48 protein-coding genes, 1 rRNA gene and 1 pseudogene are annotated in these 57,671 nt (G+C 39.8%); 31 read left to right on the plus strand and 19 right to left on the minus strand.

Annotation, left to right across the window (positions count from 1 at the left end; genetic code table 11):
* Window positions 1-395: 395 nt before the first annotated feature.
* The gene (locus QI031_RS21500; RefSeq protein WP_281481666.1) at window positions 396-1,013 is read right to left on the minus strand and encodes a flavin reductase family protein; all 618 of its coding nucleotides are present in this window, start codon (window positions 1,011-1,013) and stop codon (window positions 396-398) included.
* Between the two features lie 516 nt (window positions 1,014-1,529).
* Between QI031_RS21500 and QI031_RS21505 the strand changes: the two genes are divergently transcribed.
* The 4 genes from QI031_RS21505 to QI031_RS21520 all read left to right on the plus strand — a co-directional run bounded on the left by QI031_RS21505 (window position 1,530) and on the right by QI031_RS21520 (window position 5,588).
* A complete protein-coding gene (locus QI031_RS21505) occupies window positions 1,530-2,708 on the plus strand; it encodes an XdhC family protein (RefSeq protein WP_281481667.1) in 1,179 nt (392 codons plus the stop codon).
* Window positions 2,709-2,720: 12 nt separating this feature from the next.
* Window positions 2,721-3,353: a nucleotidyltransferase family protein gene (locus QI031_RS21510; protein WP_281481668.1), complete on the plus strand. Its 633-nt coding sequence runs from the start codon at window positions 2,721-2,723 to the stop codon at window positions 3,351-3,353.
* 152 nt (window positions 3,354-3,505) lie between these two features.
* The gene (locus QI031_RS21515) at window positions 3,506-4,894 is read left to right on the plus strand and encodes a 3' terminal RNA ribose 2'-O-methyltransferase Hen1 (protein ID WP_281481669.1); all 1,389 of its coding nucleotides are present in this window, start codon (window positions 3,506-3,508) and stop codon (window positions 4,892-4,894) included.
* A 16-nt stretch (window positions 4,895-4,910) separates the two neighbouring features.
* Entirely contained in the window at window positions 4,911-5,588 is a 678-nt protein-coding gene (locus QI031_RS21520; protein ID WP_281481670.1) for a Uma2 family endonuclease, read from the plus strand.
* A gap of 234 nt (window positions 5,589-5,822) precedes the next feature.
* Here the strand turns inward: QI031_RS21520 and ileS are convergent, their stop codons facing one another.
* Entirely contained in the window at window positions 5,823-8,732 is a 2,910-nt protein-coding gene (gene ileS / locus QI031_RS21525; RefSeq protein WP_281481671.1) for an isoleucine--tRNA ligase, read from the minus strand.
* Between the two features lie 137 nt (window positions 8,733-8,869).
* Here ileS and QI031_RS31615 point away from each other — a divergent pair, with 137 nt between their 5' ends.
* From QI031_RS31615 to QI031_RS21540, 4 genes are all read left to right on the plus strand, one after another.
* The gene (locus QI031_RS31615) at window positions 8,870-9,085 is read left to right on the plus strand and encodes a hypothetical protein (RefSeq protein ID WP_343217815.1); all 216 of its coding nucleotides are present in this window, start codon (window positions 8,870-8,872) and stop codon (window positions 9,083-9,085) included.
* 5 nt (window positions 9,086-9,090) lie between these two features.
* Entirely contained in the window at window positions 9,091-9,249 is a 159-nt protein-coding gene (locus QI031_RS31620) for a helix-turn-helix domain-containing protein (protein WP_343217816.1), read from the plus strand.
* 274 nt (window positions 9,250-9,523) lie between these two features.
* On the plus strand, window positions 9,524-10,546 hold the full coding sequence (locus QI031_RS21535) for a 1-acyl-sn-glycerol-3-phosphate acyltransferase (protein ID WP_281481672.1): 1,023 nt from the start codon (window positions 9,524-9,526) through the stop codon (window positions 10,544-10,546).
* A 47-nt stretch (window positions 10,547-10,593) separates the two neighbouring features.
* Window positions 10,594-11,538 carry an RluA family pseudouridine synthase gene (locus tag QI031_RS21540; RefSeq protein WP_281481673.1) on the plus strand — a complete coding sequence of 315 codons (945 nt, stop codon included), beginning with the start codon at window positions 10,594-10,596 and terminating at the stop codon, window positions 11,536-11,538.
* 94 nt (window positions 11,539-11,632) lie between these two features.
* On the opposite strand, the gene QI031_RS21545 is transcribed toward QI031_RS21540, so the two are convergent.
* Together QI031_RS21545 and QI031_RS21550 are read right to left on the minus strand one after the other, a co-directional pair.
* On the minus strand, window positions 11,633-12,925 hold the full coding sequence (locus QI031_RS21545) for a glycoside hydrolase family 10-like protein (RefSeq protein WP_281481674.1): 1,293 nt from the start codon (window positions 12,923-12,925) through the stop codon (window positions 11,633-11,635).
* Window positions 12,926-13,387: 462 nt separating this feature from the next.
* Window positions 13,388-13,858 carry a tetratricopeptide repeat protein gene (locus QI031_RS21550; protein WP_281481675.1) on the minus strand — a complete coding sequence of 157 codons (471 nt, stop codon included), beginning with the start codon at window positions 13,856-13,858 and terminating at the stop codon, window positions 13,388-13,390.
* Between the two features lie 292 nt (window positions 13,859-14,150).
* Here QI031_RS21550 and QI031_RS21555 point away from each other — a divergent pair, with 292 nt between their 5' ends.
* The 3 genes from QI031_RS21555 to upp all read left to right on the plus strand — a co-directional run bounded on the left by QI031_RS21555 (window position 14,151) and on the right by upp (window position 17,707).
* On the plus strand, window positions 14,151-15,410 hold the full coding sequence (locus tag QI031_RS21555; protein WP_281481676.1) for a GTP cyclohydrolase II: 1,260 nt from the start codon (window positions 14,151-14,153) through the stop codon (window positions 15,408-15,410).
* A gap of 305 nt (window positions 15,411-15,715) precedes the next feature.
* A complete protein-coding gene (locus tag QI031_RS21560) occupies window positions 15,716-16,942 on the plus strand; it encodes a URC4/urg3 family protein (RefSeq protein WP_281481677.1) in 1,227 nt (408 codons plus the stop codon).
* 129 nt (window positions 16,943-17,071) lie between these two features.
* Complete coding sequence (gene upp, locus QI031_RS21565) at window positions 17,072-17,707, plus strand: uracil phosphoribosyltransferase (RefSeq protein WP_281481678.1); 636 nt, start codon at window positions 17,072-17,074, stop codon at window positions 17,705-17,707.
* Between the two features lie 30 nt (window positions 17,708-17,737).
* On the opposite strand, the gene QI031_RS21570 is transcribed toward upp, so the two are convergent.
* Window positions 17,738-18,121 (minus strand): response regulator, encoded by a 384-nt coding sequence (locus QI031_RS21570; protein ID WP_281481679.1) that lies wholly within the window; start codon window positions 18,119-18,121, stop codon window positions 17,738-17,740.
* An 806-nt stretch (window positions 18,122-18,927) separates the two neighbouring features.
* On the opposite strand from QI031_RS21570, the gene QI031_RS21575 reads away from it, so the two are divergent.
* The 5 genes from QI031_RS21575 (at window position 18,928) to QI031_RS21595 (ending at window position 24,839) form a co-directional block, all read left to right on the plus strand.
* Window positions 18,928-19,311: a hypothetical protein gene (locus tag QI031_RS21575; RefSeq protein ID WP_281481680.1), complete on the plus strand. Its 384-nt coding sequence runs from the start codon at window positions 18,928-18,930 to the stop codon at window positions 19,309-19,311.
* A 592-nt stretch (window positions 19,312-19,903) separates the two neighbouring features.
* Complete coding sequence (locus QI031_RS21580; RefSeq protein WP_281481681.1) at window positions 19,904-20,080, plus strand: hypothetical protein; 177 nt, start codon at window positions 19,904-19,906, stop codon at window positions 20,078-20,080.
* Between the two features lie 35 nt (window positions 20,081-20,115).
* Window positions 20,116-20,442, plus strand: a complete 327-nt coding sequence (locus tag QI031_RS21585; RefSeq protein WP_281486095.1) for a hypothetical protein — start codon at window positions 20,116-20,118, stop codon at window positions 20,440-20,442.
* A 16-nt stretch (window positions 20,443-20,458) separates the two neighbouring features.
* Window positions 20,459-22,540, plus strand: a complete 2,082-nt coding sequence (locus tag QI031_RS21590) for a dynamin family protein (RefSeq protein ID WP_281481682.1) — start codon at window positions 20,459-20,461, stop codon at window positions 22,538-22,540.
* Window positions 22,541-22,616: 76 nt separating this feature from the next.
* On the plus strand, window positions 22,617-24,839 hold the full coding sequence (locus tag QI031_RS21595) for a dynamin family protein (protein ID WP_281481683.1): 2,223 nt from the start codon (window positions 22,617-22,619) through the stop codon (window positions 24,837-24,839).
* A 70-nt stretch (window positions 24,840-24,909) separates the two neighbouring features.
* Here the strand turns inward: QI031_RS21595 and QI031_RS21600 are convergent, their stop codons facing one another.
* From QI031_RS21600 to QI031_RS21610, 3 genes are all read right to left on the minus strand, one after another.
* Window positions 24,910-25,176, minus strand: a complete 267-nt coding sequence (locus QI031_RS21600) for a hypothetical protein (RefSeq protein WP_281481684.1) — start codon at window positions 25,174-25,176, stop codon at window positions 24,910-24,912.
* Window positions 25,177-25,441: 265 nt separating this feature from the next.
* Complete coding sequence (locus tag QI031_RS21605) at window positions 25,442-25,693, minus strand: hypothetical protein (RefSeq protein ID WP_281481685.1); 252 nt, start codon at window positions 25,691-25,693, stop codon at window positions 25,442-25,444.
* 2 nt (window positions 25,694-25,695) lie between these two features.
* Window positions 25,696-25,926 carry a hypothetical protein gene (locus tag QI031_RS21610; protein ID WP_281481686.1) on the minus strand — a complete coding sequence of 77 codons (231 nt, stop codon included), beginning with the start codon at window positions 25,924-25,926 and terminating at the stop codon, window positions 25,696-25,698.
* A 585-nt stretch (window positions 25,927-26,511) separates the two neighbouring features.
* Between QI031_RS21610 and QI031_RS21615 the strand changes: the two genes are divergently transcribed.
* The gene (locus tag QI031_RS21615; protein WP_281481687.1) at window positions 26,512-27,540 is read left to right on the plus strand and encodes a VOC family protein; all 1,029 of its coding nucleotides are present in this window, start codon (window positions 26,512-26,514) and stop codon (window positions 27,538-27,540) included.
* A 25-nt stretch (window positions 27,541-27,565) separates the two neighbouring features.
* Here the strand turns inward: QI031_RS21615 and QI031_RS21620 are convergent, their stop codons facing one another.
* Window positions 27,566-28,366 carry an aspartyl/asparaginyl beta-hydroxylase domain-containing protein gene (locus QI031_RS21620; RefSeq protein WP_281481688.1) on the minus strand — a complete coding sequence of 267 codons (801 nt, stop codon included), beginning with the start codon at window positions 28,364-28,366 and terminating at the stop codon, window positions 27,566-27,568.
* A gap of 379 nt (window positions 28,367-28,745) precedes the next feature.
* Here QI031_RS21620 and QI031_RS21625 point away from each other — a divergent pair, with 379 nt between their 5' ends.
* Window positions 28,746-30,674 carry a type I restriction enzyme HsdR N-terminal domain-containing protein gene (locus tag QI031_RS21625; protein WP_281481689.1) on the plus strand — a complete coding sequence of 643 codons (1,929 nt, stop codon included), beginning with the start codon at window positions 28,746-28,748 and terminating at the stop codon, window positions 30,672-30,674.
* Between the two features lie 13 nt (window positions 30,675-30,687).
* Here the strand turns inward: QI031_RS21625 and QI031_RS21630 are convergent, their stop codons facing one another.
* The 5 genes from QI031_RS21630 to QI031_RS21650 all read right to left on the minus strand — a co-directional run bounded on the left by QI031_RS21630 (window position 30,688) and on the right by QI031_RS21650 (window position 38,282).
* Window positions 30,688-31,275: a Uma2 family endonuclease gene (locus QI031_RS21630; protein ID WP_281481690.1), complete on the minus strand. Its 588-nt coding sequence runs from the start codon at window positions 31,273-31,275 to the stop codon at window positions 30,688-30,690.
* 75 nt (window positions 31,276-31,350) lie between these two features.
* Window positions 31,351-33,597: an EAL domain-containing protein gene (locus QI031_RS21635; RefSeq protein ID WP_281481691.1), complete on the minus strand. Its 2,247-nt coding sequence runs from the start codon at window positions 33,595-33,597 to the stop codon at window positions 31,351-31,353.
* A 251-nt stretch (window positions 33,598-33,848) separates the two neighbouring features.
* Window positions 33,849-35,363, minus strand: a complete 1,515-nt coding sequence (gene trpE, locus QI031_RS21640) for an anthranilate synthase component I (protein WP_281481692.1) — start codon at window positions 35,361-35,363, stop codon at window positions 33,849-33,851.
* A 291-nt stretch (window positions 35,364-35,654) separates the two neighbouring features.
* Entirely contained in the window at window positions 35,655-36,074 is a 420-nt protein-coding gene (locus QI031_RS21645; protein WP_281481693.1) for a photosystem I reaction center subunit II PsaD, read from the minus strand.
* 198 nt (window positions 36,075-36,272) lie between these two features.
* On the minus strand, window positions 36,273-38,282 hold the full coding sequence (locus QI031_RS21650) for a DICT sensory domain-containing protein (protein WP_281481694.1): 2,010 nt from the start codon (window positions 38,280-38,282) through the stop codon (window positions 36,273-36,275).
* Between the two features lie 863 nt (window positions 38,283-39,145).
* Here QI031_RS21650 and QI031_RS21655 point away from each other — a divergent pair.
* The gene (locus QI031_RS21655; protein ID WP_281481695.1) at window positions 39,146-41,416 is read left to right on the plus strand and encodes an amylo-alpha-1,6-glucosidase; all 2,271 of its coding nucleotides are present in this window, start codon (window positions 39,146-39,148) and stop codon (window positions 41,414-41,416) included.
* 208 nt (window positions 41,417-41,624) lie between these two features.
* On the opposite strand, the gene QI031_RS21660 is transcribed toward QI031_RS21655, so the two are convergent.
* Window positions 41,625-41,954 carry a DUF2973 domain-containing protein gene (locus QI031_RS21660; protein ID WP_281481696.1) on the minus strand — a complete coding sequence of 110 codons (330 nt, stop codon included), beginning with the start codon at window positions 41,952-41,954 and terminating at the stop codon, window positions 41,625-41,627.
* Between the two features lie 204 nt (window positions 41,955-42,158).
* The gene (locus QI031_RS21665; RefSeq protein ID WP_281481697.1) at window positions 42,159-42,497 is read right to left on the minus strand and encodes a DUF2605 domain-containing protein; all 339 of its coding nucleotides are present in this window, start codon (window positions 42,495-42,497) and stop codon (window positions 42,159-42,161) included.
* Between the two features lie 418 nt (window positions 42,498-42,915).
* On the opposite strand from QI031_RS21665, the gene thrS reads away from it, so the two are divergent.
* From thrS to QI031_RS21700, 7 genes are all read left to right on the plus strand, one after another.
* The gene (gene thrS, locus QI031_RS21670; RefSeq protein WP_281481698.1) at window positions 42,916-44,760 is read left to right on the plus strand and encodes a threonine--tRNA ligase; all 1,845 of its coding nucleotides are present in this window, start codon (window positions 42,916-42,918) and stop codon (window positions 44,758-44,760) included.
* A 63-nt stretch (window positions 44,761-44,823) separates the two neighbouring features.
* Window positions 44,824-45,012, plus strand: coding sequence for a hypothetical protein (locus QI031_RS21675; RefSeq protein ID WP_281481699.1), 189 nt, complete (start codon window positions 44,824-44,826; stop codon window positions 45,010-45,012).
* Window positions 44,997-45,296, plus strand: a complete 300-nt coding sequence (locus tag QI031_RS21680) for a type II toxin-antitoxin system RelE/ParE family toxin (protein WP_281481700.1) — start codon at window positions 44,997-44,999, stop codon at window positions 45,294-45,296. The genes QI031_RS21675 and QI031_RS21680 overlap by 16 nt, the downstream gene beginning before the upstream one ends.
* Before the next feature lie 251 nt (window positions 45,297-45,547).
* Entirely contained in the window at window positions 45,548-47,236 is a 1,689-nt protein-coding gene (locus QI031_RS21685; protein WP_281481701.1) for an NAD(P)H-quinone oxidoreductase subunit 4, read from the plus strand.
* Window positions 47,237-47,378: 142 nt separating this feature from the next.
* Window positions 47,379-47,552 carry a hypothetical protein gene (locus tag QI031_RS21690; protein ID WP_281481702.1) on the plus strand — a complete coding sequence of 58 codons (174 nt, stop codon included), beginning with the start codon at window positions 47,379-47,381 and terminating at the stop codon, window positions 47,550-47,552.
* Between the two features lie 43 nt (window positions 47,553-47,595).
* A complete protein-coding gene (locus QI031_RS21695) occupies window positions 47,596-47,793 on the plus strand; it encodes a DNA-binding protein (protein WP_281481703.1) in 198 nt (65 codons plus the stop codon).
* The gene (locus tag QI031_RS21700) at window positions 47,790-48,176 is read left to right on the plus strand and encodes a type II toxin-antitoxin system death-on-curing family toxin (protein ID WP_281481704.1); all 387 of its coding nucleotides are present in this window, start codon (window positions 47,790-47,792) and stop codon (window positions 48,174-48,176) included. Before QI031_RS21695 ends, QI031_RS21700 begins: the two co-directional genes overlap by 4 nt.
* 240 nt (window positions 48,177-48,416) lie before the next feature.
* Here QI031_RS21700 and QI031_RS21705 read toward each other — a convergent pair whose 3' ends face one another.
* Complete coding sequence (locus tag QI031_RS21705) at window positions 48,417-48,752, minus strand: XisI protein (RefSeq protein WP_281481705.1); 336 nt, start codon at window positions 48,750-48,752, stop codon at window positions 48,417-48,419.
* Window positions 48,740-49,156 (minus strand): annotated as a pseudogene (locus tag QI031_RS21710) (XisH family protein). The gene QI031_RS21705 and the pseudogene QI031_RS21710 overlap by 13 nt, the downstream one beginning before the upstream one ends.
* Window positions 49,157-49,321: 165 nt before the next feature.
* Between QI031_RS21710 and thrB the strand changes: the two are divergent.
* From thrB to QI031_RS21730, 4 genes are all read left to right on the plus strand, one after another.
* Window positions 49,322-50,245 (plus strand): homoserine kinase, encoded by a 924-nt coding sequence (gene thrB / locus QI031_RS21715; RefSeq protein ID WP_281481706.1) that lies wholly within the window; start codon window positions 49,322-49,324, stop codon window positions 50,243-50,245.
* A 9-nt stretch (window positions 50,246-50,254) separates the two neighbouring features.
* Entirely contained in the window at window positions 50,255-50,764 is a 510-nt protein-coding gene (locus tag QI031_RS21720) for a hypothetical protein (RefSeq protein WP_281481707.1), read from the plus strand.
* Window positions 50,765-51,217: 453 nt separating this feature from the next.
* Window positions 51,218-52,831 carry an NAD(P)H-quinone oxidoreductase subunit 4 gene (locus QI031_RS21725; protein WP_281481708.1) on the plus strand — a complete coding sequence of 538 codons (1,614 nt, stop codon included), beginning with the start codon at window positions 51,218-51,220 and terminating at the stop codon, window positions 52,829-52,831.
* 450 nt (window positions 52,832-53,281) lie between these two features.
* Window positions 53,282-54,529, plus strand: a complete 1,248-nt coding sequence (locus tag QI031_RS21730) for an HhoA/HhoB/HtrA family serine endopeptidase (protein ID WP_281481709.1) — start codon at window positions 53,282-53,284, stop codon at window positions 54,527-54,529.
* Between the two features lie 354 nt (window positions 54,530-54,883).
* Here the strand turns inward: QI031_RS21730 and nadC are convergent, their stop codons facing one another.
* On the minus strand, window positions 54,884-55,750 hold the full coding sequence (gene nadC / locus QI031_RS21735) for a carboxylating nicotinate-nucleotide diphosphorylase (protein ID WP_281481710.1): 867 nt from the start codon (window positions 55,748-55,750) through the stop codon (window positions 54,884-54,886).
* A gap of 329 nt (window positions 55,751-56,079) precedes the next feature.
* On the opposite strand from nadC, the gene QI031_RS21740 reads away from it, so the two are divergent.
* A 16S ribosomal RNA gene (locus tag QI031_RS21740) occupies window positions 56,080-57,568 on the plus strand.
* Window positions 57,569-57,671: the final 103 nt, after the last annotated feature.

The raw sequence follows: 57,671 nt of genomic DNA on the forward strand, positions 1-57,671 counted from the left end.
AAGAATTTTTCCGTATAATATCCTTATTTAAAGTATCAAAAATACCATAATGAAATGATAAAAAGTGTATAAAATAAGCTTTTTGACTTTTAACTTCAGTGTAGTGATACTAGTGGCTTCATCTAAAATCAGGATGCTGGAATAATTGATCAAGGCACGGGCAATTTGTAAGCGTTGTCACTGACCGTCGTTAAGATTAACAGCACACTTTAAGCGTAGTATTTAATATTAGTAAAAATGCATAATAAGACAGTAATTACATTCTTTTTATTGAGGCTATCTGCTCAACTTGATAAACTACTAAAAACTAAACAATCTAATAAACGAATTACAAGCAATTTTAGAGGACTTTGAGTTAAGTAAATAAAGCGGTGAAATCACTTTCCTTTGGCAACTTACACTTTTGGAGTTGCCATCTCAAACAGCTGCCCAATCTTTGTATACTCAACTGGCCCACCTAAGCGCGTAATCGGCTGCATTCTTATAGTGTCAACTAACCCTAAATCTTGACGATATAGATCTTCACGCACATGAAATCGTAACACTCGACCCAATACCATCACATTATTAGTTCCTTCTACTGGAACTAATTGTGTAACTTTACACTCCATTGCCACAGGTGAGCTTTCAATCCGTAACGGTCGGACATCTGTAGCAGGAACAGCTTTTAAATTTGCTTTTTCAAACTCGTTAACTCCATAGGGAAATTCTGTTCCTGTTTGAGCCATTGCATGAGACAGTGTTTCTGTAACCACATGACACACAAATTCATCAACTTCATGAATATTGCGTAATGTATCTTTTTCTTTTGGCTCATGTCTATGAGATGCGACTGAAAACATAATAGTTGGTGGGAAGCCTGCTACTGCATTGAAAAACGAATACGGAGCGAGATTAGAAATTCCAGAAGCACTAATTGTAGACACCCATGCAATTGGGCGAGGAGCAACAATACTTGTCAATAAATGGTAAGGAGCAGGGTCTTTCATTTCTTGCGGTACAAAAGATAACATAAAATCCTGTAATGTTGTGAGTGATTGAGAGTTTTCAGTAAATATCAAAAAATAAATTATTCAAGAGCTTACTGCAAAGTTCCTTACCTAAGTTCAATACTTTTTGTTCATTTTTGCTATGATTCTTTAGTCATAACAAAATAGACTTCGTATAAAAGCTAAATTCAGTCTTTAGACAGATACTTTAAACGGGGCAATATACTTCCTATAAAAATAAAAAATTTCAAGTATTCTACAAAAATATAAGTTATGAAATATTAGTCTTTCATGCTAACTTGTACGATATAAGTATTTCACATTGGCAACTATCCTACGGGACATGATTTAAATGGTATTTTCGTTTATCTTGGATAGTAGAATACCGCGATCGCAGTTAATATAACTTTTATGTTCTAATTATTTAGAATAGGGCAAATTGAATTGTGTTTGATACGAAAAGCAATACACAATAACACAGTCATCATATTATTTTTATTGAGACTATCTGCTCAAGTTGACAAACTACTAAACAATCTAATGAACGAATTACAAGCAATTTTAGAAGGCTTTGAGCTAAGTAAAGAAAATGGTGAAATCACTTTCCTGGCTACTGTAGTCAAAACTCAAGGTTCAACTTATCGCCGACCGGGTGCGAAAATGTTGATGACAAATACAGGTCGAATAATCGGCACAATTAGCGCTGGTTGCTTGGAAAATGACGTATTTGAGCATACTAAACAACGAATGTCGGACGATGAACCAATTGTTGTTACATACGATCACACCGCCTCTGAAGACATTCTTTGGGGTTTTGGTTTAGGGTGCAATGGTGTAGTGCAAGTTTTGATCGAGCGCCTTGAAAAAGAAAGTACACCAGATGCGATCGCTTTTATACAAGAGTGCTTTCATCAAAAACATTTGGGTATTATAGCAACAGTTTTTGCTTTTGAAGGTGGAGTGGATGTCAAACTAGGGTCGCGTTTATTGCTGTATCCAAACGGTAAAACTATCACTGATATCAAAGATCCAAATTTAATTCAATCTTTGGTTGCAGATACTAAAGTAGCCTTTGTTAATCAAAAGTCAAGGGTAAAAAACTATCAGTTACCTTCAGGCAGTGTAGAAGTTTTTATCGAAGTCATTCAACCACCCACGCCTTTAGTAATATTTGGTGCAGGTTATGACGCTGTACCCGTAGCACAGTTTGCTCAAGCATTAGGTTGGGATGTTACTGTAGTTGATTGTCGAGCTAATGAGGCAACTAAAGAGCGATTTTCTAAAGCTTGTCATGTAATTTTGAGTCGGCGAGAAATTGTCCAAAAACAAGTATCTGTAGATGCTTATACAGTCGCTGTAGTCATGACACATAATTATCTTGACGACCTGGAAATTTTGAAAATGTTATTGCCATCTCCTGCACGCTACATAGGAGTTTTAGGCCCAAAGGTGCGTACTGAAAGATTGCTGGAAGATTTACGATGTCTACGACGGGCTACGCCTACGCAAGGAATAGCTTATCCTACTGAACAATTAACAAGATTACACGGCCCTATAGGGATTGACATTGGAGCAAATACACCTGAAGAAATAGCGATCGCTATTATTGCTGAAATTCAAGCAGTGCTAACAAACCGTAGTGGGAATTTTTTAAAAAATCGCAATCAACCAATTCATCAATGCCATGAAACCAACTTAAACCTACTACTTACCACATAATTTTTATTTGTTATGGTATTTGACACCGAGCAAAGAAACAATAAAAAATCAACCATAGCAATTATGATTCTTGCTGCTGGTGCATCTACTCGGATGGGTACACCTAAACAACTATTGCTTTACCAAGGACGTAGCTTTTTACAATACATTACAGAAATGGCGATCGCTTCAGTTTGCCAACCTGTGGTAGTAGTATTAGGAGCAAATGCAGAACAGATTTATCCTCAAATTCAGCAACTTCCTGTTGAAGTAATTCAAAACCAAGATTGGGTTTGTGGAATGAGTACTTCAATTAGAAGTGGGATTGAATTGTTAAATAATCTTCCACCAAAAATAGAAGCTGTAGTTATTACACTTTGCGACCAGCCATTTGTTTCTGATAAAATTATTAATCAACTTGTTGATACATATTATTTAGTAAAAAAACCGATTATCGCTTGTGAATATGGGGGTACATTAGGTGTACCCGCTATATTTAGTCAGACATTTTTTGCAGAACTTGCTGCTTTAAAAGGAACTTCAGGGGCAAAAAAAATTATTAACAATCATCTCAACGAAGTATTTTCTATGCCATTTTCTCTAGGAAATATTGATATTGATACACCAAAAGATTACCAACAATTACTATCAACTATTTTCCATTGAAGAAGGTAGATTGCAGAAGGAATAAGTCAAAAGGGGATTCCAAATTAATAATGTGCATTACAGTTTTAGCGTAATGCACCTTAATTTGTTGTTGGTGTGTTAGCTTATGATTTACTGATTTACTTCCCAAACCTCAACCCTTGCACAAGTGAATGCTGCTGACAATAACAACAACCCACTTTCCAGCAACAGAGTTAGGCTACCTTTTGCATAAACACCCAGACCGTTGTCAGTCTTTTCCTTTAAGTTTTGGCAAGGCGCACGTTTTTTACCCAGAAGCTAGTACACAGCAGTGTACGGCGGCGTTGTTGTTGGATGTTGACTCGGTGAAGTTGGTGCGGGGACGTAGTGTTAGGCTAGAACAATATGTGAGCGATCGCCCTTATGTTGCTTCTTCATTTTTAAGTGTAGCGATCGCTCAAGTATTTAGCACAGCTTTAGGAGGTCGTTGCAAAGATTTACCAGAACTGGCAAAAACTCCTATTCCTTTAGTAGCAAAACTATCAGTCTTGCCTTGTCGCGGTGGTGAAGAGTTTCTGCGACAATTGTTTGAGCCGTTGGGCTACAACGTTAGTGCCGAAGGTCACACTTTAGATGATCAATTTCCTGATTGGGGTCAGAGTCGATACTTTACTGTCGAACTTCAGCAAATCATAACTTTGAGTGATTTATTAAGTCATCTCTACGTTCTAATTCCAGTATTGGATGACGAGAAGCATTACTGGGTAGGCGATGAAGAAATTGAAAAATTACTACGTCATGGTGAAGGTTGGTTAACCAAGCATCCAGCGCGAGAACAAATTACTAAGCGTTACCTAAAACGACAGCAACGCTTAACTCGTCTGGCTTTAGCTCAACTAGTAGAGTCAGACAATCTCGACCCCGATAGTACTGAAGAAAATCATGATCAAGAAGAGGCAGCAGTAGAAAAACCCATTAGCCTGAACCAGCAGCGTTTAGATGCGGTGATTACTGCTCTCAAACAAAGTAATGCCAAGCGAGTAATTGATTTAGGATGTGGACAGGGCAATTTGCTCAAAATTATCCTCAAAGATAGCTTTTTTACCCAAATTACAGGTGTTGATGTTTCCTACAGAGCAATAGAAATTGCCCAAGAACGATTAGACCGCCTACACCTTCCCCGCAACCAATGGGAACGGATACAACTGATTCAGAGCGCACTTACTTATCAAGATAAACGTTTTAGCGGTTATGATGCTGCTACAGTAATTGAGGTGATTGAGCATCTAGATTTGCCCCGACTGGGAGCATTTGAGCGAGTTTTATTTGAATTTGCTCAACCCAAAACAGTAATAGTAACCACACCCAATATTGAATACAACATTAAATTTGAAAACCTCCCGGCTGGAAAATTGCGACATCAAGACCACCGTTTTGAATGGACGCGTGCAGAGTTTCAAAACTGGGCAAACCAAATAGCAGAACACTTTAGCTATACTGTGGAATTTCAACCTATCGGCACACAAGATCCAGCAGTTGGTTCACCGACCCAAATGGGAATATTTAGCCGCAATTTTTAACTAAAGGAAACTTTTTATGGTTGCAACAGTACCATTCGCAGAAACAAGAGCTTTGCTGAAAAACATTAGTTGGCAGACTTTCAAAATCATGTTGTCTGAGATGGGAAGTGAGCGTAACTCTCGACTTGCCTACGACAATAAAATATTAGAAATTATGACTCCACTAATGCCACATGAGAACTCCAATCGCTTGATTGAAGGCTATATTCTCGTGCTGTGTGAGGAATTTAGTTTGGAGGTCAAAAGTACAGGCTCAATGACTTTGACACGGGATGATTTAGAAAAAGGAGGGGAGCCAGATAGCAGCTATTACATTCAAAATGAATCTTTAGTTAGAAATAAACAAAATATCAATTTAGCTCAAGATCCACCACCAGATCTTGTACTTGAAGTGGAATATTCTAGACCTAAAATAGATAAATTATCTCTTTATGCTTCAATGAATATCCCTGAATTTTGGAGATATAACGGTATTGTCTTAAGAATTTATGTTCTTTCAGATAATCAATACTCAGAAGTTGAACTTAGTCCTACTTTTATGCCAGTACCAGTAAAAAATATGACTCAATTTCTTGAAGAAAGCAAAAAAATGGGGCAATTGGCAGCAAAAAGTGCTTTTCGTGCCTGGGTAAAACAACAAATTTTTAACTCAGAACACAACCAATACTGTTCGGTTAACAAACTGATCTGTTGAGGGAAGCAGGGGAAGCAGGGGAAGAAGAGAGGCAGGGGAAGAAGAAGACTAGACAATAACTTTCTTTCCTCCATGCTTCAATAGCTTATCCGAACCGTATTGAGAACACAACAACACCTAAAACTTTATCTTATACATTTAGATTTAAAATAATATCAACCCAGCACCTCATTTGGAAATGCTGGGTTTTATTCCAGTAAACTAGTTTGATTGTTCGGTGGTATCTCTTACTACTTAAAACTCACCTGCTAAAGCAGAAACGCACCGTTCACAAAGTAGGGGATGCTCTTTTGATTCTCCCACATGAGTAGAGTAATTCCAGCAGCGATCGCATTTTTCGCCGTCTGCATTCACTACCCCAATTTTCCAGTCTTCTGTCTGCGCTGTATATTTTAATCCTTGCAGTTTCTCCGCAGAATCTAATATTTCCACTTGGGAAGTTAGCAATAAATACCGCAGTTCATCAATACCGTTATCGTGAACAGAGTTAAAGGTTTTGATAGCATCGCCTAACTGTTTATGAGGTATGTGAATTAACGCCTTAGCTTCCAGGGAAGAACCAATCATTTTTTCTATCCTGGCTTGTTCTAACACCTTGTTGACATCGGTACGGAGTTGTCGCAAGGCTGACCAAAATTCTCCTAAATCGGGATTACTCCATTTTTGGTCTATCTGCACCCAACCAGCCTCAAACACTGATTTATAAGGTGTTTTGTAGGGGATAAATTGCCAAATATCCTCAGCAGTATGACATAGTACAGGTGCGATCGCTCGTGCTAAATTTGCTAAAGCAATCTGCAATACTGTTTGACAACTACGACGGCGTAAAGCATCAGGGGCGCTGATATACAGCCTATCTTTAGCAACATCTAAATAGAAGTTGGATAAATCCACCACACAGAAATTCTGCACAGTTTGGAAAAAGCGGAAGAATTGGAAACTTTCAAAAGCTGCTGTAACTTCTTCAAACACTTCAGTAATACGGTGCAGCATATAACGGTCAAGTTCTGGCAATTTCTCAAAAGGAACTGCATCTTTTTCGGGGTCAAAATCATGCAAGCTACCCAACAGAAACCGCGCCGTATTGCGAATCTTGCCTCTAACATCGTTCAGTTGCTTGATGATGTTTTTACCAATGCGGACATCGCCAGAGTAGTCTACCGATGATACCCACAATCTCAAGACATCTGCACCATAAGGCGGTTCTGCTTTTTGATTTTTCCCACCTTCAATGATTGTATTTGGGTCAACCACATTTCCTTCTGACTTACTCATCTTTCGTCCTTGTTCATCCAAAGCGAAGCCGTGAGTCAAGACAGTTTTGTAAGGTGCAATGTCATTTACCGCCATACTAGTCAGCAAACTTGACTGAAACCAGCCGCGATGTTGGTCAGAACCTTCCAAATACATATCAGCAGGATAGCGTAACTCTGGACGTTGTTTAGTTACCGCTGCCCAAGATGAACCAGAATCAAACCAGACATCCATTGTGTCTGTACCTCTGCGGTAAGACTTGTCATTATTGCGGTAAGATTCGGGTAACAACTCCTCTATTGATAACTCCCACCAAGCATCAGAACCTTTCTGGGCGATAATTGCTTGAACATGGTTGATAGTTTCAGCATTTAGTAGTGGTTCATTTGTGGCTTCATCGTAGAAAACCGGAATTGGCACACCCCAACTCCGCTGCCGAGAAATACACCAATCAGAACGTTCTGCCACCATTGGCGTGATGCGATTTTCACCTTGGGCTGGAATCCATTTTACAGTAGCGATCGCCTTTAGCGCTTCTTCTCTAAATCCCTCCACTGAAGCAAACCATTGTTCAGTCGCCCGAAAAATCGTCGGCTTTTTCGTCCGCCAATCATAAGGATACTTATGGGCGTAGACTTCTTCTTTCAACAAAGAACCCGCAGATGTTAACGCATCAATCACCGCCTGATTCCCATCACCCAACACATTCAACCCAGCAAACTCACCCGCCTCCTGAGTAAAATTGCCATTATCATCAACTGGCGCAAGAATAGGCAAACCATAACGCTGACCAACAATGTAATCTTCTTGACCATGACCAGGTGCAGTATGTACCAACCCAGTACCTGACTCAGTAGTAATATAATCACCACCCACAACAATCGGACTTTCCCTATCAAATAGTGGATGGCGATAACTAGTATGTTCTAAATCCTGCCCCTTAACTGTGGCTTTTACCGTCAACTCAACATCCAAAGTCGCAGATAACTTTTCCACCAACTCCGCAGCTACAATCAAATACTTAAATTCCCTTTGCGTCTTTGCGCCTACCCTGCGGGAAGCCGCTACCGCGTCTATGCGTGAGACCTCCACCACCGCATAGTTAAAGTCACCATTCACCGCCACCGCCAAATTCCCCGGAATCGTCCAAGGCGTAGTCGTCCAGACAGCCACACCCAAATCCGGCAAATATTCACCCAACACAGGTTGCACAGCCTTAGCCAGTCCTGTAACTGGAAACGCTGCATAGATACTCCGTGAAGTGTGACCTTCAGGATATTCCAACTCAGCTTCAGCCAAAGCAGTCTTAGAACTAGGACTCCAATGAACAGGCTTCAAACCGCGATAGATATAGCCTTTTAAGAACATTTCACCAAAAACACCAATCTGTGCCGCCTCATATTCCGGCTTCAAAGTCAAGTATGGGTTATCCCAATCACCCCAAATACCGTAACGTTTAAAATTTTGACGTTGGTCATCTACCGCCGCTAAAGCAAACTCTTTCGCTTTTTGCCGCAATTGTATAGGTGTCAAGTTTTGCCGTTCTGCTGACTTCATATTTTGCAAAACTTTCAACTCAATCGGCAAGCCGTGACAGTCCCAGCCCGGCACATAGCGAACCTTACGCCCTTGTAGCAGTTGATAGCGGTTAATAATATCTTTGAGAATTTTATTTAAGGCATGACCAATATGCAGTGAGCCATTAGCGTAGGGAGGCCCATCATGCAGTATAAATAATTCACCTGGGTTATTTTCGGACAAGCGATCGTAGATTTTATTTTCTTCCCAGAATTTTTGGATTTCAGGCTCACGCTTGATGGCGTTTGCCCGCATATCAAACTTAGTCTTTGGTAAATTTACAGTATCTTTATAGCTTCCAGTTTCTGTCACAGTTTCATGCCTAAGATTTAGTTGTGCAGGTTCTATCAATTATAGAAGATGGCATGAAGCTCAAAAAATAACCTTGACAACTAACGGGCGACAATTCTCCTAATTATTGGGTCGCCGCCAAGCAGGCGAGAAGATATATGACTACTTATTTCAGTACAACCACTTACAGTCAACTTTTAGTTGAGTTTCAACCTAAAGTTATCGTTACAGAAGAAGAATACGATCGCACTCTAGAAGCTATTGAAAAATTGATGGCTTACAAATATCGAACACCAGAGCAGACTGCTATACTGCAACTTTTAGTTACTTTAGTTGAAGAGTTTGAAAATAAGCATCTCCTACTGCAATTTTAAAACACTTGATAGAAGCAAGAGAAATTAAACAATCTGATTTAGTAAGAATTATTGGTTCTAAAGAAATTGTTTCAGAAGTTGTCAACGAGAAAAGAGCAATTAGTAAAGAGCAAGCAAAAGCCCTGGGAGAATTTTTTAATGTTTCTCCAGCATTATTTATTTAGCAGCGATCGTCAATTCTTATATTGCTGGTACTATCCTACTGAGAATTGCTCTTAATCGAAGTCCCAGTAAAGACAATCTATTGAAACATTTTGCTGTGTTAGAGATGAAGTGAAAGAACGAGAGCCTTAGATCCCCGACTTCTCAAAGAAGTCGGGGATCTTGTTGTTGTTCAATAAGTAATTAATTTTACTTCTACAGTGGGATGCAAATCATCGGTCTTTAAAGCTAAATTAAGATTTTAACTATAATTGTTGTGTAATCCACACCTATTTTGTGATTAATCAACATTCAGAAAATATCCTCAACCGCCAACTAGAGACATTAAATACCAGCTATGAATTTAGCTGGTTTGATCGGTTTTGCTTGTGGTATCCCCCAGGCTGGCTAATTTTATTTAATCGCCACTGGCAACATTATCACGATCATCCAGATGGCTGGAATTGGCTGGAATACGGATTATTTTTGATTCCTGGCGGTTTTTATTTGGCTTTACTCAGTCGATGGTTGCGTTTAGGTTGTCGTTCACCACGTCAAGAAGTAGGTGAATTTAATTCCAAATATCAACAAGCTTTTCGTCAAGAAGTTTTAGCTCCTATTGTTAAATACTATTTTCGGGGAGAATTACAAAATATTACCAACTTACCGCCAGCAGGGTCAATGATTGTAGCCATGAATCATGCAGGTATGTCCTTTCCTTGGGACTTTTTGACCTTGGGTTACTTATTGGGTGATGCACGAGGATGGGAAGTACAGTTCCTCGCAAATCCAGTATTATTTGAGCATCCTTGGATGATTTGGTGGTTACCATCTCAATGGTCGCAAGTTTTAGGCGGCGTACGAGCAGAGTTAAATGATTTTGAAGCAGCGATCGCCCAAGGTAAAATTCTTTTATACGCACCCGAAGGTGTACGCGGGCCGCTAAAAGGTTGGAAAAAACGCTATCAACTAGAAAAGTTTGATATCAGTTTTATTCAGTTGAGCGATCGCTATCATATTCCGATTTTGCCAGTTGTTTGCATTGGTAATGAATCTTTGCATCCTTGGACTATTAATCTCAAAAAATTACAACGATTATTCAAGTTACCATTTTTACCCATATCGCCCTTAATGCTAGTCTTGATTTTATTTCCCTCAATGGGAGTTTGGGCTATGAGAACTCGTCTGCGTTACTTTATTCAACCTTTAGAACCAGCAGGTCTAGAAACTAATTCAGCTAAAGGACGTGCAGCAGTTTATCAGCAAGCTCAACAATTACGAGAAAAACTGCAAATTCAAACTAATCAATTGTTGAAGTGATCAAAATCATTTTGACTTAAAGAACGGGGAATTAATCCAGAGCAACTGTGACCGAATTTAATTTACAAGTCGAACAAGTCGAAGAAAATAGCGAACGTCTTGATCGCTATCTTGCCGAAGAATTACCAGATTTATCTCGTTCTCGGATTCAACAATTAATTGAACAAGGTAATGTGCAACTTAATAGTCAAGTTTGCACAACTAAAAAGATTAACATCAAGATAGGCGATCGCATCACTCTAGAAATCCCAGAAGCGCAACCTTTAGAATTACAAGCAGAAGCAATCCCTCTAGATATTCTCTATGAAGACGACCAACTAATTATTCTTAATAAACCTGCTGGTTTAGTCGTCCATCCTGCACCCGGTCATCCAGATGGTACATTAGTAAATGCTTTATTAGCACATTGTCCCCATCTTCCCGGAATTGGGGGAGTCCAACGTCCAGGAATTGTCCATCGATTAGATAAAGATACAACAGGAGCGATCGCTATTGCCAAAACAGATATTGCTTATCAAAGTCTGCAAGCTCAACTCCAAGCGAAAACTGCACGGCGAGAATATTTAGGCGTGGTTTACGGTGCGCCAAAAACTGAAAGTGGCGTTATCGACTTACCAATTGGTCGCAATCCTCAAGACCGCAAAAAAATGGCAGTTATCTCCACAGAAAAAGGCGGCAGATTTGCCGTTACTCATTGGCAAATACAAGAACGCTTGGGTAACTATACATTAATTCATTTCCAACTAGAAACGGGACGCACCCATCAAATTCGTGTCCATAGTGCCAAAATCGGTCATCCTATTGTTGGCGATTCAGTTTATGGTTCCGGTCGTTCGGTAGGGGTAAATTTGCCGGGTCAAGCACTGCACGCTTGGCGATTAAAAGTTCAGCATCCTATATCTAAAAATGTCATCGAGGTAACAGCATCTCCTCCCCAAACATTCACTACTCTGCTAGAAGTTCTCCGCCGACGAAGTACTATTTATTCTTAATCTTTAATAGACTTCTTGTGTATAGCGGTTTTCTGATCAATTCAATACACCACTCTAGTCCCTAACCCCTAGTTCCTAGCCCCTTTTCGTTCCACTATTCCCTAGCAGAGCGATATGCAGGAGCAGGAAAGAGAGCTTGAAATCCAGCTTGTCTCTCGCTTAAAGGTTCTGGCGCATAATTCAAAAGACTTTCAAAATAAAAGAAAGCTACACCCAAACCGCGTCCTTGAGCAGCTCGCACCTGAGACTGAATTTGTCGGATAGGAATTGGGCGATTTCGCAATCCTGCCATAATTCCAACTCCCGTAGGAATCACTTGTTGAGCTGCTTGAATTTCTGAGCGAGAAATATTAGCGATAAAACTTTCTAAATCAGGACGATAAATTTGCACAATTAGCTCATCTACAATATTCAGCCGCATCCAGTTAAGCCAATCTTGTAGTTGAAACTTGTAAGCAAAATTATAGTAATTGGGGGAAACGGAGAAAATTGCTTTTGGTTTCCGAGCTTTTACGGTTTGATTGAGTTGTACCATAAATGCCGTAATTTTATCTGCCCGCCAGCGCACCCAATCAGGATCTTGGGAATTGGTGGGAGGGTTTTTTTTAGTTTCTTGAGTGTACAAATCAACCGTGTATTGATCGTAGCCAAATTCATGAGGTAAACTCGTATGGTCATCAAACTGAATACCATCGACATCATATTGACTGACAATTTCTAATACAAGACTAGTGATAAATTGCTGCACTTGGGGATGAAAAGGATTGAGCCACATTACCTCACCAGCTGCGCTGATTGAAGTATCGCTACCGTCCCGCTTTTGCGTAAACCAGTCTGGATGATTCAATGCTAGTTCTGATGTTGGAGGAGCCATGAAACCAAACTCAAACCAAGGAATCACCAGCAGTCCCTGGCGATGGGCTTGATTAATTAAGTCTGCAAGAATATCATGACCATCTGAGCCTCGAAAGACAAAGGGTTGAATCTGGGTACGTTGTGCTACAGTGCTGGGATACATGACGTAGCCAGAGTTCCACACTACAGGATAAATTGTATTAAAGTTCATCTGCCGCAGTTGACTGACAGCATTCTTAACTTTGGCACGATCCTTCATGATGTGGAGATCATTATTAGTCATCCAAACCCCGCGAATTTCTTGACGGGGTAGCTGTGCAGTAGCTGGAGTGAAGTTGCTCACCAGCAATACTGTCATGAACGATATCAAAAAGAGAAGCAAAAAAAGGTATTTAAGCAACGACTGACGACAAGCAGCTACATGTCTACTTAGCCAACCTTGGGAAAGAAAACTTAATTTCATCGGTTTCAATAATGCGTTAGCTACGCAAATGTGCTGCTGCACGCTTTGAGCAGAGAATCTACTAGCCATTAGTCTACAAGCATTTATGCTTACTAGAGAACTGGTTAATTGCTGGTTGTTTTTCAATATGGTGCATCGAAAATTTTGCATCAGTTGATCTGATGCAGATTTAGTACAGCAAGATAGCTGACGAAGTAAGTAGCTTATTAGTGCCTAATATGGCTTGTAATTTCAGTAATATATCTATTTAGCTTTGAGTAGAGCTATTTCTGGCGATCAGCAATTATTAAATTTTAGTACGTAGCACAAATACAAAATCTATCCTCAATGCCTTCTCCCAAAATTACCAAACAGAAAGCCAATTTCAAAGTCCCTCTCACAGAGAGGCGAGAGGGATTTAGGGAAACAGCAAAGATTTATACAAGGAATCTATTTATTATTCCTCGAATGCCTGATTTTGCGGCTGTGCAATAAAATATAAAGGTGATGAAAGATACATATAATAAAAAATGTAGTCTTTTGACTACTGTTTTAGCTGAGTCTGAGTGTACATTCTAAAATTAACTTCTGATTTACCAAGGAATAAGGCTGGATATCTAAAGCACGCTTAAAAGCTTTAATAGCATTTCCATACCGTCCTAGGGCGGCATAACACAAACCCATACCATGAAGTGCGCCAAAATGTACTGGGTTAATCTGGATCACCATCTGACAGTCTGCTAGTGACTTTTGATAATTACCCATGCTGTAGTAAAGAAAAGCACGTCGATTCCACGCTTCAGCAAAATCTGGTTGATCTTTAATCAGTTCTGTCAACATCGTTTCGGCTTCATTCATTTCTCCAGCATCAAGTAACTTTTGACTCTGGTCAATTCTTTCTAAACCGTAAATTCCCTTTTGCTGAAACCAAATGCGCCACAGTTTCTTTGTTGCTTGCTCACGAATTGCGACATCGGGGTTTTTCAAATCTTCAAGTAAAGAATTAATAGATAAAGAATCCATAAATTTGAAATTTGTAATTGTATCTTTGTATAAACCTATCAATTTTTGCAGAGAATCTACTAAGTCAATTTTAAAGACCTCTTTAAAATTCTCACACAACAATTGCGGATTAAGCAATCAATGTGTTATTTCTGGTATTAACCAATACTATTAATACGAACCTCGACATATCAAGTTAGAAGTGATTGGTCATCAGGATATCAAACTTTTGAAAACCAAAACTAGCTATTGGTAGTTGACAAATACGTAGTAACTAATAGTTCATAAAAACATCACAAAAAGATCGATAATTATGCCCAAGCCAAATAGTGTTTCTAGGCATATTGTTCTCACGTCCCATCCTAGTCGCTCTGGGACTAAGCCAATTCCTATTCAATGGGGAGCAGCTGAGCCGATGCAACGCGGTCCAGTAATTGCAACACTGGCTAAGCAGACACATCGTAATGTTATTGGTACTCATTCTGGTAGTTATGCAATTTACCGGGCTTTAGCGGTTGCTAGCGGGGCTTTACAATCCGATCATCGACCAGATTTAACAAATACATCGCCTGTAGAACACATTGGTCCTCATCCCAGTTGGGCTGATCCAGAAAAGATTGTTTCTCTCGATCCTTTTGGGGCGATCGCATCTGAGGTATTTGCATCTTACTATCAGCAGGGCTACGATATCCGCCCGACGATCGCTATCACCCAAGCTCATATCAATATGCCAGAACTCCTAGATGCTGTCAGCAAAGGACGCTTACAGGTAGATGGGCAGATTATGAAGCCTAACGGTGATTTAGTCGTTACCAAAGCAGCAATTGAGCCTGTTTGGTATTTACCCGGAGTTGCTAAACGTTTCGGTATCTCAGAAGCAGATTTGCGGCGGGCTTTATTTGAACAAACTGGGGGGATGTTCCCAGAACTGGTAACGCGATCAGATTTAGAGGTATTTCTACCACCCATCGGCGGGTTAACGGTTTACATTGTCGGTGATCTGGGTGCAATTACAGATCCGCATAAACCCGTAGCGGTACGTGTGCATGACGAGTGTAACGGGTCTGATGTGTTTGGTTCTGATATTTGTACCTGTCGCCCCTATTTAGTACATGGTGTTGAAGTATGCGTGGAAACAGCACAGTCAGGTGGTGTAGGTGTAATTGTCTATTCCCGCAAAGAAGGCCGGGCTTTGGGCGAAGTGACAAAATTTTTAGTTTATAATGCTCGCAAGCGTCAAGAAGGAGGCGATCGCGCTGATGCTTACTTTGCTCGCACAGAGTGCGTGGCGGGTGTGCAAGATATGCGCTTTCAAGAACTCATGCCGGATGTATTGCATTGGTTGGGTATTACCCGCATTGACCGTATGGTGTCGATGAGTAACATGAAATACAACGCTATTACGGAATCGGGAATTGAAATTGTCGAAAGAGTAGCAATTCCAGAAGATTTGGTTCCTCAAGATGCACGGGTAGAAATTGAAGCGAAAAAAGCTGCCGGTTATTACACCACAGGAGATGTTTTAGATGCAGATAGTTTAGCTGATATTAAGGGGCGATCGCTAGAAGGCTAAAGTATCCCTTTTTCACTTCTTATCCTCAGTGTACTCTGTGCCTCTGCGGTTAAAAAACTACTTTTAAACCACAGAGACGCAGAGAACACAGAGAAAATAAGGTTGGGGAGCTAAGCTGTTAAACATTTAATTTGCACATTGAGGCAGCAGGGGGGCAAGGGAGAGGGTTTGCAGTTTTGATTACCATTAATATGATGCAATTTAAATGACTATTAGCTTATTGTGTTGTAGCAAGTGGCATTTAAGCGCAGCGCAGCCCAATAAAACAACGCAAATATTGGTTTTAATTTTGGGGTGTATCTAGAGTGGAAACAAGAATCACAGAGGCGAAAGATTTAATTGCCTATCTTCGCTCTCCAACTGCTATTAGAGAACGATGTGGGCAAGTGTTTACATGGGTAAATTCAGGTCACTCGCGTCATTTTAGTTGTGATTTGACTCAGCTGGGAAGGATAGCAGATTATGTAATTGAGGTCATGGGTTGTGAATATCCAAATCTACAAATTCCCTTTCATAGTCGTTGGCGACATTTTGAAGTTGGAAATATACCACGATTAGCGCAATTAAATACTCAGTTAGCAGAACTCACACCTTTAGAAAAAGCTGCTGCTAAGTTTGATTTAGCAATTATTAGTGTTTTGTTAGATGCTGGTGCAGGTGATAGTTGGCGTTATTATGAGCAGGAAACTAATTTAAATTTGGGGCGTTCTGAAGGATTAGCTATTGCTAGTTTTCAAATGTTTTGTCAAGGGACTTTTTCTAGTCAGAGTTTACCTCAAGCTGATGCTCAAAAATTACAAGCCTTAACAGAGGCAGAAATCGCTCAGGGGTTACAAGTAACTACAGAAAATCCATTAGTAGGTATTTCAGGGCGATCGCAATTATTACAAAAATTAGGTCGGGTGTTAATCTCTTCACCTCATTTATTTGGGTATGAGAATCCCCGTCCAGGTAATTTAGTAAATTATCTCTGGGAAAAATCTTCAAATCGGCAGTTAGCCGCTGCAACAGTGTTAAGTACAGTTCTAGAAGGACTCAGTGACATTTGGCCGGGAAGATTAGAAGTTGCTGGAGTAAATCTTGGTGATGTTTGGCAACATCCAGCTGTTGCTAACGATGGCTTCGTGCCATTTCACAAACTTTCGCAATGGCTAACATATTCTTTATTAGAACCACTACAAGAATTAGGTTTAGAAATCACTGGGCTAAATACTCTGACTGGATTACCAGAATATCGTAACGGGGGATTATGTCTTGACTTGGGGCTAATTAGTGCTAAACATCTAGAAATATTTAACTCATCTTATTCTGTAGCATCAGAAGTTATAGTTGAATGGCGTGCTTTGACTGTAATTCTTTTAGATCAAATTGCTGTTACAGTCCGCGAAAAGTTAGGTATGAATGCAGAAGAATTACCACTAGTGAAAATATTGCAAGGGGGAACCTGGACAGCAGGGCGGAAAATTGCTGCTGAACTTAGAACATCTGGTAAATCACCAATACAAATTGCCAGCGATGGCACAGTGTTTTAATTTAATTTGTAATGACGCTCCTGCGTCGCTACCGCTGCGCTAACGTAATTCGTAATTAAAAAACTATTAATGTATTATACCAATGGCTAACGCATCCTCACGAATTTGCTATTGATTATTGACTAAAATATGCAAAATCAAGTCACAATTATTGAACATCCATTAATTCAGCATAAACTAACGCTCATGCGTAAAGCTGAAACTAGTACGAAAAAATTTCGCAATCTTCTTAAAGAAGTTAGTTTGTTGTTAGCTTATGAAGTCACGCGAGATTTACCACTAAAATATGAACTGATTAAAACACCTCTTTCCCCAATGGATGCACCGATACTTGCACCAGATAAAAAGCTAGTTTTAGTGTCTATTATGCGGGCAGGTCAAGGAATTTTGGATGGAATGCTGGAGTTGATGCCATCTGCACGGGTGGGGCATATTGGTTTATACCGTGACCCCAAAACATTGATTCCTGTAGAGTATTATTTTAAGGTTCCCCATGATGTTGAGCAACGGGATATGATTGTCGTTGACCCAATGTTAGCCACTGGTAATTCTGCTGTTGCAGCCGTAGAAAGATTAAAATCAACTAATCCTTCATCAATTAAATTTGTTTGTTTGCTTGCAGCACCAGAAGGAATTGAACATTTTTGTCAAGTACATCCTGATGTTCCTATTTATGCTGCTGCTATTGACGATTATTTAGATGAACATGGTTATATTATTCCTGGATTAGGAGATGCAGGCGATCGCTTGTTTGGCACAAAATAAGTTAATAGTAAAATTCAGTTATGTGAACTTTTAGAAATTTGGCCGATTGAGATACCTCATAATCACAAATTCTAATTTACTGAAATCGTAGGGTTTGACGATATAATCATCTGCACCTGTCGAGATCCGGTGATTGTAATTTGGCGCTAATGTTGAAGGTAATAGCGCAATAATTGGAATTGCTGCGGTTTTTGGGTCTTGCTTGAGATAATCAATTACTTGGCTGCTGTTTAGATCAGACAACATCATATCTAATAGGATGAGGTCAGGTTTATGAGTTTGTGCTAATATAACTGCCCTCACTCCTTGTTTAGCACAAATGCACGATAAATTTAATGTTTTGAGGTGAGAATCTAGGAGTTCTAAATTATGTAGATTTTGTTCTACAACTAAAATTAAGGGCTGTTCATCCATAAGCAATTATTCACCTTTAACGAAAGGCTATATACCTAGACTATTAATATGCAAGTTTATGAATAACTTTTTAGTAAAGTCATTTTTTGTGATACGTGTTTTGGAGATGTAATACCGTTTCACGAAATTATTGATACAAATTACTTTTTTTACTCCCCCTGCCTCCTCTGCTACCTGTCACTGAGCGTAGCCGAAGTGCTACTCCCCCTACTTGCCCAAATGTATCAACTTTAAAGTTAAACGGTATAAGAGCCTTCCTCTAGGCGACGGAGTGCGGCTTGACATTAACTAATTTGTATATGATTCCTTGAGTTAGTTTTTACTCTAAATTTAAGGGTAAACACTAACAAATTAATGGAAATATCAAGCAAATATTGACATTATCCTTATAAATATACATTTTGTCTATATGTAATTGTAATTATAGTTTAAATATTTACTGAGTAGTTAATCAAACTTATCTTCTTTTGAAAAAGCAGGAATACTTACTACTTTAGAAGGCTTAGATTTGCCAGCTAATCCTACTAATGCCAGTATAGCGATCGCGTAGGTAGCATCATCATAAATTTATAGCAGGAGGAGCTTAATTCTTTTTCAACCAGGGCGATTAAGTACTCTTGACCGTTAAGAGTACAATCCTGCCAAAGCCGCAAATGCTAGAGGTACAGCCAGACGCAGACTAGCCGTTAGGTAATCCAAGAAATTGAGGTTATTTATAATTGGGTTAGGTTATTTCCAAAATTGACTTGATCTTTGATAATGAATCGAATAACCTAGACGGTCAGATACCTTTTTTTAGGAAGTTTATGAACAAAAAGCTCATCCTTAATTTGTTTGCCAGTTCCTCAATTTTTACATCCTTAATATCTACGCTGGGGGTAATCAATCCAGCCCATGCTAGTGTTAACCTGACCCAGCGATTAATACACACCAATGATAATCGTACCTGTATCAGTAATCCCCACGGTTTTAAGAACTTCGTGTGTATTCGAGATTCTGAGAGAGATCCAAAAGCTGCTCCTGCACCCAAATCGGCAGTAATTACAGCCCAAGCATCTGATAGCACAGTTGCAGAACTTGATTTTACAGATGAAGAAAGCGACGCTGCAATTAGGTTATTTAAGTGCGACTGTCCATTTTGCATCAACTCTTTGCGACAGTTACGTGGTACTGGCAACTTAGTGTACTAGTTTTTCAAAGTGCCAGTGAGCTGATACAAGTACCATTTTAGTTTGTGCGTTTTGTTTGTCGAAGTCTTAATAGCATTTTTGTAATCAAATACTCACCAAAATCTTCAACTTATTGATTATTTCGTAAATTAATTTTTTTACTGAAAAGTAACTGTTTTAGTTTTAAACAAAGTGAAAACCTCTTTTTGATTCTAGAAGTATTTTCGCCCATGCGATCGCCTCTGCCGGAGCGTTGCACAAACAAAGCATAAAATTAATTAATATATCTAAAATCTCAAATTTTTCATCCTCTCTACGCTTACGCATGAAATAATCAGAAAAAATAGTTATTTTTGCTCTAATTTTCCGGAAAGCGAGTGTACTGAGTGGAATCCAACTTTCAGCGTATATAGAAATTCGGTTTGATTTATGAAATTACTTGCGTAGACGGGGAACTCTTAACAGGAAATAAGACTCTTTGAGGTGTACTGAATTTTTTCAAAAATCAAATATGAGTCCTATATTTATCAAGTAGTGTTAAGTTAATTCCACCTCTGGAAGGGACGGGATTTCGTGTCAGTGGTCAGTTGTCAGCGATGCATTGAGCGTACTTGTGCTGAGCGCAGTCGAAGTAGCCAAAGTATCCATCCCACTGTTCATTCGCGTCAACGTCTCTGAAAAAGAAGAAGTAGATTTGCCGTCGCCTTTCGATGACTACGATAGTGATTTTACTGTGGTTGGCAAATATTTACGTAAGCTAATATACATTAAACTAATGGGTGATAATTGACACCATTTCATTGTCCTATATTAGGGTGGACACGGATGACATCTCAAGGCGATCGCTATCAAGAACTAGAACAACAGGAACGTATACTACGAGAACGAGAAGTTGAATTACGACTGCGGAAAATGGAAGCTGATATCCATATTCCCAATGCATCTATTCATCAAACTATTAAACATCAGCCAGAAAATTCTTCCCAGCCGTGGATGAAAAAAGTTATCCTCGGTGGAAAATTATTTGCTTTAGGTGTAGCGGCGCTAGTTGCGGTCAGAATAGCCTCAGTTTTGGCTGGTATTCTGATTGTCGCAGTTTTGGTAGGAGTATCTTACAAACTATTTTTTGAATCCAAAAACCATAATTTTTAATTAAGGTGTAATAACTATGACCGACCAAGTAACATCTGATAGATTTCTGCAAGATTTAGAACGTGTTTCTCAAGTACGTTCAGATATTTCTGAATGTTTAAATCAACTTGCACATACCATCAATCAAGCTGAATTAGCTGGGGATTCTTCATCAGGGAAGCTCAGTTTAGAACGAGATATTGAAGATATCATTATAGCTAGTAAAAACCTTCAAAAAGGTGTATTTAGACTTTTGGTTTTAGGCGATATGAAACGAGGAAAAAGCACGTTTCTTAATGCCTTAATTGGAGAAAATTTATTACCTAGTGATGTCAATCCCTGTACCGCAGTCTTAACAGTTTTACGTTATGGTGCAAAGAAAACAGTCACCATTCATTTTAATGATGGTAAAAGTCCACAACAGCTAGATTTTCAAAGCTTTAAATATAAATATACGATTGACCCGACTGAAGCCAAAAAATTAGAGCAAGAGAAAAAACAAGCGTTTCCTGATGTAGAGTATGCAGTTGTTGAATATCCCTTACCACTATTAGAAAAAGGAATTGAAATTGTTGATAGTCCAGGATTAAATGATACAGAAGCACGTAACGAATTATCGTTAGGTTATGTCAATAATTGTCATGCGATTCTATTTGTAATGAGAGCTTCACAACCATGTACTTTAGGTGAGCGTCGCTATCTAGAAAATTATATCAAAGGTCGAGGACTAACAGTTTTCTTCTTAATTAATGCTTGGGATCAGGTGCGAGAATCATTGATTGATCCTGACGATATGGAAGAATTGACAGCATCTGAAGATAGACTAAGACAAGTATTTAGCGCTAATTTGGCAGAATACTGTTATGTAGATGGTCAAAATATTTATGACGAACGCGTGTTTGAACTTTCGTCCATTCAAGCACTCAGACGGCGGTTGAAAAATCCCCAAGCTGACTTAGCAGGAACTGGCTTTCCTGGGTTTATGGGAGCGCTAAATACTTTCTTAACCAGAGAACGGGCGATCGCAGAACTCCGTCAAGTCAGAACTTTAGCTAGACAAGCTGTCAATCATATTAGTGAAGCAGTTGCAAGACGCATACCATTACTCGATCAAGATGTAGATGAATTAAAAAAACGGATCGATTCAGTAGAACCAGAGTTTAATAAACTTACAGGTATTCGAGATCAATTTCAAAAAGAAATTATCAACACAAGAGACACTCAATCGAGAACAATTTCTGAATCATTTCGCAGTTATGTTTTAAATTTAGGTAATACTTTTGAAACTGACTTTTTACGCTATCAACCAGAATTAAATCTGCTTGACTTCCTCAGTAGCGGTAAACGAGATGCATTTAACGCCGCACTGCAAAAAGCCTTTGAACAATACATCAGCGATAAATTTTCTGCATGGACTTTAACTGCTGAAAAAGAGATTAATTCAGCTTTTAAACAACTTTCTCGCAGTGCTTTAGAATATGGTGCATCTTATAATCAAGTAACAGATCAAATCACCGAAAAACTCACTGGACAAAAAGTCCAAATTAACGCCACGCCTAATACAGAAGATAGTAATTCTCCTGGATGGGCAAAATGGGCAATGGGATTGTTATCTTTGTCGAAAGGAAACTTAGCAGGTGTAGCATTAGCTGGTGCTGGATTTGATTGGAAGAATATTTTATTAAATTACTTTACTGTCATTGGCATCGGTGGAATAATTACAGCAGTAACAGGTGTTTTTTTAGGGCCTATTGGGTTTGCTCTATTGGGTTTAGGAGTCGGATTTTTGCAAGCAGATCAAGCTCGTAAAGAGTTAGTTAAAACTGCTAAAAAAGAACTGGTAAAATATCTACCGCAAGTAGCACATGAGCAATCACAGACTGTGTACGATGCTGTAAAAGAATGTTTCGACTCTTACGAAAGAGAAGTTAATAAGCGGATTAACGACGATATTCTATCTCGTAAATCCGAGTTAGATAATTTAGTCAAGCAAAAAGAAACCAGAGAAATTAATCGTGAGAGTGAGTTCAAACGTTTGAAACGCTTACAAGAAGATGTCATAGCTCAATTACAAAAAATTGAGGCTGCGTATAGCAACTTGTTGGCTTATTATAGTTAAATTAAATAACGAAACTCCAGATAAACGCAGATTAACTACCTACGTTTATCTGTGGCGTTAAATATAATATAAAAATATGTCACAAATTGAAAATTATAAAAATCTAGCAGCATCTCTCAAATCTGCATCTGACTTATTAAATTTAAATAGCACATCACAAATACATCAAAATGTAATTACCGTCTGTAATCATCTGGCTAATCCCAACTTTCGGATTGCGGTTTTTGGCCCCTTTAATCATGGCAAGTCTACTTTGCTAAATGCCATACTGGAAAATCGCACGTTACCCATTGATTTAATTCCTACAACAGGTGCGGCAATTACTGTTAAATATGGCTCTGATGTGCGGACTCGGATCATGTTGATAAATGGAACAGAAGTCTACCGCAGTGGTACAGAAATTTTACAACAGTTTGCGATTTTAGATGGTAATAGACAGATGCGAAAAGATGTAGCATCTGTGGAAGTTTTTTGTCCTCACCCTTTTTTAGAAACTGGTGTAGAATTTGTTGATTTACCAGGAACTAATGACAGAGAAGAACAAGATAATTTAGTTAAGAAACAACTTTTAGGTGTAGATTTAGTAGTTCAGTTGCTAGACGCACGTAAGTTAATGACTTTGGGTGAGCGAGAAAACTTGCGAGATTGGTTATTAGACCGAGGGATTAAAACAGTTATTTTTGTCGCTAATTTTATTAATTTACTTGAACCCGACGAGCAAAAGCAAGTTCAAAATCGTTTATTGTTTGTTGCAGAAAGTTTTCGAGCAGCATTACCTCCAGGGTTTAGTAATTTATATCGTGTTGATGCCTTACCTGCATTGAGAGCTAGATTAAAAGGTGATGTCGCTGCTGCAACTAGTAGTGGTTTAGTCGCTTTTGAAGCAGCCTTGCAAAACATTGTAGGCATTTTACAACAAAATCGTGGCGATGTGCGATCGCCCAGAGTCCAGGCGATCGCAGATCAAATTCAACAATCATTAAAAGCTAAAATTGATCCGATACTAATTGAAATACAATCTTTTGATGAAAAACAAAATACTAAAATTGAAATAAAACAAAAAGCTGCTAATTTAATTAACCAAGGTTTTATTAATAGTAGTAGAGAATTACGCGAGTGGCTAGCCTTACCCAACTTATTTGCAAAATATCAAGCTGATGCCGCAGTAGCATTAGTAGAAAATAACTTTAAGTCTTGGCAAACAAATGTTTTAAAAAAAGATTTAACAGAATTACAACTAGCTGTAGTCAAATGGCTTTATCAAGCTTATAATTTTTTCCAAGCAGAACGACCAGAAGATTTATCCATTTCTTTTCCTAGTGAACCGCAGGTAACGTTACCTCCTAGACCCAACAATAGCGATGATTTGAGTCAACCTAGTTCTATAGCTGTTGGTGGGGGTATTGGTTGGTTATTGGGTGGCCCTGTAGGAGCCGCTGTCGTGGGCAGTATTTCTTATTTACTAAATAAGAATCTTCAACAAGAAGATGAAAAATTAGCCAATGAATCTTATCATCAGCAAGTTGCTAAAATTTGTATAGTAGCGATTGAAGATTATTTTTCTCGCTTTAGTTATCAAGGATTATCAACCTTAGCAGCTTATGAGCAGCAAGCTATAAAAATTATTTGTTTTGAAGTTGCTCAAGAACCATTAGAAGTTATCCAAAAGCGTGAAGAATTACAAAGATTAATAAACAATTTTAATCAGTTGCAAAGAGAATTAGCAACATCTAAAATCTTCTTAAATTATCAATTATATCCAGAGATACTCAAACACAACAATACTAAACGAGAGTATTTCCCTCAACCAGAAAAAGTTTCGACTTATTCTACTAAAACTCCTCGTGAACAGCAACAACAAGAAAATTTTGCCAAGAATACTAATATAAAAGTAGAATCTCCGCGTCAGCGAGTTTCTCCACCTCCGCCGTCTCCACGCCCAGAAGAAATTGAGGCTAAATTTCGTAATTGGGAACTTGATGAAGAAATAGCAAGAATGAAAGCTGAAATGCGTTCTCCTGGTTCTCATACAGGTAAACAACAGCAGAAAAATCAAACCAAGACAGCACCTCAACAACCTAAAACACAAGTAGAAAAAGATAAAATCGCTCATGCGTACAACATTTTAGGATTACCAACAAATGCTTCTTTGACTGAAGTGAAACAGGCTTATCGAACTTTAGTCAAAAAATGGCATCCAGATTTATTTGTCAATAAGTCACAACAGCAAAAACAAGCACAAGAAAAAATGCACTTCATTAATGAAGCCTATACGATTTTATCGGAAATACATAACTGATAAAAAATGTGCAAATAGATATAACTATTTGCACATCTCTGTAAAAGTCAACTAGTAATTATCAAATAAATTAGACTGTCCAGAAGATTAAATTAATAGTCAATCTGGAAAAGTCAAGGGTGAAAAGATTGTTGTCATACAGACCAAAAGAGCCATGAGATGTAGATGATGTGTTGTTTATCCCATCATGAACAGTGGTTAAATCAAGCTTTGAATTACCACCCCACAAATACTGAAAACAACTATCTAACTTGGTATCTTCTGGTGCTGAAATTAGGTCGTGCAAAAACGGCTTTGCATCAACAGGATGTAAGTCAGAAATTGCTATTTTAGCCATTTTTTTAATTTCTAGGTCAGGTTATGAACAGCTTGACTTTTTTGAATTAAAAATTAAAACTATAAAATTAAAAATTAACAATAAAGATAATTTTCAATTAATTCTGGGTACAAGCCCCCATTTATTGTAATTGTTAATTAATAATTTTTAATTTTTAATTGGAGCGTACCCCTGCGGGGAAGCAAGTTACGCGCAGCGTCTCGTAGAGAAGCGACTTGACTCTTAGATAAGTTTGTATCCGGTTAAGTTAGAAGCATTTCACCCTTCATACTTTCCACCCATAAGGATAAGTCCAAATGTAAACTTGGTCTGAGTTATCTACAGAATGATAGTTATTGTCGTGGACACTATATGCCCCATAAGTCTTATCTTCTAGACGATTTATGCCGTCATGAATAGTCATGATCTCAGCATAAAGATAACCACCTAATACAGTCTCTGATTGCGGTGGAGCCAAATCATGTATAAATGTTTTTAGCTCATTCAGGTGAAAGTCACAAATTGATATGTTAGCCATGATTATGCCCAAATAGAAACTTTATCTGAATTGTCTATCGAATTAAAGTTATTATCATGGCTGCTGCCTACACCATGATATTCAAATTCTTTACGATTGATTCCATCATGAACACTCAAGACACGAGCATAAGGAAAACCACCAAATAAAGTTTTTACCTGTGCTGGAGTTAAATCATACATCAATGTTTCTACATGATTAAAATGAAAGTCGTAAATTAGTATCTTCGCCATAACGATGTCCAAATGAAAACCTTATTTGTTTGACTCCTAAATTCTACTTAATTAGTCAAATTATCAGCAGTTTATATATTAAGTTTCTATGTAGAAGTCTATTTTTTATAGACATAATTAAATGATTTCTGTCTTTTAATAAAAATACTTTTTATCCTAATTATTGTTTAACAATTAGACTTTATATAGGATGTACCCCAGTTTTTATTGTGCAACGATAAAATAAGTGTCATTGCGTAAAGCCTACGGCATGGCTTTTCTCACGAGACGTTACGCGTAACGTCTCGCACAGAGGAGGAACGACGTTCCCGAAAGGTAGCAATCGCATAGACTTGTTCGTAGTGCGAGCTTGTGAGATTGCTACTCTTCTCCTTACAAAGACGCTACGCGTAGCTTGCTTCCCCATAGGGGTACGAGAACGCCTTCGGCGAACACTCCACACTTCGTTGCGTACCCTTCGGGAAGGCTAAAGCCCTAAGCGCAGCTATGCCGTAGGCTTTACGCAATGATGTTCAAAAAAGTGGGATGCTTCCTTTATATAGCGGTAGTTGTATAACAGTTATCAGTTAATATTTTAAGTGGTTTATGAATCAAGAACAAGAAACTGCGATCGCAGGTATCTACGAAGTCTGTATTGGTGTCCCAGACGCAATTGTGGCGATTCAATATTGGGAGCAATTTGGCTATCGCATTGGTCAAGTTGGCGAATTATCTGCTGATGTCGCTGATCAATTATATGGGGTCAATTCCTGTTTACGCTCGATTCGCCTCTATCATCAAAATGCAGATCATGGTTTGATTAGGTTGATGGTCTGGCAAAATCCTACTAATCAAGGATTGGGGTTAGCGTCAATGAAAGTTAAGGGAAATCGCTGGGCTACCACCTTAACTACTGATTTGTTAATGATTTTAAATCATGCAGAAGATGCAAAAGCCGCGGGTTGGGCTATTAAATATAGCTACCCCTACTGGGAAGTCATATATAACAAAGAAAGAAAAAGCCGACCTTTTACAGATGCGGCGGTGGGAGTGCGAGAAATGTTGTTACTCCAACCTTTAACTCGGCAAGTTCTATTTCAACGATTTGGTTATACACTGCCCCACTATGGGGAAATTAATCACACTGCTGCTTTTAAGACCAGTCAGTTTACCCATATAGGAATTATTGTTCAAGATGACAGCAAAGAAAGCCTAAAATTTTATGAAGATGTTTTGGGTTTGCTGCGTGTGCGTGATGATGTTGAGACTAGCTATGAATCTTCACCAGCAGGTCGGGATCTTTTTGATCTCCAACCGGGTGAAAAATTTATTGTTACTACCTTTGATGACCCTCGTTCTTCCAAATCTGACTTGATGGCTGCACGTAGTGGTAGACTTTACGTCATTCGCTTTCCCGATGCGCTCAACTTAGAATCACAAATGGAAGCATCGCAACCGGGTAGCTTAGGAATGTCACTTTATACCTACCGAGTGCGGGGATTACAGACTTATTGCGATCGCATCAAAGACAGTCAAGCAAAAAACTTGACAAACATCATTGAAAATGAGTTTAAAGAAAAAAGTTTTTCTTTTATTGCACCAGATGGCTATTGCTGGAATTTAGTAGAAGGCTAAAAGTTATTTATGGTGTTTGAATTAATCAAGCTTTTAAGGCTTTATCCCACTCTAACTGATGAGCTAAACCATACTTGATAAAATCTTCCACTTTAGCTTTATCGCTTTTACCAAAAACACCTAAACTGTAAGGATTATCTTGCATCCGTTGTGCGACTTGCTCTCGTTCAAATTGTATTACTTCTTCTCTAGGCTGATCTGGTTTAAAAAAGTCTACCACCAAAACAGTTCTGTCATAATTGGTATAATTATGTGGACAGTGTGGATAACTGTGATCTAAAACCATGAATTTACCTTCATGCCAATAAAGTCGCTCATGGCATATTTTCATAGCCACATCTCCCTCTGGCACGATTAATCCTAGATAACCACGATTCATGTGAGGGTTATAGTTGACATGGAGCTTGATATCCAAGCCTGGATGAAACGTACCAAAATATACATTTCTGATAACACTATCATTGATATAATTTACTTCTTTAATTACCCTAGCTAAATTTAAAAAGTATTTCTCTCTTAATGCCAATGCTTTTTTAGATGCATCATCTAGCTCATAATCAGGATATTGTATTTGATGCACCTGAATATATTCTTCAATAAAGAAACCTTGAAATAAAATCCCAAAAGCACTATATTTTGCATTACCCTTAGTCTTAATCGTTTTACTTTTAGGCCCTAAAATATCATAAATAAACTTTAACTCTTCACTAGATGCATGATTCATAAAGTTTGCAAACTCATCTTTAATCACTTGCCAATTGTCTTGAAAGCTTTTAAGAAAAAGAAATTGCTTTGGGTCTAAATGATATTCATTAAAATTTGTCATTGTATTTTCTCCTAAACAAAAAATGTTAATTATTAATCATAATTGATGAAAATAACCCAAATTATGTTATTTTCGAGCTAAAAATTAAAGTATAAAAGTATATATGCTTAATTCATCAATATTATAACCCACATTCCACACCCCTAACTGTTACAGAGGGAAAATACTGATAGAAAAAATACAAGTGAAGTTCTTGTCTACTACTGTGCCACATTTTGATTAATATGTGACAGTTAGAGTGGTGAAGGTGGGATTTAAAATATATTTCAAATTGGGAAAGTATTCACAATCACTATATTGTCTCAACTAACTTGATAAATTGCTAATTAAATCAATAATTTAGACAAAGGCAAATTTATATAAATAGGTGAATTACCTGATGTCTATTGCAGAGTCAATTAAACAGTTTATCAAATGGATACAGACTTTTGATAATCGAATTTTACAAAATGGATATGATGTTGAACAAAAATTTACCTTGCCGATGTTTCGTTATCTCGGCTATCCAGATAAATATCATTGTAGTAAATATCCTTTAAAAATAGATAACTCAAGAGTCCAGGCAGAAAAGTTAGAAATTGCTCAGTTTTATTTCACTACTGATGATATTGCCAAACAAAATGCAGATACATCCTTAATTATTATTATATGTTTAGAACCACACACAACTAATTTTAAAGAAGCTACTGAACAAGCTAAGTTTTATAATAAATATCTGAGTCCATTATTTTTTATAATTACTAATGGTTATAAAATAAATGTTTTCAAACGAATTATGTATCATCAAGAAGAACTGATTTTTGATATAGACATAAACTTATTGATCAATCACGAAATAGCCTCAAAATTTTATAATCAACTTAATTTTAGTTTTGTTAAAAATATTGATAAAAAAACAGCTAATATTCTGGCGCATTCTCGATGTAACTTTACAGAAAAAGCACTAGTTCGCCATCCAGAGTTACAAAATATTTTAGCAAAAGCTGATTTTGAGTCTGCTAATAAACGAGAAATCAACCACTTGACTGTTGTAAGACCTAAAATTTTAATCGAGTGTAACTTGCCAACAGCTTTTAGAGAAGGTGGTTTTCAAATACAGTTCAGCAGCATTGCTTTAAGAAGTCTAAAAATTAGCTTAAGCCATCAATATATTTTAGGTAAATTAATTACAGGATTACAAACTCAAGCAAACTGGGGATGTCGGCAATTTATCAAACAGTTAGATAAAAATAATTTTGAGGTGTCTTTAGGTCAGACAACAATAATTTTGTCAGATATAGAAACTGCGGATTTATGTTTATGTATTGATGCAGTTTGCCAAGAATATAAAAAATCAATTACAGAATTTGAAAATGCTTTAGAAACATGGGATTTTGAATTTGTAGAATTTTCAGGAATCAGAGGTTTTGTTCTTATTTCTATCAATCCAAAACTCTGGGAATTAATGCAGAGGTTTGCGAATGAATTTAATTATGCTCAAGGTAAATCAGAGTGGCATATATTTCATCAAGAAGATACCTCAATTCGTCTTAGTAGAGGAATTTATGATCATGCATATATTCTTCCTCAAAATAATTCAAATTTTTCTTTAGTTCCTAATGATCTAATTAATATAGTATATGAAATAAGTGATGTTCATTGTCAACTTCTTACAATAGGTGAAATGACTTCATGGCAGCAAAATATTGGTTTACAGGGTCTTTGGACAGCTAAATATACTCAAAAATGGTTGTTAAACAAATATATTCCTAAAGTTTTAGATTATTATTCTCAAAAATTTAAGTTATCTGAAGCCAAGTTACCAAAAAGTCTAGCAAATTATCAATGCGATCGCATTTCTTTGAAAGAGATTAATAACATCAAACAATTAATTCCATATCTGCAAGATATACAGCTATGGCTAAATAGATATGTTGAAAATATTGCGGCTTCAATTTTACGCAGCTATTACCAAGCATTTACAGATTTAATACGAAATACTGATTCTTCAATTCCAGGTATAGACTATATTATAGGAAATTTGCATAGGATTAATTGGGAAAATACACCAAATTCAAGAGACTGGACAAACTGGAATTTTAAAGATGCTATGCAGTGCTTAAATCAGCAAATAGTTAGAATAAATAATTGTGAATATGAAAATAGTTTTAAAGCAGATTTAATTACTAGAATATTTATCTGGATTATAGAAAATGGAAAAATTCGTTTTTCTCAAGCTCAGTTAAATGCTGCCAAGCAGGCTTTATTACCACTTTGGGAACTTAGTCGTTTTGAAACACGACATGTGTATTCTCATCGTGGAAGATGAGATATTATTCAAGCTACATAATCTGTTGTAAATTTAACACAAATCCAGGCAGCACATTTTCTCCTGACAAACTAGTCGGATTATCTAATATTTCTACATCTTTATTTGGACGATAAATTTCCACTCGCTTATTTTTACGGTCAATTAGCCAGCCTAATTGAGCGCCATTTTCAATATACTCTTGCATCTTCTCTTGCAAATCTTTTAAAGAATCACTAACAGAGCGCAACTCCACTACAAAATCAGGACAAATCGGAGCAAATTTTTCTTGTTGTTCTGGGGTTAAAGCATTCCAACGTTCAATTTTTATCCAAGAAGCATCAGGAGAACGTTTTGCACCATTGGGTAAGGTAAAACCAGTTGAAGAGTCAAAACCTTTACCTAATTTAGTCTGTTTATTCCAGATTCCTAACTCAACAGCCAGATCAAAGTTACGGTTGCCAGTATCACTACCTGTAGGTGGCATAATTAAGATTTCCCCTGATGCTGTGCGCTCAAATCTATAATTACTATTTTTCTGGCACATTTGGAAAAATTGTTCATCGCTCAACTCAATTTTTAATTTGAGGATAGGAGGGAAGGTTATTGTAGCAGTGTTCATAGGCTATCCTGAGCATCTTACTTTATAGTTTAGTGGTGTGTGGGGTGCGATCGCACTTTACTTATTTTTGTTTAATCACTCTCGGAAAATGTAGCTACATTTGGTGTTAACATCTGCACAGTCCATCTGTACTACACAATTTCTACCTTGTGCTTTTGCCTGATAAAGTCCCAAGTCAGCAGCAGCAATTAATATGTCGCTCGATGAGTGATGATGAGGAATGATGGTTGCCAAGCCAAGACTGAGTGTAATAAATTCACTGGCTTGAGAATTTGGATGAGGCAGGTGTAATGCATTCACATTGGACTGGATATCTGTTGCAATTGCAATGGCTCTTGCGATATCAGTATTTGGTAAAATAACCGCAAACTCTTCTCCACCGTAGCGAGCAACTAAATCAGTAGGATGTTTAACTGCCTTCTCGATTGCCTTGGCAACGTGTCTAAGTGCATCGTCTCCTGCTAGATGACCATGTGTATCGTTGTAAAGCTTAAAGTAATCTACATCACACAAAATCAAAGATAGTGAGGTTTGCTCTTGTACCGACAGTTCCCACTGTGTATGTAACGTGTCATCAAAGCAACGTCGGTTTGCTACTTGGGTCAGACCATCCGAACTGGCAAGGCGCTGTAATTCCTGATTTGCTTGTTGTAGTTGACGATAAAGTTCCGATTGTTGAATGGCGATCGCAGCTTGAGATGCTAACTGGTTAAATAGGTTAATCTCCGATTGCTGCCATTTTCTGGTATCACGGCATTGATGAGCAATCAATAATCCCCATAAACGCTTTTGATACAAGATGGGAACAACAAGGTTTGCCCGGATTTTTAAACTTTTGAGGAGATCAACGTGACACGGCGATAATCCAGCAGTTTCAATGTTTTCAATTGCTCTGGTATTGCCTTGTTGATAGTAAGCTGCACGTGTAGATTGAAAGCACGTATCCATGACGTGAAATCCAAGAATAGACATGCAGCCTTCAGCTAAGGATTCTACAGCAACAAACCCACTCCAGTCTGGCTTAAACTGATAGATCACCACTCGGTCTACCTCAAACAGTTGTCGCACTTCGGCTGCTGTGGTTTGCAAAATCTCGTCTAACTCTAACGATTGTCGGATACGCTGTGTCACAGCAGCTACAATTCGCTCGGACTCGCTTTGATGTTGAACACGCTGCTCAATCTGCTTACAAGATGCCGAGGTTACAGTCAATGTGCTTGAATCAAAATAAGGGGTTGTAGTGGTAGGCACTGGATTAGGTTTAGCAATCAAATAGCCTTGAGCAAAATTTGCGCCTCGTTCTCGCAGCCAGTTCAATTCTTCAATGCACTCAATTCCTTCAGCAACAGTGCGAATGTTTAACTTTTGAGTAATTTCTAGCAGCTTCTCGGTAATCGAGGCTTTATAAAGGTCTTGATGTACATTTCGGATCAATCCTATGTCCAACTTGATAAAGTCTGGACGTAACTGATGCAGCAAGTTCAGACTGGAATAGCCAGAGCCTAGGTCATCAAGGGCTATTAAAAAACCAGCATCTCGGTAGTATTGCAGCACTGCTTTGAGATGGTCTAAATCTTGAGTATTATCTGACTCGACGACTTCAAAGACAACTCGCTCATGGGAAATGCCAGCAGTATCAATTGCTTCAACTGTACTGCGTAGACAAAAAGCAGGGTCATAAACTGTTGTTGGTGCAAAATTGATGAAGATGTGACCGCTTACTTGATGTCGGCTGAATTGATGGATTGTGCTTAATCGAGCAAGTTGGTCGAGTTGTGGCAGAAGTCCGGCTTCGGTTGCTAACTCCAAGATTGGTACTGGCGGCACTAAATTGCCTTGTTCATCCAGCCCTCGCAAGAGCGCTTCATATCCATAAATTTGGGATGTATCCTCCATGAAGACGATTGGTTGGAAATGAGTGGTGAATCGTTTTGTTGCTAACATTTCAACTAGCCAGTTTGACTGACTGAACTTAATGAAGCGCTGCAATGAGGTGATATCACTAAAATCCTGAATCTGAGGCTGGATAGGGATAGATCCTCGGATGAAAAGCACTTGCGTTTCTTTTAATTCTCTCGGTGTAAGGAGTTGAGCCAGGTTATGGGCAACTTCTTGAGCCTGTCCAGGTTTACAATTCAAACTTAGTCCTGGTCGCTTGTGCATCAACTCATACTTCAGGGCGAACTGCTGTAGATAGGAGATGACTTTTTGCAGAGTATGAGAAATGGGGAACCAGAGAAAGAGCCTACCTGCTTCCCCAGTTCGGCAACGCACAACATGGCGACAAGCACAAGTCTTGGAGATAGGACATTTATGGCTCATAAGTAACTACCTTGCTCAACCCCGTTTCTTTTAGTGTTCCCACCAATCTTTCTATAAAAAATAAACTGCACTTCAAGTCAATGAAGATTTGATGAGTTCTGAAAACTGACAAAATTCTTCTAGTTTGACAAGTTATGTATTGGCAAGTGAGAGTAGGTATTTCTGCTGTTTATTTAGTGATCGCCAGTTTTGGCTATAACAGATTGCTATTTTTATTTCAACATAAATCAAGTATATAAAAGCGAGGTTTTTCAACGTAAACAACGAATAGCCAGTAATAGCCCTCTGGCTTTATTCAACGTTTCTTCGTATTCTTTTTCTGGATCTGAATCTGCTACCAAACCTGCACCTGCTTGTACAGTTACCGTGTTGTCACGTAATACCATTGTGCGAATAGCGATCGCACTATTCAATTGTCCTTCAAAATCGTAATAACCATAAACGCCCGAATAAACACCCCGACGACTCGGTTCTAACTCGTGGATAATTTCCATCGCCCGAATTTTAGGTGCGCCGCTGACTGTACCTGCGGGAAAACAAGCTTTGAGTAAATCCCAGGCGGTTTTATTGGGTGCTAATTTACCCACTACATTACTGACAATGTGCATCACATGGGAATAGCGCTCAATCACCATTAATTCATCAACTTTGACGCTACCATTGTCGCAAACGCGCCCTAGATCATTACGCCCCAAATCAACGAGCATCACGTGTTCAGCAATTTCTTTCGGATCTTGCAGCAAATCCTCGGCTAAGGCTGCATCTTCTTTGGTTGTCTTACCTCGTGGACGTGTGCCAGCAATGGGGCGTACTGTTGCTATTACCTCACCATCAGAATTACGTTCTGCTTTCACCATTACCTCTGGACTGGAACCGATAATTTGCCAATCCTGGAAGTGGAAGTAAGACATGTAAGGCGAGGGGTTGATTTGGCGCAAGGAACGGTAAAGCGCAAAAGGGTCGCCTGTATATGGTGTTGATAGACGTTGGGAAATAACTACTTGAAAAATATCACCCGCTTTGATGTACTCTTTTGCCTTTTGGACACTGGCGCAAAATTCTGGACGGGTGAAGTTGCTGGTGTATTCTTCAGTTCCTACTGCTGTTTTACTTCCTGGCGGTGTCCATTCCAATATAGTTTTTTGCGGCGACACAGGTAGGGATAGCTTGCTGACCATCTGGGTAACGCGATCGCACGCTTGTTGATAAGCTGATTTTAAATCTACTTTTGGGTCACGTAAATCAGCGTAGGCGATCGCCCAAATTTTCCGTTTTACCTGATCAAAAACTAGCAGTTGGTCTATCTGCATCCACAATCCATCAGGGATATTTCTCTCATCTGGAACGTGAATTGGTACACGCGGCTCAATCCAGTGGATTAATTCATAGCCCCAAAACCCAAACAAACCACCAATTCCTTGTGGTAGTTGCGGTAACTTAACTGGGTGATAAGGTGCTAAACATTCAGCTAAAACTGTAAATGGATCACCTTCAAAAACAACTTGAGAGCCGTCACGGTGTGTTTGGGTTGTATTACTACCTCTGGCTTCCAAAATCCACAGCGGATCACAACCGACTAAACTGTAACGCCCCAATTTTTCCCCACCTTCCACCGATTCCAATAAAAAGCTGTAGGGCTGACCAGCACAGACTTTATACCAAGCAGACACAGGTGTATCTAGGTCTGCTACCCATTCTTGATACACTGGCACAAAGTTACCTTGCAAAGCTAGTCCAGAAAAATCAGAAAAATCGGGGAAGATCATACACAGTTGAAAAATTGGGGATTGAGGATTGAGTCAGCTGTTTCACATAAAAGCTGCATTGATTTAGATTGTTCACTGTTAATAGTCAACAGTCAACGACCTTTATCAGTAATAATGCAATGAACATGTGTTTTAGCTTATTAGATATTAGGAAATATTTCCCTAGTTTCTAGTCCCCAATCCCCAATACCCATTACTTAGTACAGCAAAGCGGAAATAAAGCTACCATTTCAAACAGTTAAAAAGACCCAATTATGAGACTTTTGACTTCCCAGGCAGCGGTACTAGTCTCTATGCGTCGTAAGTATATTTGCCAGAAAACTTGAGTTTTGCTGGACTGGGGTTTTCTCCGATTCGGCGTGGTACATAACGTACCTTTTCGCGACCTTCGTTCACCTTTTCTGGGAAGACACCATCAGCTGGGTGAATAAAAGTGGTTTCTCCGTTAGGTAAAACCCGGTAAATTTTGTAATCTGTGATTTTGAACTTACGGAGTTGTCCACCGAAAGCAATGCATTGTTCTTTGCGAGCTAAATACAACAAATTTTCGCCCTGCCGCATAGTGGCAGCACCACCTGTAGGCATTTCAAAAACTTGCTGCTTAGGGCTAGTCCAAGTGATAGCGTACTTTTCTTCCTCTTTTGCTTTTGTTAGCAAGCCGCCAGTGCTGCCACCAAATAGCGGAGTTTGTCCAGAAAGTGTTTCTGCCATAAAGCATTCTCTCAACGTTTTTAGGGCATCCTAACACCGTCATCACGCTCATATTGCGATCGCGTCATAGACTGTAACAGTTTTTAGTGAATTGTCAGTTGTCAGCGATGCACTGAGCCTAGTCGAAGTGTGGTCAGTGGTCAGTGGTCAATGATGTTCTTTCTTATCACCCATGCCCCATGCCCCATGCCCTATGCCCTATTTACTCTTGACTTTTGAGCGCTTTTCTTCCTGGCTATTCTGGACTACGGGAATAGTGAAATGAAATTGACTGCCTTGGTCTTTACCTTTCGATTCTGCCCAAATCTCGCCACCCCAGCCGTTAACAATTTGGCGACATATTGCCAGTCCTAGACCAGTACCGCCCGCTGTCCGCCGCAGCGCACCTTCTTCTTGATAAAAGCGGTCAAAAACTATTTCTAGACGATTGGGTTCAATACCGCGTCCAGTATCAGCTACGGTGACTTCTACCATCTGATTGCCGTTGCGAGTTGCCTTAATCGATATTTCTCCTTTTTGGGGCGTAAATTTACAGGCGTTATCTATAAGCTTTGCTAGCACTTCCACTAACCAATCACCGTCTGCTCTGACTAAAGGCAAATTTTGAGAGATTTGGGTTTTGATTTTGGGTGGCTTTTCGGGTGTGGAACGTGTACGAAGACGGCTAAGGGCTAAATCAACGCACTCTTGTAAAGTCAAGGATTCTGGATGCCATTCCACTCGACCGCTTTCTAGGTTAGAAAGAGTGAGGAAATCTTGCACCAGTTTTCGCATTCGTTCGGAATCGGAAAGAGCAGTACTGAGCATGACTTGCTGTAACTCCACAGGCATATCCGGCTCGCTGGCGAGACTTTCTAGGCACACTTGGATTGTAGATAGGGGAGTGCGGAGTTCGTGTCCAGTGATGGCTATGAGGTTGCTGCGGGTGCGGTCAAGGGCTTCTAGCTGTTGATTGAGTTCTTCGAGGTTGGCGTAAGCTTCTGCTTGAATTAGGGCTGCTCCCATTTGAGTGGCGATCGCTTCTACCAAATCTAGTTCTCCTTGTTGCCACTCATGGGGCGGCAAGGTGCAATAATGTAACTCGACAATGCCTAATAATCGTCCTTGAAATAATACTGGTTCGATTAACCAAGAGCGAATAGCAAACTTTTTGGCAATTACAGATAATGTCTTTGAACTAGTCACCCGCGAGTCTGTCAGCGTATCCGCTACACACACACCCTCACCTTTTTTGATTACTTCCTGAAATAAAGGATTTTTATCTAACTCCCAAGTTTCTCCACAAACAGATAAAACACTAGACATTAAAAACTCGTGTTCAATCATGGCTTGGACATCTGTGGCTTGAGCGCGGTAAATTAGACAGCGACTAGCTCCTAAGTGTTGTCCTAGTTCTTGGGCAGCAATTTGTAATACTTCATGGGGGTCGAGCGATCGCCGAATCGCAGTACTAATTGAGTTGACTAATCGTTCTTTACGTGCTTGGGCAGTGATGGAACGGTAAGCTTTGTGTAATTTATATTGACTAGCTTGCAGATAGGTTACTAAGCGCTGCACAAAAGGGTCAGTGTCAATATCACAAGCAAATTCAGTCATTTGGTTTGTTTGAGAGTAGCTTCTAGTCTCTCCGATGCCAAACCTCAGACGTGCCTGTTTAACTTTGTTAACCAAGCTTGGTCTGTAAATGACAATCCTGTCTAAAAGCAATTCTGCTACTTTGAGGCTGACTCCCCGTTCTGATGTCCAAATTCCCTCAAACCTGCGAGATGTGTCCATATCTAGACTAGGAGTGAACTCAGGTAGTTGCTTGTTTTTGGTAATTGAACCCAAGTTTTCTCGACAAACTAAGCAAGTAGCATAATTTTCAGCAATCACTACTAAATGCCATTCTTGACTTAAAGCATCTTCAAATTCAAAAGCGATCTTTTCGTAATGTTCTGAACTGTTGGTAAAATCTGTTTCTGGAGCAGATAAAACATATATTTGATTACTACGTTGAGCTAGTCGCTGATAGCGATGAGCTTCTTGACGATAATATCGCTCTCGTTGGAAGCTAGCAATTACTAGAGGCTGTTCCAAAGTTGCAGCCAAAACTTGATCTTCCATCGCGTGGGAGAGAGCTGTTAATGAAGCCTTAAAATATAGCTGGGGTCGCAGGTAGGGTATGGACTGTAGCAGATCACTCAGCACGGAAGTCGAAATGCTCATGAATATCGTTTAAAAAGAGAGAAGCCCAATTTGGACAAGATCCACGTCACAGATGCATTGTACAAATTACAACGGACTCTCAAATGAAGTAGACAGTTGCAATATGTAAAGAATCCTGAACAGCGCTTTCCACATTCAGGTAGTGGCAGCATTTGATATGCCTTTCAGTTAGTCTTTGCTACTAGAAAATTATCCCTAAATGCTGGATAATATTGCATTTTGGTTTTTTCACCTCTTAAATTATCTTGCAGTATTTTTTTACAGTAGACTAAATTTTTACTGAATGCGATCGCGGCTTGGGCAATTCTGAAAATTAAAAAGGTGAGCGCTTACACCTACAACACATAATTATTCGAGCCAGAAGGCGGCATTACACAAGAACTTTACCTGTGAACTTACAGTTTTGACTGTTAAGCTTAATTAACACTCGTCTTGCCAACTCAGAAATTACCGTAGATAAATTTACATAAATTAATTGATTACAATGAATTTAGACTTAACATTTTTAAATAAATATTTTTGAATCAAAAATAAAAATTATTAAGTCAAATTGATTTACTTGTAAAAGCAAGCAATATTTTAAACCAGCAAAAAGCTATGTATTCTCTATGATTAATGCCCCTAAAGGTTCAGTAACAGACAAACTCAACGGAAACTCCTCATTTTTAGCCTTGACTTCAAATTGAAAAAATACAACTGTATAAAGATTTGTTACAAAAATTTTGTGCTTGCTCTTTCACAGCAATATGTAAACATTAATTTGACTCCAATAGCTCGAATGAGTTTTTCAAAGAGTCTTCTGTTGCTCTTATTGATGCTGATACGACTACGAAAATATAGACCTCTACACGGAACTTTGGCTAATGACACCGGATGCACTGATGAACCCGGAAAAAATTTCTTTGGACGGCAAAACTTTTATTCCCGCAGAGCAATCACCTATCCCAGAGTGGCCTTGTGTTGTGAGTGAAAGACCACAACCAACTTTGACGGCTAAAGACGATGATTTATTTTTAGTAACAGATACAATGGGGAACATTTCTGGTTGTTCTCTCAACGATGGCAACTCCAGTATGGGACTGTTTTGCAGTGATACACGATTTTTGAACCGTCTGGAGTTGCAAATTGAAGGGCGATCGCCAGTGCTACTAAGCAGTACTGCTGAAAAAGGGTTTTCACTGTCAATTTTGTGTGCCAATCCCAAAATTGAAGAAAATCTCAAAGCCGAAACTGTAGGGATTCGCCGCGAAATTGTCCTTAATGGGGCGCTTTTTGAAGAAATAGAAGTCACTAACTACAGTACAACTACCGTCAGTTTTGAACTCAGTATCAGCTTTGACGCGGATTTTATAGATTTATTTGAAGTCCGGGGTTATGACAGAGAAAAACAAGGTAGAATCCTGCGTTTAGCCGAACCAACAACAGAGGAAAAAGCCTCTAATGGCATTTCACCTGTACAAAGTCAGCCTCCAGAATCCTTGAACTTAGCCTATCAAGGTCTGGATGGCTTGATAATGGAGTCCCGTATTCAATTCCAACATTGTCAACCAGGCTATTTCAAAGGTTACACTGCGATTTGGCAGCTAGAGTTGGCTTCTCACGAGACTCGTAAGCTGGGCTATCGGGTAAACATGTTTACCAACAACAAATCTAGCTCTACTGTTAGTGCAGCTTTTACCCTCGGACAAGCCAAAGCTGCTGAATTAATGGAAGAGCAGCACTGGATACAACAAATTACGCGGATTAGCTCAGATAAAAGCATCTTCAATCATGTAATTGAGAGAGCTGAACAAGATATATACTTGTTGCGTCAGTCTTTTGGCAAGTATAAGACTGTTTCTGCGGGAGTACCTTGGTTCTCTGCATTATTTGGGCGAGATTCGCTGATTACAGCCTCCCAAACCTTGATGTTGAACCCGCAAATTGCCAAAGAAACGCTCATGTTACTGGCAACATACCAAGGTAAAATCGAGGATGACTGGCGCGAAGAAGAACCAGGCAAGATTTTACACGAGCTGCGCTTAGGGGAAATGGCTCGTTGTCAAGAAATTCCCCACACACCATACTACGGCACAGTTGATGCCACTCCTCTGTGGTTAATGTTGTATGCTGAATACTACGCTTGGACTCACGATCAAGAAACCCTAGAGCAACTTTGGCCTAATGCTCTAGCAGCAATGGAGTGGATTGATCGCAATCTCAAACAAAACGGTTATCTCAGCTATCATCGCAGATCTAAACGTGGTCTGGCCAATCAAGGCTGGAAAGACTCTGGTGACTGTATTGTAAACCACAAAGGAGAGCTAGCTAACGGATCAATTGCTCTGTGCGAAGTTCAAGCTTACGTTTATGCAGCGAAAATGCGGCTGGCAGAAACAGCTAGAATGAAGAAACGCCTTGATTTGTCTGATCGCTGGCAAGAAGAAGCTAGAAATCTCAAGGTTCGTTTCAATAAAGACTTTTGGATAGAAGACCAAGATTTCTGCGCTCTCGCTTTAGATGGAGATGGCAAACAAGTAGATAGTATTACATCTAATCCTGGACACTGCCTACATTTGGGAATTTTTACACCGGAAAAAGCCTACAGTGTAGCAGAGCGTTTGCGCGCACCTGATATGTTTAATGGTTGGGGCATTCGTACCCTCAGTAGTTTGTCACCAGCTTACAATCCGATGGGGTATCACGTTGGTTCAGTTTGGCCTCATGATAACTCTTTAGTTGCTATGGGATTGCGATCGCTAGGACTAGTCGATCAAGCTTTAGAACTTTTTCAAGGCTTGTTTGATATGACTATCCATCAACCTTATCAATGCCCCCCGGAACTTTTTTGCGGCTACGAACGTAATGGAGATAAAGCCCCTGTAAAATATCCAGTTGCTTGTACTCCCCAAGCTTGGGCTACTGGCAGTATATTTCAACTCCTGCAAATGATTGTTAACTTAGTGCCTGATGCTCAAAATAATTGTTTACGAATCATCGACCCCGCTTTGCCAGAGTCGATCAATCGTCTGTCATTACACAATTTACGAGTCGGCCCTACCATACTTGATCTAGAATTTGAGCGTTCTGGTAGCACTACGGCTTGTCGCGTTGCTAAAAAACGCGGCAATCTCCGAGTAGTGATTGAAGCTTAAAGATAAGTGGTTTTTCGCTCTCTACTTAATCGCGATTAATAAGCGGCATAATTCAACCATGCCGCATTTCTCACCCCTTTAACCTTTTAAAATGAGATATAGCAGTTCCTATTTACACGAGGTACATAATCCTAGTCCCTAGTCTCTGATTTCAAACAAATGTAGTTCAGCAGACCGATAAACGCTATAGACATTGACTTGATTCTATTTATGCTTCTTCTGAGTTTTCGCTTTTATGCCCTGGAGAAGCTTCATAAAGAGCGTCTAAGTGTTCGCGGGCATCATCAACATTGATGGAACGCATCACTAATAGTGGTTCCTTAATTAAGTTGCCCGCATTATCTAACAACTCTGGATGCGGTGCAAACTGTCTTTTAGATGCAAAATAACCAAAGTCACCCTGATTACCCATTTGCGAAGATCTGGCCGGATAAGGTCGCTCTCGATCAAAACTGAACATAATCAAATTGCGAATTAAATTAGCCACAGCTATGACCGCAAGAATAGTAAAAGCAAGAATGTAAAGTAGGTGTAACATCAAATTTTCCTCCAGGAGCAAGCAAATTTTAAAACCTTATACTGTAGCGTTTAGCTTCGCCGACTTTATGACTTGCAGCGAAGCTAAATATTTAATGCACTTTTATATGAAAGAGTTTTCAAAACCTTATTTAGATAACGGTAGCATAGGATACATTATTTATTCATAAAAATAATGTTAAGGATTTTGGACTATCAATGAGATTTATATACCGTCTTGCTTTTGCCAACCAGTTTGCTGAGAACGAAAGCGCATTGCTACATTCCAGCATTCTGTTACCAGTTGATGCCAGGGCATTAAAGTTGACATATCAATCCCGACTTGTCCCTCAGTCGCAGCAAACAGCATCTTTGCGGTGTTTAACTCTTCCTGCGCTTGCTTAACTCGCAATAGCAAGTCAGATTGGTCTTGTTCACTCATAAATGAAAGCCGTTCTGTTTCCAAAAAGTTACGCGATCGCGCAAACCAGTACTGAAAGTCATCTAACAACGGTTCTAAAATCGTTTTCAGCAGATCGGGCCCTGGTAAATTTGAGTCTCGCATAAATGAGAAGCATAATTCTAACTTCCTTACTAATATTAACGTAATTTACAATTCTTAATATTATTTTTTGCTCTCTCTGAAGAGATATTTTCTCAAAAATCTGTAATCCTTGTTACTAAAGTGTTCTTATATACCTGACAAAACTTAAATAAAAAATATACTTTAATTTAGGATTAAACAATACTTTATTGAAAGCGGCGGGAAACTCCATCTCTTCATGGGTGGTTAAATCAGTTATCAGTTAACAGTAATAACTGATTACTTCTTCTCTATGCCCCATGCCCCATGCCCGAAAAATTAATTCAACAGTTAAAATAGAAAGCCTACATAGTTGAATAAGTCTACACAACGCTCTGCCGTATTTGGGTAGATTTTTCCCAAGTTCAACTGATAAATTACTTTTGCAATCACTTCGCCAATGGTTCAGCAACCGATGTCGCCTAATCAAGATCCTCATCAGCCAGAACAACATGAAAAAATGTATTTACCGCGTACCAGCGAATCGGAGAAATTAAAAAAGATTCGTCATACAGCTTCCCATGTGATGGCTATGGCAGTGCAAAAGCTGTTTCCCAAGGCGCAAGTTACGATTGGTCCCTGGATTGAAAATGGATTTTATTATGACTTTGATAATCCAGAACCATTTAGCGATAAGGATCTAAAAGCCATCCAAAAAGAGATGGTTAAGATTATCAATCGCAAACTACCAGTTATTCCAGAACAAGTCAGTCGGGAAGAAGCCCAAAAACGGATTCAGAATATTAAAGAACCTTACAAATTAGAAATCTTAGCAGATATTAAAAAAGAACCAATCACGATTTACCACCTAGGAAACGAGTGGTGGGATTTGTGTGCTGGTCCTCACTTAGAAAATACTAGCGAATTAAACCCCAAGGCAATTGAATTAGAAAGTGTTGCTGGCGCTTATTGGCGTGGAGATGAAACCAAGGCGCAGCTGCAACGCATCTATGCTACTGCTTGGGAAACCCCAGAACAGCTTGCTGAATATAAGCGACGTAAAGAAGAAGCTCTGCGGCGAGACCATCGTAAACTGGGTAAGGAATTGGGATTGTTTGTATTTTCTGACCTAGTAGGACCAGGTTTACCTTTGTGGACACCCAAAGGTACTTTGTTGCGGAGTCTTTTAGAAGATTTCCTCAAGCAAGAACAGCTAAAACGGGGTTATTTACCTGTAGTAACGCCTCACATTGGCAGAGTAGATTTATTTAAAACCTCTGGGCATTGGCAGCAGTATAAAGAAGATATGTTTCCAATGATGGCAGAGGATGAGAAAGCAGTAGCTCATGAACAAGGCTTTGTCCTCAAGCCCATGAATTGCCCTTTCCACATCCAAATATATAAAAGTGAATTACGCTCTTATCGGGAACTACCAATGCGCCTAGCTGAATTTGGTACTGTTTACCGCTACGAACAGTCTGGAGAATTGGGTGGTTTAACGCGAGTGCGTGGTTTTACCGTGGATGATTCTCACTTGTTTGTCACCCCAGAACAATTAGACAACGAATTTATTAACGTTGTGGATTTGATTTTGTCGGTATTCAATAAATTGCAACTGAAAAACTTTAAAGCCAGACTGAGTTTTCGCGATCCCGCTAGCGATAAATATATTGGTTCTGATGAAGCTTGGGAAAAAGCCCAAGGTGCAATTCGGCGGGCAGTGGAACAGCTAGGGATGGAACATTTTGAAGGAATCGGGGAAGCCGCATTTTATGGGCCAAAACTCGACTTTATCTTTAGTGATGCCTTAGAGCGAGAATGGCAACTGGGAACTGTACAAGTAGATTACAACTTGCCAGAACGGTTTGAATTGGAATATGTGGCTGAAGATGGTTCGCGCCAACGTCCAGTAATGATTCACCGTGCGCCCTTTGGTTCTTTAGAACGGCTGATTGGGATTTTGATTGAAGAGTATGCTGGTGATTTCCCTGTTTGGTTGGCACCAGTACAAATTAGATTGCTACCAGTAGGAGAAGCCCAATTAGATTTTACCAAAGATGTAGCTGCAAAAATGCTAGCTGTGGGTATACGTGCCGAAGTTGATACTAGTGGCGATCGCCTGGGTAAATTGATTCGCAATGCCGAAAAACAAAAAATACCAGTCATGGCAGTGGTAGGAGCTAAAGAAGTAGAAACCAACAGCTTGAGCATCCGTACCCGCGCCTCTGGAGAGTTAGGCACAATATCTATAGATGAGGTGGTGGACAAGATGAAGAATGCGATCGCTAACTTCGAGAACTTCTAACAAAAAGTAGGCTGGGCATTGCCCAGCCACAGCAATATATGTAAGTTAAATAAAAACCCAGCTATGAACACTACAAAACAAAAAGTTCAATCTCTTTTGCAGCAGTTACCAGATGATTGCTCAATTGAAGATATTCAATACCATTTATATGTGATTGAGAAAGTTCGTCGTGGTTTGGAAGCAGCTGACACAGAAGGGACAATTACACAAAGTGAAGCTGAAGAACGTTTGAGTAAATGGCTTATCAAGTAGTTTGGTCTTCTAAAGCTTTAGAAGATGTGGAAGCGATCGCTACATACATATCTCGTGACTCGGCTTCTTATACTGCGGCAGTAGTTCAAAAGATACTTGATATAACTCGAAACTTAGGAGAATTTCCTTTTTCTGGTCGTATAGTACCAGAATTGGGTGAACATACCATCAGAGAAAAGTTTGCATACAGTTATCGAATCATCTATCAAGTCCAGGATGACACCATAACTATTACAGCAGTGATTCACGGAAAAAGACTATTAGAACAATTGGACACAGATTGACGCAAGAAGAAATAAGCGCGATGGTCGCTAACTTCGAGAACTTCTAGTTATAAAAGCTAACACCATTAATATAATTAGACTCCCCGCTAATGTTACTACCTTATTGGCGGGATTTTTTCTAACGAAAACCTCAAAATGTCAAAACGGATATAAATTCATCTATGCTTGCCTAGGGAAAAGTTTTATGAAGAAATTGTTACAAAGTTTAGTAGAATGACATCATCCACAAATAAGTATTTCTTCCTATTGACATGATAGCGGATCAATTTCCCTGGCTGACTGCGATTGTTTTGCTGCCACTTGTGGCTTCCTTTTTTATCCCTGTGCTACCTGATAAAGACGGTAAACTTGTGCGCTGGTATGCATTGGGTATAGGTATCGCAGACTTTGCCTTGATGTGCTACGCCTTTTGGAAGCATTACGATGTCAACAACGCTAGTTTTCAACTTGCGGAAAGTTATGCATGGATGCCTCAGTTAAGTTTGAACTGGGCAGTATCGGTCGATGGACTTTCAGTACCGCTGGTACTTCTAGCAGGATTTGTCACTACACTTTCAATTTTTTCGGCTTGGCAAGTTAATCATAGACCTCGCCTATTCTATTTTTTAATGCTGGTGCTGTATTCCGCACAGATAGGGGTATTCGTTGCCAAAGACTTGCTGCTGTTTTTTATTATGTGGGAAGTCGAGCTAATTCCCGTATATCTATTAGTCTGCATTTGGGGTGGGCAAAGGCGGCGTTACGCAGCGACAAAATTCTTACTATACACCGCAGCAGCTTCTATATTTATTTTGGTGGCAGCCATAGCAATGGGGCTATACGGTGGCGGTAATATGACATTTGATATCACAGCCCTCGGCATGAAGGAATATCCCCTTGGGTTACAGCTACTACTTTACTCAGGCTTGCTGATTGCATTTGGTGTCAAACTTGCTGTTTTCCCCATGCATACCTGGCTACCCGATGCTCACGGTGAAGCATCCTCCCCTGTGTCGATGATTTTGGCTGGCGTATTATTAAAAATGGGCGGATATGGACTAATTCGCTTGAATCTTGAACTACTTTCCGATGCACATATTTACTTTGCGCCAGTTCTAGCCATTCTAGGTGTAGTCAATATTATTTACGGTGCATTGAACTCCTTTGCTCAAACCAATATGAAGCGGCGTTTGGCTTATTCGTCGATTTCTCACATGGGTTTTGTACTGCTGGGGATTGCGTCCTTTACTGATTTAGGAATCAACGGTGCGATGTTGCAGATGATTTCGCATGGTTTGATTGCATCAGTGCTGTTCTTCTTGGCAGGTGTTACTTACGATCGCACTCATACTATGATAATGAAAGATATGGGTGGTATTGGTCAAGCGATGCCGAAAGTGTTTGCTCTGTTTACAATTGGAGCAATGGCATCTCTGGCTCTCCCTGGTATGAGTGGTTTTGCTGGTGAACTTTCCGTATTTGTGGGTGTGACAACCAGTGATGTTTACAGTTCGACTTTCTGCACTGTAACGGTTTTTCTCGCCGCAGTCGGAGTTATCCTCACACCTATCTATCTACTTTCCATGCTGCGACAGGTATTTTATGGTCAGGTTGCAGTTCCTGTATGTGACATTAATAATGCTAGCTTAGAAAATCAAGAAGATGAGGGAACAGTTTGTTTTGGTACAGACTGCCTTGTACCAGATGAAGCAGTCTACGACGATGCCAGACCACGCGAAGTATTTATTGCTGCCTGTTTTTTAGTTGTAATTATTGGTATTGGTTTCTATCCCAAAATGACTATGCAGATGTATGACGTGAAAACTGTAGCAGTGAATACTCATGTCCGCCAATCTTACGCCATAGTTTCACAAACCAATCCTCGGATATATGCCAATAAATTTTCAGTTCCTCAAATCTCAGAGACTGAGATAACACCAGTTTTGGGAACTTTGAAGTAAGCTTATTGAAATCTATTTCTGTGGAAAAGAGCGATCGCTTCTAGTGTTGAGGCGATCGCTTTTGCAATAGTGGCAATTTGAGTCAGTCTTTGATTAATCTGTGCCAACGTTTTCTTACTTAAAGTATTCGCCCAACGGATCAGTGTGCTTTTATAAAGCTAAACAACCATCTGCCACACCTCTACCACTGCAAAGTCGTTTAGAAGCTACATACAAGAAAGCGAAAAAGTCAAAGGTTTGGGAAAATCTCCAGAAGCAGAAGAAACTAGAATCTTTGTTGAAAGAGTTAGACGCTTTGATGGCTGACGAAGGATGAATGCAAGATAATGTAAGACAAAGACTAGCTAGGAAGAGGAAACATGGCTGCCATAACAATTAATATTACAGAGCAGCAACTGCAAAAATTGCAGTCATTAGCGCAAGAGTTGGGTATCTCTACTGAAGAATTGTTATCTGCGAGTCTAGAAGATTTGTTAGATTACCCAAAAAGTGAGTTTAACCAAGCTGCTAGTTATGTACTGCGAAAAAATGCTGAACTTTACCAACGATTAGCGTGATTCGCTACTTAGTACTTTTTGAAGTTGTCGAACTTCATCGTCAGGTTATCGAGCAGTCTGGTGGCGCATTGGGTATACGAGACTTGGGTGCTTTAGAATCTGCACTCGCTCAACCTCGTATGACTTTTGGCGGGGAGGATTTGTACCCGACACTTGTTGATAAGGCTGCGGCCATCGGTTTTTCGCTGATCATGAATCATCCATTTATTGATGGCAACAAGCGGATTGGCCATGCAGCAATGGAGGTTTTTCTGGTCATGAATGGTTGGAAAATTGATGCTGATGTCGATGAGCAGGAGGCTATCATACTATCTCTGGCATCGGGTAAACTAGCGCGTGAGGCATTTAGACAATGGTTAAAAACTCATGTTAAAGTTATCTAATGCCTTGGTTTGGAGTTTAATCCAAAATACTCTTTGCAGTAGGTATGCCTTTTAGAAAGTATTTTTCTCTGGTTCTTTTTTCTAATTAATAAAGGTTGCTAAAAAACTAGTCAGATATTTATAGCTAATTTTAGCCAATTCTGTGTTTTATTTCATTACAAATAACAGTTTGTTACTCAAATTATACCGCAAGAAATGATCAACAAGATTTCGTGGTGATTAAGTCAAAGTTTGCTCAAACTAGGCTATAGCAAATCCTGTGTAGGGTCGAACATCTGGCTCATGAAATCCTAGAACAATATCTTCTTTAGGAATACCAGCTTGGACTAATTCATTGGCAATTCCGTCTTCTGTTCCGTCTCGTTGCACCCAAACTTTACCATTAGTAATACTGAGGTGAATGAGACAACTATGAATGCGTCCTTCCTTACTCCAACCAACAGAAACGATTAAATATTGGTCTGTTTCGGGGTCAAAAGCAGCCTGATTTTCAATATTTGCATTTGCATAAGAAATATTGAGATACTGTTTGAGAACATCCCGAATAATTTGACGATATTCTTCTAATTTATCCATTTCAAAATTACCTCATATTTTGGTTCAAAGATAATTAATTTCATCAGTTTTTTGTCTAATAAAATCTGTCCAATTACTTCTTCAAACAAATCAGCATAAACATTTTCACGGATCGCCAGATATAATTCTCTATCTGGCTGTATTAATTCTAAAGAATTTTGATAAATAATATATTGCCCAACAGCGTTTTTCAAATCTTAAATTTCAGAAGCACCAACAAAACTTTTGATTTCTACAGCAATTTTACGCCCTTGTTTTTCCGCAGCCAAAATTTTTTCTGCACCTAAATCGATAAACAAATCTTTTCTACCAACCTTTAGTGTCAGTGGATCGTGAGTAATTATCCATTGGTCTTTGACTAAGGCATTTCTCACATTATCGTGATAGATATCTTTTGCTGGCACTCTAGATTCTCGGATAGCAAATGATTACACTATTTAGTATATCCCTAATTTTTATTCGGGATTAACAGGAGAATATTCTCCAAATTACTAACGCAAAGGTGTAGAATTTCGACTTTTCAACCATTTATATGGGATGCTGGTTGATTAGTTAGTGAATATTTGCAGATGTCTGGTGTTTCTAGTGTCACTGTTACCGTTCCTGCCACAACTGCTAATTTGGGGCCTGGTTTTGACTGCATCGGCGCAGCTTTAACGTTGTACAACGAGTTTAAGTTTACTCGCCTAGAAGAAGGTACGTTAACTATTCGTGTCACAGGCGCAGAAGCTGAACGGGTACAAACTGATGAGAGTAATCTTCTCTATCAAGCATTTTTGAAGTTATATCAATATATAGAGCAAACGCCGCCATCTGTGAAAATGGAGATAGATTTGGGTGTACCACTGGCGAGGGGTTTGGGTAGTTCGGCCACGGCTATTGTTGGTGGGTTGATTGGTGCGAATAAATTGGCGGGTACACCTCTGTCTCAATTACAAGTGATGGAATTAGCGATCGCAATGGAAGGACATCCTGATAATGTTGTTCCAGCTTTGTTGGGGGGATGTCGTCTGGCTGCTACCAGTGATGCAAGTTGGGAAATTTGTGAGGTTCCTTGGCATCAAGATGTTATACCAGTTGTAGCTATTCCTGATTTTGAACTTTCCACCAAAGAAGCGCGGAGCGTTTTACCAACCCAAGTCAGTCGTGCAGATGCGATTTTTAATACGGCACATCTGGGTTTATTATTGCGTGGTTTGGAAACTGGTAAGGGAGAATGGTTAAAAGCCGCTTTGCAAGATAAGTTACATCAGCCTTATCGTCAAGCTTTGATTTCTGGTTACGATGTTGTGAATGCAGCTGCAACAGCAGCTGGTGCTTACGGCATGGTGATTAGTGGTGCAGGGCCGACACTGTTAGCTTTAGCAGATCCAACACAGTCAAAGGCTGTAGAAATGGCAATGTTAACTGCTTGGCAACAAGCAGGAATTACAGCTGTTGTGCGATCGCTTTGTGTTGATACCCAAGGTGCAAACAGTTTTTACGAAGGATAAACAGGAATTATGCAGCAAATTCAGGCAGAAATAGCAGCACTTAACTCTCAGATTCAAGTTCTCCAACAAGAACGTGCTGCTCTTAATATTAATAATGCGATATCTGGTGGAAATGATTCCCTCGTAGCCACAGTTGAGGCTTACCGCCGCCAAGCCAGAGAAAATCCCCAATTATCAGCTGAACTTAAGGGTATAGATGATGCGATCGCGGCTTTGGAAGTACAGCTACATCACAAGCAAACTGAATTAACCTGTTGTCAAATCGAATCAAAACAACTTACCCCACAACAGCAGTTAGACGAAGCCAAAAGAGTAGCTCAGGTTCATGCTCAACGTATTAACCAACTTGCAGGAGAACTAGCAACAGAAATCCGCTTTCTCAAGGCTTGTGCCGATCAGCTAAGCCCAATGTATTGGCAAGTGTATTACAAGCCCTTCATCACTGGCTTCAAAACAATATCAGTTCCTTATGTGCGTTCAGATGGGGAAGTATGGTCAATTATTAACCGGATCGTTTAATGGTTTAGCCTTTTCAAGGTTACTCGTAAAATCTGTTTTTTCTCAGCGCTCTCTGTGCCTGCGTGGTGTAAAAATAACTTATCTAACCGCAGAGGCGCAGAGAACTCAGAGGCAAAAGATAGAAAGGGGATTTTTTAACCAAAATTCCTACCTATCCTGAAAAAGCTAGCTTGGAACAATAACACAAACTTGAGACATAAATATTAAATTTTGTAACGGTGGTTTGAGCCACCGTTTTTTGTTGACGTTGCAAAAGTTTACATTTACAATGGGAAGCGCCAAAATCTATAAGTATTTATTCTTATTAAACCTCGAAATTGATATTTTTATAAGTATGTATTTCTGTCAAAACCGAAATTTTAATCTTAGTAGAGATAAATAACGTTTACAAAAGTATTGATTCCTTAATATAATGTAATCAAAAGAAAAACAGCAAAACGATTGTCAGAAGTGATGAATCTTACTCAATTTCCTTGGCTAACAGCCATAATCCTTTTGCCCTTGGTGGCTGCCTTAGCTATCCCCTTAATCCCAGATAAGGAAGGCAAAACTGTCCGCTGGTATGGTCTGGGAGTTGCTTTTACAGATTTTGCATTAATGATTTATGCCTTCTGGCACAGCTACAACTTCCAAAGTTCAACATTCCAACTTGTAGAAAACTATTCTTGGATACCGCAGTTGGGTTTGAATTGGTCTGTAGCAGTTGACGGTCTGTCGATGCCCTTAGTTCTTCTGGCAGGCTTAATTAATACCCTCGCAATCTTCGCGGCTTGGAAAGTTACCAACAAGCCGCGATTATTTTATGGACTAATGCTGGCAATGTACAGCGCCCAGCTTGGTGTGTTTGTTGCCCAAGATTTGTTGCTGTTCTTTTTGATGTGGGAAATCGAGTTAGTCCCTGTATACTTGCTGATATCAATTTGGGGTGGTCCAAAGCGCGGTTATGCCGCTACTAAATTTATTATTTACACTGCTGCTGCCTCCATTTTTATCTTGATTGCAGGTTTTGCAATGGCATTCTCTGGAGATAATGTCACTTTCGACATGGCAACTCTGGGAATGAAAGAATATCCCAAAGCTTTTGAACTGTTAGTTTATGCAGGTTTTTTAATTGCCTTTGGTGTAAAACTGCCGATTTTTCCTCTCCACACTTGGCTACCCGATGCCCACGGTGAAGCATCAGCACCTGGTTCGATGATTTTGGCTGGTGTGTTGTTGAAGATGGGTGGATATGCTCTCATCCGTTTCAACGTGGAAATGTTGCCCGATGCTCATGTTACCTTCGCTCCTGTGCTAGCGATTTTGGGTGTAGTGAACATTGTCTACGGTGCTTGTTGTGCCTTTGCTCAAACAAACCTCAAACGACGCTTGGCTTACTCTTCAATTGCCCACATGGGGTTTGTGTTAATTGGTATTGCTTCTTATACAGAACTTGGTATTAGTGGTGCTGTTCTACAAATGGTTTCTCACGGCTTGATTGCCGCTAGCTTATTTTTCTTATCCGGCGTGACTTACGAACGCACTCACACTTTGATGATGGACAAAATGGGCGGTATGGCGAAGGTAATGCCCAAAACCTTTGCTCTATTTACCGTCGGTTCAATGGCTTCTCTAGCTTTACCAGGAATGAGTGGCTTTGTGGGTGAGTTGATGGTGTTCCTCGGTATTGCTACCAGTGATGTTTACAGTTCCAGTTTTAAAGTTGTAGTCGTGCTACTATCAGCAGTTGGCGTGATTCTGACTCCGATTTATCTACTGTCAATGTTGCGCCAAGTATTTTACGGCAACCCCAGTCAAGAGTTACATCTGGATGCTGTAATAGCTGATGTTAAACCCCGCGAATTGTTTATCACAGCTTGTCTGCTGCTACCAATCATCGGTATCGGCTTTTATCCTAAATTGGCAACGCAGACTTATGATGTGAAGACAATAGAATTAGCAGCCCATGCTCGCCAAGTTCTACCAGTCGTTGCTCATCAGCAACCATCAAGTTTGTACTCGCGTCTTGTGACAGCGCCAACACTGGCTTCTTCTCAAGTTGAAAGTTTAGTTAATATTTCAAAGTAAAAATACTACCCAATTAGGGTGCTGCAATTAAATTCTAAAATGAGGGGAATAAAGGGATGGTTACAAAACCATCCCTTAAATTTTGCTAAAAGTTAAGATATCTTTTCAGAAAAAATTGCAGTAGAGATACACAGGACTTACATAAAATATCTCTCAAACTTTTATTCTTCTGTATTCTCTATGCCTCTGTGGTTAGGTTTTCCATGACTTATGCTTAAGTCCTAATATAAATTTACAGTTTGAAAAATTACAAAATATATTTATAACTTATAATTTCTTCTATAGTTGATTATTGAGCAAATATAGTTAGATACTTTGACTTTAAATACTACTGTACTTACGAATTGAGTAAAATATCAAACTTTTCACATTAACGCAATATCATCGCAACAAAACTGTCATAAGCACTGTCTACATTAGTAATATATTTAAATATCTTTCCAGAGAGCAATGAAAAACCAAGTACGCGACGCAAATCAACCTTTAATTAATTCTAAATATTATAACAATACACCCTGGAAAAAAGCAGCAGCCTCTTTATCACTGGTGCTACTGGGGTCGGGTATGACATTAGCGGGCGGTTATTTAGCTGGAAATAATCAGCAGTTGTCTGAAAATGCTTCTAAACTGGGAGTTAGTAGGGTAAATGCTGCTCCTCCTTTACCATCTGCTACAGATCCTAATTTTGTGATCAAAGTAGTACAACAAGTAGGTCCTGCTGTGGTGCGGATTGATTCTTCTCGAACAGTTCAATCCAGGATACCAGCAGAATTTAATGATCCATTTTTCCAGCGCTTTTTTGGTTCTCAACTACCACAACAAAGACAGCGGGTAGAAAAAGGCACTGGTTCAGGTTTTATTATTAGTGGTAATGGAGAAATTCTCACCAACGCTCACGTTGTCGATGGTGCTGATACGGTAACAGTAACACTCAAGGATGGGCGTAGCTTCCAAGGTAAGGTGTTGGGTAAAGATGAATTAACAGATGTCGCTGTTGTCAAGATTCAAGCTGATAATCTGCCATCAGTAACATTGGGTAATTCAGACCAACTGCAACCAGGAGAATGGGCGATCGCGATCGGTAATCCTTTAGGATTAGATAATAGTGTAACTACAGGAATCATTAGCGCAACTGGACGTACCAGCAATCAAATTGGCGCTCCTGATAAGAGAGTGGAATTTATTCAAACTGATGCAGCAATTAATCCTGGTAACTCTGGCGGGCCTTTGTTAAATGCCCGTGGTGAAGTAATTGGGATGAATACGGCTATTATTCAAGGCGCACAAGGATTAGGTTTTTCTATCCCCATTAACACAGCCCAACGTATTTCTAAACAATTAATATCTACAGGGAAAGTGCAACATCCCTATTTGGGTATTCAGATGCTGGGACTAACACCTCAAATCAAGCAGAATCTCAACTCAGACCCCAATAGCGGTATAACCATCAATGAAGATAAAGGTGTATTGGTTGTAAAAGTTATGCCTAATTCACCTGCTGCAAAAGCAGGAGTACGTGCAGGTGATGTTATTAAATCGCTAAATGGTCAATCTGTAACAGATGCTGGCAGTGTACAAAGAGCAGTAGAAAATAGCCAAGTTGGAGGGAATTTGCGTTTAGAGTTACGACGCAATGGGCAAACTATCAGCTTAGCTGTACAACCTGGTGCTTTCCCTACTCAACAAGCGCAACTATAGCTGTTACTGAGAATGGTGCGTTACCTTGGTTAACGCACTCTACTAGATTGACACAGCTAAAATAGTGCAATGGATATGCCAAAAAGAGGACTCGAAAGTGAAAAGAGGTGGCCCAGATAAAGTCCCTTGTCACGGAAATCTCCTGTCAAAAGAAGCAGGGAAGCAGGGAACACAAGGGGCAGAGACTGGGACGGAGCTAGTACTTCCTCCCACTCAAGCGCCCTGAGCGAAGCAGGGCGTAGCCCGTCAATTCATCCCACATTTATACAACGTCCGAATTTTTTCAATAGTTTCAATCGTCAATTCATCTTTTCATTCAGCAACGCTAAATAAGCCAACAGACGTTGTCTTCCATTAAAGCGTAATTCTCATACTTAAATCCAACCATTTCGACTGAGTAATCGGCGCACTACTCGAAATATAGTCAACACCTGTCTCTGCCACAGCGCTAATACTTTCTAAAGTTACATTCCCGGAAGCCTCAATTTTCATGCGTCTATCGTGCTGACGAATTAACTGCACTGCTTCACGCATCATCTCCAAAGGCATATTGTCCAACATAATAATGTCAGCTTTGTATTGTAGAGCTTCTTCCACCTGCTTTATACTTTCAGTTTCTACCTCTATCGTCAAAGGATAAGGTATTTGGGAACGAATACAAGTAATAGCTTTTGCAATTCCTCCAGCCGCCGCAATATGATTATCCTTAATCATCACTGCATCATCCAAACCCATACGGTGATTAATCGCTCCACCCACCGCAGTCGCGTACTTTTCTAAAAGTCTCAATCCTGGTGTAGTTTTGCGCGTATCCACCAACTGAGCAGATAAATTGGCAATTTGCTCTACATACATACGAGTGAGTGTAGCAATTCCACTCAAACGCATAACTAAGTTGAGCGCTACCCGTTCCCCCATCAACAGCGCATCTAGGGAACCATGAATTTCTGCTACTACCTGTCCTGATTCACACCATGTACCTTCATCTATAGTCGTTACAAAGCTCACTTTTTCATTTAAAAGCTGAAATACTCTAGCTGCAACTGGTAAACCAGTAATTATGCCACTGGCTTTAGCAACCCATTTAGCTGTTCCTGGCGTAATATCTTTTATTAATAGAGTATTCGTAGTGCGATCGCCCCGACCAATATCCTCCAATAACCAATTACGCAACATTGGATCTAACACCAGCCAGGGAGGCAAAACACTAGACTTGCTCACAAATTTATTGCTTCCTTTGCAACTTCCAAGAATACTATAGCTTGAAGCCCCTGTTTTATATAGGTTTGAAGGTGGGCAAAAAATCTTTTTTCAAATTACTCACAAAAAGGAGTTGACAAAGGTGTGTGGGGTAGATATATTAGATAAGTGCCTAGAGGAGAGCGCCGCAAAGCGCGGTCCGAAAGGCAACCGAACCTTGAAAATATTATAGTTTGAAAGCGATTATACAGCAAGTGGTCAGCGTCAAGTAAATTGAAACACTAGGCTGGAGTGTATAAACAACAGTCTTTCATATATTATATGTGAGCTAAAAAGCAAACACTTCCATCAAAACGGAGAGTTTGATCCTGGCTCAGGATGAACGCTGGCGGTATGCTTAACACATGCAAGTCGAACGGGCTTTTCGGAGCTAGTGGCGGACGGGTGAGTAACGCGTGAGAATCTGGCTTTGGGTCGGGGACAACCACTGGAAACGGTGGCTAATACCGGATATGCCGCAAGGTAAAAGGCTTGCCGCCTGAAGATGAGCTCGCGTCTGATTAGCTAGTAGGTGTGGTAAGAGCGCACCTAGGCGACGATCAGTAGCTGGTCTGAGAGGATGATCAGCCACACTGGGACTGAGACACGGCCCAGACTCCTACGGGAGGCAGCAGTGGGGAATTTTCCGCAATGGGCGAAAGCCTGACGGAGCAATACCGCGTGAGGGAGGAAGGCTCTTGGGTTGTAAACCTCTTTTCTCAGGGAAGAAGTTCTGACGGTACCTGAGGAATAAGCATCGGCTAACTCCGTGCCAGCAGCCGCGGTAATACGGAGGATGCAAGCGTTATCCGGAATGATTGGGCGTAAAGCGTCCGCAGGTGGCCTTGTAAGTCTGCTGTTAAAGAGTGAGGCTCAACCTCATACAAGCAGTGGAAACTACACGGCTAGAGTGCGTTCGGGGTAGAGGGAATTCCTGGTGTAGCGGTGAAATGCGTAGATATCAGGAAGAACACCGGTGGCGAAAGCGCTCTGCTAGGCCGCAACTGACACTGAGGGACGAAAGCTAGGGGAGCGAATGGGATTAGATACCCCAGTAGTCCTAGCCGTAAACGATGGATACTAGGCGTGGCTTGTATCGACCCGAGCCGTGCCGTAGCTAACGCGTTAAGTATCCCGCCTGGGGAGTACGCAGGCAACTGTGAAACTCAAAGGAATTGACGGGGGCCCGCACAAGCGGTGGAGTATGTGGTTTAATTCGATGCAACGCGAAGAACCTTACCAAGACTTGACATGTCGCGAACTTTCCTGAAAGGGAGAGGTGCCTTCGGGAGCGCGAACACAGGTGGTGCATGGCTGTCGTCAGCTCGTGTCGTGAGATGTTGGGTTAAGTCCCGCAACGAGCGCAACCCTCGTTTTTAGTTGCCAGCACTTCGGGTGGGCACTCTAGAGAGACTGCCGGTGACAAACCGGAGGAAGGTGGGGATGACGTCAAGTCAGCATGCCCCTTACGTCTTGGGCTACACACGTACTACAATGCTACGGACAAAGGGCAGCTACACAGCAATGTGATGCAAATCCAAAAAACCGTAGCTCAGTTCAGATCGCAGGCTGCAACTCGCCTGCGTGAAGGAGGAATCGCTAGTAATTGCAGGTCAGCATACTGCAGTGAATTCGTTCCCGGGCCTTGTACACACCGCCCGTCACACCATGGAAGCTGGTAGTGCCCGAAGTCATTACTCCAACCATTCGTGGGGGAGGATGCCTAAGGCAGGACTGGTGACTGGGGTGAAGTCGTAACAAGGTAGCCGTACCGGAAGGTGTGGCTGGATCACCTCCTTTTAAGGGAGACCTACACCCCTCAAATCTTGAAAGCAAAATGCAAATAAAGATTGAGTTGGTCAAACCGAGGTCGGTCGCTTCTACTTGAATTATTGAGTGCTTT

Source organism: Halotia branconii CENA392 (genome assembly GCF_029953635.1).
Classification (GTDB): Bacteria; Cyanobacteriota; Cyanobacteriia; order Cyanobacteriales; family Nostocaceae; genus Halotia; species Halotia branconii.

Bases quoted from the DNA above. Each gene is read 5' to 3' on its own strand.
- QI031_RS21500 (WP_281481666.1), bottom strand. From the start codon at position 1,013: ATGTTATCTTTTGTACCGCAAGAAATGAAAGACCCTGCTCCTTACCAT.
- QI031_RS21505 (WP_281481667.1), top strand. From the start codon at position 1,530: ATGAACGAATTACAAGCAATTTTAGAAGGCTTTGAGCTAAGTAAAGAA.
- QI031_RS21510 (WP_281481668.1), top strand. From the start codon at position 2,721: ATGGTATTTGACACCGAGCAAAGAAACAATAAAAAATCAACCATAGCA.
- QI031_RS21515 (WP_281481669.1), top strand. From the start codon at position 3,506: ATGCTGCTGACAATAACAACAACCCACTTTCCAGCAACAGAGTTAGGC.
- QI031_RS21520 (WP_281481670.1), top strand. From the start codon at position 4,911: ATGGTTGCAACAGTACCATTCGCAGAAACAAGAGCTTTGCTGAAAAAC.
- QI031_RS31615 (WP_343217815.1), top strand. From the start codon at position 8,870: ATGACTACTTATTTCAGTACAACCACTTACAGTCAACTTTTAGTTGAG.
- QI031_RS21545 (WP_281481674.1), bottom strand. From the start codon at position 12,925: ATGGCTAGTAGATTCTCTGCTCAAAGCGTGCAGCAGCACATTTGCGTA.
- QI031_RS21550 (WP_281481675.1), bottom strand. From the start codon at position 13,858: ATGGATTCTTTATCTATTAATTCTTTACTTGAAGATTTGAAAAACCCC.
- QI031_RS21555 (WP_281481676.1), top strand. From the start codon at position 14,151: ATGCCCAAGCCAAATAGTGTTTCTAGGCATATTGTTCTCACGTCCCAT.
- upp (WP_281481678.1), top strand. From the start codon at position 17,072: ATGCAAAATCAAGTCACAATTATTGAACATCCATTAATTCAGCATAAA.
- QI031_RS21570 (WP_281481679.1), bottom strand. From the start codon at position 18,121: ATGGATGAACAGCCCTTAATTTTAGTTGTAGAACAAAATCTACATAAT.
- QI031_RS21575 (WP_281481680.1), top strand. From the start codon at position 18,928: ATGAACAAAAAGCTCATCCTTAATTTGTTTGCCAGTTCCTCAATTTTT.
- QI031_RS21585 (WP_281486095.1), top strand. From the start codon at position 20,116: ATGACATCTCAAGGCGATCGCTATCAAGAACTAGAACAACAGGAACGT.
- QI031_RS21590 (WP_281481682.1), top strand. From the start codon at position 20,459: ATGACCGACCAAGTAACATCTGATAGATTTCTGCAAGATTTAGAACGT.
- QI031_RS21595 (WP_281481683.1), top strand. From the start codon at position 22,617: ATGTCACAAATTGAAAATTATAAAAATCTAGCAGCATCTCTCAAATCT.
- QI031_RS21600 (WP_281481684.1), bottom strand. From the start codon at position 25,176: ATGGCTAAAATAGCAATTTCTGACTTACATCCTGTTGATGCAAAGCCG.
- QI031_RS21605 (WP_281481685.1), bottom strand. From the start codon at position 25,693: ATGGCTAACATATCAATTTGTGACTTTCACCTGAATGAGCTAAAAACA.
- QI031_RS21610 (WP_281481686.1), bottom strand. From the start codon at position 25,926: ATGGCGAAGATACTAATTTACGACTTTCATTTTAATCATGTAGAAACA.
- QI031_RS21615 (WP_281481687.1), top strand. From the start codon at position 26,512: ATGAATCAAGAACAAGAAACTGCGATCGCAGGTATCTACGAAGTCTGT.
- QI031_RS21620 (WP_281481688.1), bottom strand. From the start codon at position 28,366: ATGACAAATTTTAATGAATATCATTTAGACCCAAAGCAATTTCTTTTT.
- QI031_RS21625 (WP_281481689.1), top strand. From the start codon at position 28,746: ATGTCTATTGCAGAGTCAATTAAACAGTTTATCAAATGGATACAGACT.
- QI031_RS21630 (WP_281481690.1), bottom strand. From the start codon at position 31,275: ATGAACACTGCTACAATAACCTTCCCTCCTATCCTCAAATTAAAAATT.
- QI031_RS21635 (WP_281481691.1), bottom strand. From the start codon at position 33,597: ATGAGCCATAAATGTCCTATCTCCAAGACTTGTGCTTGTCGCCATGTT.
- trpE (WP_281481692.1), bottom strand. From the start codon at position 35,363: ATGATCTTCCCCGATTTTTCTGATTTTTCTGGACTAGCTTTGCAAGGT.
- QI031_RS21645 (WP_281481693.1), bottom strand. From the start codon at position 36,074: ATGGCAGAAACACTTTCTGGACAAACTCCGCTATTTGGTGGCAGCACT.
- QI031_RS21650 (WP_281481694.1), bottom strand. From the start codon at position 38,282: ATGAGCATTTCGACTTCCGTGCTGAGTGATCTGCTACAGTCCATACCC.
- QI031_RS21655 (WP_281481695.1), top strand. From the start codon at position 39,146: ATGACACCGGATGCACTGATGAACCCGGAAAAAATTTCTTTGGACGGC.
- QI031_RS21660 (WP_281481696.1), bottom strand. From the start codon at position 41,954: ATGTTACACCTACTTTACATTCTTGCTTTTACTATTCTTGCGGTCATA.
- QI031_RS21665 (WP_281481697.1), bottom strand. From the start codon at position 42,497: ATGCGAGACTCAAATTTACCAGGGCCCGATCTGCTGAAAACGATTTTA.
- thrS (WP_281481698.1), top strand. From the start codon at position 42,916: ATGGTTCAGCAACCGATGTCGCCTAATCAAGATCCTCATCAGCCAGAA.
- QI031_RS21675 (WP_281481699.1), top strand. From the start codon at position 44,824: ATGAACACTACAAAACAAAAAGTTCAATCTCTTTTGCAGCAGTTACCA.
- QI031_RS21680 (WP_281481700.1), top strand. From the start codon at position 44,997: ATGGCTTATCAAGTAGTTTGGTCTTCTAAAGCTTTAGAAGATGTGGAA.
- QI031_RS21685 (WP_281481701.1), top strand. From the start codon at position 45,548: ATGATAGCGGATCAATTTCCCTGGCTGACTGCGATTGTTTTGCTGCCA.
- QI031_RS21695 (WP_281481703.1), top strand. From the start codon at position 47,596: ATGGCTGCCATAACAATTAATATTACAGAGCAGCAACTGCAAAAATTG.
- QI031_RS21705 (WP_281481705.1), bottom strand. From the start codon at position 48,752: ATGGATAAATTAGAAGAATATCGTCAAATTATTCGGGATGTTCTCAAA.
- thrB (WP_281481706.1), top strand. From the start codon at position 49,322: ATGTCTGGTGTTTCTAGTGTCACTGTTACCGTTCCTGCCACAACTGCT.
- QI031_RS21720 (WP_281481707.1), top strand. From the start codon at position 50,255: ATGCAGCAAATTCAGGCAGAAATAGCAGCACTTAACTCTCAGATTCAA.
- QI031_RS21725 (WP_281481708.1), top strand. From the start codon at position 51,218: ATGAATCTTACTCAATTTCCTTGGCTAACAGCCATAATCCTTTTGCCC.
- QI031_RS21730 (WP_281481709.1), top strand. From the start codon at position 53,282: ATGAAAAACCAAGTACGCGACGCAAATCAACCTTTAATTAATTCTAAA.